Annotated in this window: 54 protein-coding genes and 2 pseudogenes (1 of these 56 cut by a window edge); 26 read left to right on the top strand and 30 right to left on the bottom strand. The window is 70.5% G+C overall.

Annotation, left to right across the window (positions count from 1 at the left end; all coding sequences use genetic code 11):
* A protein-coding gene (locus tag AB0J76_RS48870; protein ID WP_352325120.1) for an SIS domain-containing protein crosses the window boundary here: on the top strand, positions 1–336 show its final stretch. 744 nt of this gene lie to the left of the window's left edge; the window shows 336 of its 1,080 coding nt (coding positions 745–1,080); its start codon lies off the left edge, out of view; its stop codon occupies positions 334–336.
* A gap of 14 nt (positions 337–350) precedes the next feature.
* Here AB0J76_RS48870 and AB0J76_RS48865 read toward each other — a convergent pair whose 3' ends face one another.
* A complete protein-coding gene (locus AB0J76_RS48865) occupies positions 351–587 on the bottom strand; it encodes a hypothetical protein (protein WP_352325121.1) in 237 nt (78 codons plus the stop codon).
* A gap of 139 nt (positions 588–726) precedes the next feature.
* On the opposite strand from AB0J76_RS48865, the gene AB0J76_RS48860 reads away from it, so the two are divergent.
* The gene (locus tag AB0J76_RS48860; protein ID WP_364394244.1) at positions 727–1,266 is read left to right on the top strand and encodes a hypothetical protein; all 540 of its coding nucleotides are present in this window, start codon (positions 727–729) and stop codon (positions 1,264–1,266) included.
* Between the two features lie 170 nt (positions 1,267–1,436).
* Positions 1,437–2,096 (top strand): GNAT family N-acetyltransferase, encoded by a 660-nt coding sequence (locus tag AB0J76_RS48855; RefSeq protein ID WP_352325123.1) that lies wholly within the window; start codon positions 1,437–1,439, stop codon positions 2,094–2,096.
* Positions 2,097–2,497: 401 nt separating this feature from the next.
* Here the strand turns inward: AB0J76_RS48855 and AB0J76_RS48850 are convergent, their stop codons facing one another.
* Complete coding sequence (locus AB0J76_RS48850) at positions 2,498–2,671, bottom strand: hypothetical protein (RefSeq protein ID WP_352325125.1); 174 nt, start codon at positions 2,669–2,671, stop codon at positions 2,498–2,500.
* An 87-nt stretch (positions 2,672–2,758) separates the two neighbouring features.
* Here AB0J76_RS48850 and AB0J76_RS48845 point away from each other — a divergent pair, with 87 nt between their 5' ends.
* A complete protein-coding gene (locus AB0J76_RS48845) occupies positions 2,759–3,334 on the top strand; it encodes a serine hydrolase domain-containing protein (RefSeq protein ID WP_352325126.1) in 576 nt (191 codons plus the stop codon).
* 295 nt (positions 3,335–3,629) lie between these two features.
* Here the strand turns inward: AB0J76_RS48845 and AB0J76_RS48840 are convergent, their stop codons facing one another.
* From AB0J76_RS48840 to AB0J76_RS48805, 8 genes are all read right to left on the bottom strand, one after another.
* Complete coding sequence (locus AB0J76_RS48840; protein ID WP_352325127.1) at positions 3,630–4,292, bottom strand: DUF6283 family protein; 663 nt, start codon at positions 4,290–4,292, stop codon at positions 3,630–3,632.
* Positions 4,293–4,421: 129 nt separating this feature from the next.
* Positions 4,422–4,850, bottom strand: a complete 429-nt coding sequence (locus AB0J76_RS48835) for a hypothetical protein (protein ID WP_352325129.1) — start codon at positions 4,848–4,850, stop codon at positions 4,422–4,424.
* On the bottom strand, positions 4,847–5,422 hold the full coding sequence (locus tag AB0J76_RS48830) for a hypothetical protein (RefSeq protein WP_352325130.1): 576 nt from the start codon (positions 5,420–5,422) through the stop codon (positions 4,847–4,849). Before AB0J76_RS48830 ends, AB0J76_RS48835 begins: the two co-directional genes overlap by 4 nt.
* 5 nt (positions 5,423–5,427) lie before the next feature.
* Positions 5,428–5,964, bottom strand: coding sequence for a hypothetical protein (locus AB0J76_RS48825; RefSeq protein WP_352325131.1), 537 nt, complete (start codon positions 5,962–5,964; stop codon positions 5,428–5,430).
* 64 nt (positions 5,965–6,028) lie between these two features.
* On the bottom strand, positions 6,029–6,319 hold the full coding sequence (locus AB0J76_RS48820; RefSeq protein WP_364394238.1) for a hypothetical protein: 291 nt from the start codon (positions 6,317–6,319) through the stop codon (positions 6,029–6,031).
* Positions 6,320–6,335: 16 nt separating this feature from the next.
* Positions 6,336–7,799, bottom strand: a complete 1,464-nt coding sequence (locus tag AB0J76_RS48815; protein WP_364394235.1) for a tyrosine-type recombinase/integrase — start codon at positions 7,797–7,799, stop codon at positions 6,336–6,338.
* Positions 7,796–8,365 carry a DUF6283 family protein gene (locus AB0J76_RS48810; RefSeq protein WP_352330064.1) on the bottom strand — a complete coding sequence of 190 codons (570 nt, stop codon included), beginning with the start codon at positions 8,363–8,365 and terminating at the stop codon, positions 7,796–7,798. The genes AB0J76_RS48815 and AB0J76_RS48810 overlap by 4 nt, the downstream gene beginning before the upstream one ends.
* Before the next feature lie 29 nt (positions 8,366–8,394).
* On the bottom strand, positions 8,395–8,742 hold the full coding sequence (locus tag AB0J76_RS48805; protein WP_352330066.1) for a hypothetical protein: 348 nt from the start codon (positions 8,740–8,742) through the stop codon (positions 8,395–8,397).
* A 347-nt stretch (positions 8,743–9,089) separates the two neighbouring features.
* On the opposite strand from AB0J76_RS48805, the gene AB0J76_RS48800 reads away from it, so the two are divergent.
* The 4 genes from AB0J76_RS48800 to AB0J76_RS48785 all read left to right on the top strand — a co-directional run bounded on the left by AB0J76_RS48800 (position 9,090) and on the right by AB0J76_RS48785 (position 17,376).
* A complete protein-coding gene (locus AB0J76_RS48800; protein WP_352330068.1) occupies positions 9,090–9,695 on the top strand; it encodes a hypothetical protein in 606 nt (201 codons plus the stop codon).
* A 598-nt stretch (positions 9,696–10,293) separates the two neighbouring features.
* The gene (locus AB0J76_RS48795; RefSeq protein WP_364394230.1) at positions 10,294–13,794 is read left to right on the top strand and encodes a serine/threonine-protein kinase; all 3,501 of its coding nucleotides are present in this window, start codon (positions 10,294–10,296) and stop codon (positions 13,792–13,794) included.
* A 1,329-nt stretch (positions 13,795–15,123) separates the two neighbouring features.
* Complete coding sequence (locus AB0J76_RS48790) at positions 15,124–16,776, top strand: hypothetical protein (protein WP_352327938.1); 1,653 nt, start codon at positions 15,124–15,126, stop codon at positions 16,774–16,776.
* A gap of 159 nt (positions 16,777–16,935) precedes the next feature.
* A complete protein-coding gene (locus AB0J76_RS48785) occupies positions 16,936–17,376 on the top strand; it encodes a DUF6196 family protein (RefSeq protein WP_352327939.1) in 441 nt (146 codons plus the stop codon).
* 96 nt (positions 17,377–17,472) lie between these two features.
* Here the strand turns inward: AB0J76_RS48785 and AB0J76_RS48780 are convergent, their stop codons facing one another.
* From AB0J76_RS48780 to AB0J76_RS48770, 3 genes are all read right to left on the bottom strand, one after another.
* Positions 17,473–17,829, bottom strand: coding sequence for a nuclear transport factor 2 family protein (locus tag AB0J76_RS48780; RefSeq protein ID WP_352327940.1), 357 nt, complete (start codon positions 17,827–17,829; stop codon positions 17,473–17,475).
* 136 nt (positions 17,830–17,965) lie between these two features.
* The gene (locus AB0J76_RS48775; protein ID WP_352327941.1) at positions 17,966–19,126 is read right to left on the bottom strand and encodes an epoxide hydrolase family protein; all 1,161 of its coding nucleotides are present in this window, start codon (positions 19,124–19,126) and stop codon (positions 17,966–17,968) included.
* Positions 19,127–19,200: 74 nt separating this feature from the next.
* Positions 19,201–21,414: an HAD-IA family hydrolase gene (locus AB0J76_RS48770; protein WP_352327942.1), complete on the bottom strand. Its 2,214-nt coding sequence runs from the start codon at positions 21,412–21,414 to the stop codon at positions 19,201–19,203.
* A 55-nt stretch (positions 21,415–21,469) separates the two neighbouring features.
* Between AB0J76_RS48770 and AB0J76_RS48765 the strand changes: the two genes are divergently transcribed.
* Positions 21,470–22,678 (top strand): ROK family transcriptional regulator, encoded by a 1,209-nt coding sequence (locus AB0J76_RS48765; RefSeq protein ID WP_352327943.1) that lies wholly within the window; start codon positions 21,470–21,472, stop codon positions 22,676–22,678.
* Between the two features lie 51 nt (positions 22,679–22,729).
* Here AB0J76_RS48765 and AB0J76_RS48760 read toward each other — a convergent pair whose 3' ends face one another.
* The gene (locus tag AB0J76_RS48760) at positions 22,730–24,184 is read right to left on the bottom strand and encodes an MFS transporter (RefSeq protein ID WP_364394223.1); all 1,455 of its coding nucleotides are present in this window, start codon (positions 24,182–24,184) and stop codon (positions 22,730–22,732) included.
* A 130-nt stretch (positions 24,185–24,314) separates the two neighbouring features.
* On the opposite strand from AB0J76_RS48760, the gene AB0J76_RS48755 reads away from it, so the two are divergent.
* Positions 24,315–24,668, top strand: a complete 354-nt coding sequence (locus AB0J76_RS48755; protein ID WP_352327974.1) for a helix-turn-helix domain-containing protein — start codon at positions 24,315–24,317, stop codon at positions 24,666–24,668.
* Positions 24,669–24,716: 48 nt separating this feature from the next.
* Here the strand turns inward: AB0J76_RS48755 and AB0J76_RS48750 are convergent, their stop codons facing one another.
* Both AB0J76_RS48750 and AB0J76_RS48745 read right to left on the bottom strand, forming a co-directional pair.
* Positions 24,717–27,152 (bottom strand): pentapeptide repeat-containing protein, encoded by a 2,436-nt coding sequence (locus AB0J76_RS48750; protein ID WP_352327973.1) that lies wholly within the window; start codon positions 27,150–27,152, stop codon positions 24,717–24,719.
* Positions 27,153–27,229: 77 nt separating this feature from the next.
* Positions 27,230–28,147, bottom strand: coding sequence for a DMT family transporter (locus AB0J76_RS48745; RefSeq protein ID WP_352327972.1), 918 nt, complete (start codon positions 28,145–28,147; stop codon positions 27,230–27,232).
* 73 nt (positions 28,148–28,220) lie between these two features.
* Here AB0J76_RS48745 and AB0J76_RS48740 point away from each other — a divergent pair, with 73 nt between their 5' ends.
* Positions 28,221–29,183, top strand: coding sequence for a LysR family transcriptional regulator (locus AB0J76_RS48740; protein ID WP_352327971.1), 963 nt, complete (start codon positions 28,221–28,223; stop codon positions 29,181–29,183).
* 389 nt (positions 29,184–29,572) lie between these two features.
* Here AB0J76_RS48740 and AB0J76_RS48735 read toward each other — a convergent pair whose 3' ends face one another.
* Positions 29,573–29,917, bottom strand: coding sequence for a hypothetical protein (locus tag AB0J76_RS48735; RefSeq protein WP_352327970.1), 345 nt, complete (start codon positions 29,915–29,917; stop codon positions 29,573–29,575).
* A 387-nt stretch (positions 29,918–30,304) separates the two neighbouring features.
* Between AB0J76_RS48735 and AB0J76_RS48730 the strand changes: the two genes are divergently transcribed.
* Complete coding sequence (locus AB0J76_RS48730; RefSeq protein ID WP_352327969.1) at positions 30,305–30,790, top strand: hypothetical protein; 486 nt, start codon at positions 30,305–30,307, stop codon at positions 30,788–30,790.
* Between the two features lie 178 nt (positions 30,791–30,968).
* Positions 30,969–31,514, top strand: a complete 546-nt coding sequence (locus tag AB0J76_RS48725) for a recombinase family protein (protein ID WP_352327968.1) — start codon at positions 30,969–30,971, stop codon at positions 31,512–31,514.
* Positions 31,515–31,529: 15 nt separating this feature from the next.
* On the opposite strand, the gene AB0J76_RS48720 is transcribed toward AB0J76_RS48725, so the two are convergent.
* Complete coding sequence (locus AB0J76_RS48720) at positions 31,530–32,621, bottom strand: helix-turn-helix domain-containing protein (RefSeq protein ID WP_352327967.1); 1,092 nt, start codon at positions 32,619–32,621, stop codon at positions 31,530–31,532.
* Positions 32,622–32,673: 52 nt separating this feature from the next.
* Between AB0J76_RS48720 and AB0J76_RS48715 the strand changes: the two genes are divergently transcribed.
* Both AB0J76_RS48715 and AB0J76_RS48710 read left to right on the top strand, forming a co-directional pair.
* Positions 32,674–33,069 (top strand): cupin domain-containing protein, encoded by a 396-nt coding sequence (locus tag AB0J76_RS48715; protein ID WP_352327966.1) that lies wholly within the window; start codon positions 32,674–32,676, stop codon positions 33,067–33,069.
* 377 nt (positions 33,070–33,446) lie between these two features.
* The gene (locus AB0J76_RS48710; RefSeq protein WP_364394215.1) at positions 33,447–34,310 is read left to right on the top strand and encodes an aminoglycoside phosphotransferase family protein; all 864 of its coding nucleotides are present in this window, start codon (positions 33,447–33,449) and stop codon (positions 34,308–34,310) included.
* A 7-nt stretch (positions 34,311–34,317) separates the two neighbouring features.
* Here AB0J76_RS48710 and AB0J76_RS48705 read toward each other — a convergent pair whose 3' ends face one another.
* Positions 34,318–34,566: a hypothetical protein gene (locus AB0J76_RS48705; protein WP_352329232.1), complete on the bottom strand. Its 249-nt coding sequence runs from the start codon at positions 34,564–34,566 to the stop codon at positions 34,318–34,320.
* Positions 34,567–34,603: 37 nt separating this feature from the next.
* Positions 34,604–34,807 (bottom strand): annotated as a pseudogene (locus AB0J76_RS48700) (SDR family NAD(P)-dependent oxidoreductase); the annotation flags it as partial.
* A 30-nt stretch (positions 34,808–34,837) separates the two neighbouring features.
* Here AB0J76_RS48700 and AB0J76_RS48695 point away from each other — a divergent pair.
* Positions 34,838–34,942, top strand: a pseudogene (locus AB0J76_RS48695) (helix-turn-helix domain-containing protein); the annotation flags it as partial.
* A gap of 132 nt (positions 34,943–35,074) precedes the next feature.
* On the opposite strand, the gene AB0J76_RS48690 reads toward AB0J76_RS48695, so the two are convergent.
* The 4 genes from AB0J76_RS48690 to AB0J76_RS48675 all read right to left on the bottom strand — a co-directional run bounded on the left by AB0J76_RS48690 (position 35,075) and on the right by AB0J76_RS48675 (position 39,656).
* Positions 35,075–35,980: an NmrA family NAD(P)-binding protein gene (locus AB0J76_RS48690; RefSeq protein ID WP_352329230.1), complete on the bottom strand. Its 906-nt coding sequence runs from the start codon at positions 35,978–35,980 to the stop codon at positions 35,075–35,077.
* A 64-nt stretch (positions 35,981–36,044) separates the two neighbouring features.
* On the bottom strand, positions 36,045–37,025 hold the full coding sequence (locus AB0J76_RS48685; protein ID WP_352329228.1) for a zinc-binding dehydrogenase: 981 nt from the start codon (positions 37,023–37,025) through the stop codon (positions 36,045–36,047).
* Positions 37,026–37,322: 297 nt separating this feature from the next.
* Positions 37,323–37,808, bottom strand: a complete 486-nt coding sequence (locus AB0J76_RS48680) for a MarR family transcriptional regulator (RefSeq protein ID WP_352329226.1) — start codon at positions 37,806–37,808, stop codon at positions 37,323–37,325.
* Between the two features lie 810 nt (positions 37,809–38,618).
* Positions 38,619–39,656, bottom strand: coding sequence for a tyrosine-type recombinase/integrase (locus AB0J76_RS48675; RefSeq protein WP_352329224.1), 1,038 nt, complete (start codon positions 39,654–39,656; stop codon positions 38,619–38,621).
* A gap of 323 nt (positions 39,657–39,979) precedes the next feature.
* Here AB0J76_RS48675 and AB0J76_RS48670 point away from each other — a divergent pair, with 323 nt between their 5' ends.
* The gene (locus tag AB0J76_RS48670) at positions 39,980–41,395 is read left to right on the top strand and encodes a hypothetical protein (RefSeq protein ID WP_364394209.1); all 1,416 of its coding nucleotides are present in this window, start codon (positions 39,980–39,982) and stop codon (positions 41,393–41,395) included.
* A gap of 459 nt (positions 41,396–41,854) precedes the next feature.
* Positions 41,855–42,799, top strand: a complete 945-nt coding sequence (locus AB0J76_RS48665) for a hypothetical protein (protein ID WP_352331206.1) — start codon at positions 41,855–41,857, stop codon at positions 42,797–42,799.
* 257 nt (positions 42,800–43,056) lie between these two features.
* On the opposite strand, the gene AB0J76_RS48660 is transcribed toward AB0J76_RS48665, so the two are convergent.
* A complete protein-coding gene (locus AB0J76_RS48660) occupies positions 43,057–43,587 on the bottom strand; it encodes an IS5 family transposase (protein WP_364394206.1) in 531 nt (176 codons plus the stop codon).
* A 130-nt stretch (positions 43,588–43,717) separates the two neighbouring features.
* Complete coding sequence (locus tag AB0J76_RS48655; protein WP_352329267.1) at positions 43,718–44,728, bottom strand: LacI family DNA-binding transcriptional regulator; 1,011 nt, start codon at positions 44,726–44,728, stop codon at positions 43,718–43,720.
* A 123-nt stretch (positions 44,729–44,851) separates the two neighbouring features.
* Here AB0J76_RS48655 and AB0J76_RS48650 point away from each other — a divergent pair, with 123 nt between their 5' ends.
* The 6 genes from AB0J76_RS48650 (at position 44,852) to AB0J76_RS48625 (ending at position 50,867) form a co-directional block, all read left to right on the top strand.
* On the top strand, positions 44,852–46,213 hold the full coding sequence (locus AB0J76_RS48650; protein ID WP_352329269.1) for an extracellular solute-binding protein: 1,362 nt from the start codon (positions 44,852–44,854) through the stop codon (positions 46,211–46,213).
* A complete protein-coding gene (locus AB0J76_RS48645; RefSeq protein ID WP_352329271.1) occupies positions 46,213–47,076 on the top strand; it encodes a sugar ABC transporter permease in 864 nt (287 codons plus the stop codon). Before AB0J76_RS48650 ends, AB0J76_RS48645 begins: the two co-directional genes overlap by 1 nt.
* Positions 47,076–47,918 (top strand): carbohydrate ABC transporter permease, encoded by an 843-nt coding sequence (locus tag AB0J76_RS48640; protein WP_352329273.1) that lies wholly within the window; start codon positions 47,076–47,078, stop codon positions 47,916–47,918. The genes AB0J76_RS48645 and AB0J76_RS48640 overlap by 1 nt, the downstream gene beginning before the upstream one ends.
* 31 nt (positions 47,919–47,949) lie before the next feature.
* The gene (locus AB0J76_RS48635; RefSeq protein ID WP_352329275.1) at positions 47,950–49,971 is read left to right on the top strand and encodes a sugar-binding domain-containing protein; all 2,022 of its coding nucleotides are present in this window, start codon (positions 47,950–47,952) and stop codon (positions 49,969–49,971) included.
* A 233-nt stretch (positions 49,972–50,204) separates the two neighbouring features.
* Positions 50,205–50,498, top strand: a complete 294-nt coding sequence (locus AB0J76_RS48630) for a hypothetical protein (protein ID WP_364394200.1) — start codon at positions 50,205–50,207, stop codon at positions 50,496–50,498.
* Between the two features lie 15 nt (positions 50,499–50,513).
* On the top strand, positions 50,514–50,867 hold the full coding sequence (locus AB0J76_RS48625) for a hypothetical protein (protein ID WP_352328434.1): 354 nt from the start codon (positions 50,514–50,516) through the stop codon (positions 50,865–50,867).
* On the opposite strand, the gene AB0J76_RS48620 is transcribed toward AB0J76_RS48625, so the two are convergent.
* The 3 genes from AB0J76_RS48620 to AB0J76_RS48610 all read right to left on the bottom strand — a co-directional run bounded on the left by AB0J76_RS48620 (position 50,777) and on the right by AB0J76_RS48610 (position 53,745).
* Positions 50,777–51,283, bottom strand: a complete 507-nt coding sequence (locus tag AB0J76_RS48620) for a hypothetical protein (RefSeq protein WP_352328435.1) — start codon at positions 51,281–51,283, stop codon at positions 50,777–50,779. The genes AB0J76_RS48625 and AB0J76_RS48620 overlap by 91 nt on opposite strands.
* Positions 51,280–51,666, bottom strand: a complete 387-nt coding sequence (locus AB0J76_RS48615; RefSeq protein ID WP_352328436.1) for a hypothetical protein — start codon at positions 51,664–51,666, stop codon at positions 51,280–51,282. Before AB0J76_RS48615 ends, AB0J76_RS48620 begins: the two co-directional genes overlap by 4 nt.
* A gap of 309 nt (positions 51,667–51,975) precedes the next feature.
* A complete protein-coding gene (locus AB0J76_RS48610) occupies positions 51,976–53,745 on the bottom strand; it encodes a hypothetical protein (protein WP_352328437.1) in 1,770 nt (589 codons plus the stop codon).
* Between the two features lie 69 nt (positions 53,746–53,814).
* On the opposite strand from AB0J76_RS48610, the gene AB0J76_RS48605 reads away from it, so the two are divergent.
* Positions 53,815–54,237, top strand: a complete 423-nt coding sequence (locus AB0J76_RS48605) for a PadR family transcriptional regulator (RefSeq protein WP_352328438.1) — start codon at positions 53,815–53,817, stop codon at positions 54,235–54,237.
* Positions 54,234–55,256 carry a hypothetical protein gene (locus tag AB0J76_RS48600; RefSeq protein WP_352328439.1) on the top strand — a complete coding sequence of 341 codons (1,023 nt, stop codon included), beginning with the start codon at positions 54,234–54,236 and terminating at the stop codon, positions 55,254–55,256. The genes AB0J76_RS48605 and AB0J76_RS48600 overlap by 4 nt, the downstream gene beginning before the upstream one ends.
* A gap of 475 nt (positions 55,257–55,731) precedes the next feature.
* On the opposite strand, the gene AB0J76_RS48595 is transcribed toward AB0J76_RS48600, so the two are convergent.
* Positions 55,732–56,176: IS5 family transposase (locus tag AB0J76_RS48595; protein WP_364394194.1), on the bottom strand; the 445-nt coding region annotated here is incomplete at its 5' end.

The following is a 56,176-nucleotide window of genomic DNA, read 5'->3' as shown; positions in this document are numbered from 1 at the left end:
GTGCTCGCCGCGGCGCAGGACCTCGAGGAGTGGGAACATGTCGAGGTGCTGGCCCGCCCGCTGGACATGCCGACCTTAGTGTTCGCGGCGGCGGGCCGTACCCGGCGGCGCGCTGTGGCCGTGGCGCGGCGGGCCCGCGCACTCGGCCGCACCGTGATCGCTATCGGCCAGGACGGCGACACCGACCTCGCGGCGGCCGCCGGGACCCTGCTGCCGGTAGACGGCGGGGTGCGTGAGGAGTTCTCGCCGCTGCTGGCGCAGGTGGCGGCCAGCTACCTGGCGGGGGAGGTCACACGCCGGCTGGGGCGGGTACCGTTCTCCACCAACCAGCCCTGACGGTCGACCCCGAGTCATGCCATCACGGTGAGGCGCCGGGCCGGCATACCAGCCGCCGCTGCCGGGGCGAGCTCGACGGAGGTGGCCCCGTCCAGCACGATGATCGCGTCCGGCAACACGATGATGAGGTCCCCGTTCGGGCTGGCAGTAAGGCCTGAGCATGTGGCGGAGTAGATGCGGGGCGGTGGGCTGTTGACGGGCACGATCGAGTTCACGGCGCGCGACGTGAGGTAGGTGCCGTTCCCGCCCATGGGGCGCCATGCTCTGCCGCGTTCGCCGTCCTTGACCCCCGTTCTCCATGCCGATTCCCGCCTGTTGCCTGGCGCGCCGGTGATGGTGGTGTGCCGGGCCTCTGGACGCGCAGGGGTGTGCGGCATACGGTCATCCTCTATGAGCGACTCATCGCAACCGAATGAGCACTTAGGGTCGACCGTGGGGCGGTTGCTGCAGGAGATCGAGACCTCGTGCGGCGACTGCGGCGGGTCGGGGCGGCGCGAGCCAATGGCGTGGATCCGCTGGAAGCAGACATGGCAGATTCTGGTGGCCCGCGCGCGTGAGGAGCGGGAGAAAGCGGGCTTGCCGCTCCGCCAGTGGGTGACGGGCTTGGAGAACGTCGTCGGGATCCACGGCGCCGGGCCGACACCTCCTCCGGAGCAGGTCCCGGCCGAGGTGGCGGCAGCCGAACAGGCATTGGCCGACCACGACGCTCAACGGCCACGTGAGCACTACGAGAGCGCCACCTGCCCGACCTGCGCAGGAGTCGGCTTCTGCCTCACCGAGGACGGGAAGGCCCTGGTCAGGGTTCTGGAGAGGCATGGCTTCCTCCGCATGAGCAAGCCTCGCCCGACCCCGCCACCGCCCGAGCCGCCATCGCGACCTCCGAACGAAGCCTATGGGCAACAAGGGGTGAGCACCGGAACGGCTGGCTGAGCCGCAGGAGTAGCACCCTCGGCAGACCTTGACCGCGGTGGCCGAGAGCTCTGGGCGGCCCGCCTGCGCCGCGCATGCGATGGCGCCTCCCGAGATCGTCAATGAGACTCCGAGGGTTGAGCGCGGCCAGCGAACTGTACGCCTTCGCCGATCGGAAGGATCGTGTGTCTATGAGCAAAGACAAGCGCCCACGACGGGCAGCACCGGCCGGTACCCAATTGACCGAACGTGCGCTCATCAAGGGATGGGCCGGCCCTGCGCGGACCCGGGTACGGCAAGCCGTTCCAGACGACCTGCCCGCCATCGCTGAGCTTGTCCCGCTGGCCGGGGTAGACCTTGACGACGCCCTGGTCAAGGCGATTCGCGACGGTTCCAGCGGCATCGGCTTGCGGACGGGCATCAGCCAGGGACAACCCGGCTTTCACCGGCACATGGGGACGGAATTCATCACCGGCGACATGATGAGCGCCTATCTGCACGCCTCGTTGGTGCTGGTAGCCGACCACCGCGATCGGGGAATCGTCGGCACCCTGATCGCCTATCCGCCCGGCAACCTCATCACCGAGCTCATCGGCAGCGGCCGCATCTCTCCGTCGGAGCAGAGCGGACAGCAGATCATCATGCTGGGCGCCGTGGTCTTGACGAAGATCAAGGCCATCGCGGTCGCCGAGCACGCCCGCGGCCAAGGCGTCGGCGCTGCTTTGCTGAAACGCTGCAAGCAGATCTACTCCCACTGCGGGTACGTGCTGTTGTACGGGGCGATGCCCCCCCACCCCTGGCCTGGACGCCTTCTACCGCCGCTGCGGATTCGAGATCCAGCAACCCGGTGAACCCATCGACCTGTGGCGCGTCTACGGCATTGGAGTCAAGGCGGTCCCCGGAGCGGACGAGCGGATCTTCCACCGATGGCAACTGCCTGGCTGACCAGTCCATCGCAACGCCCTGACACCCGCGCACCGCTGGCACTGTCGACGTGGCGGTGACGGCCCCAAATCGAACATGCCCCCCCCGCTGCCGGTCATCTGCTCGGTCTTGGCCAGACTGCAGGCGCCGCCCCAGTTGGCCTTGATCACCATCGCCGCGTCGGCGCCATCCCGGGCGAGCAGGTGCAGAGATCCTCCGGCGGGCACGGCTGGCAACTGGCATGGAGTGGCCACGGGCCAGCGGAGTGTCTGGTCAGGGCGGGGTGCCTGCCGTGACCAGAGCGTCTCGGCTCTCCTTCGTGCCCCCGTCATGACGACGCTTGTGCGAGGACAGTGCGCAGGAGGGGATCAATCAGGACGGTGTCACCGGTCAGCGTGAGCAGGCAGTGGGCCGACAGCCGCCCGCAGAGGTCGATGACGTCCAGTTCGTCCATGCCGCTGTCAGCCACCGCAGCCGCGCTGGCCAAGCCCAACAACGACATCGCCTGACACGCTCCCGGTACGCCTGCGGCCCCCAGGCTGCTCACTACGCTGATCAGAACGCACTCGCCCAGACCAGGGAATCAACCATGGCAGACACCCATGAATCGATCATCCGTCTCCTTGAAACCGGGGTCCGAGAGCAGGTGTACCCCGGCGCGGTCTGGGCGATCGGCGACGCAGACACCGTACTCGACAGCGGCGCCCACGGAGCGATGGCCCCGGGCCAGGCGGCGATGCGCCTCGACACGGTTTTCGATGTCGCCAGCCTCACCAAGATCCTTGCCGTATGGGCGGTCATCGGCACCCTGTGGCACGATCAGCAACTCTCGCTGGATGACCCTGTGGCCACCTTTTGGCCTGAGGCCGCCGGATATCCGCTCGGCCAGGTCACCGCCCGCCAGCTCCTCACCCACACCGCCGGCGTCCCGCTGCGGGCCAACCTGCGGGCCTACGGCACCGACCCCCAGGTCATCCGCGAAGGTGTCCTCCACGCGGAGCTGCACCGCCCACCCGGCCAGGCCGTCGAGTACACCGACCGCGCTGCCTTGATCCTTGGGTTCCTCGCCGAGCACCTCGCCGCGCGCCTGGCACCAGCCCGCAGGACGACGTCCACGTCCACTACGGATTCACCGGAACGGCCATGTGGGTGTCACCAAGACTGAATCGATGGGCAGTCCTGCTCACCAACAAGCTCTACTTCACACGCGATCGCGACCCGCTCATGGCCATCCGTGACACCTTCCGCCAGCATGTCTTTGGCTAACTCTCTGCGCTCGAGGTCCTGTGGTCGCCGTTCGGCGGTGTGGGTGGCGCTGGACAGGGCCGGTGCTCAGATCGTCGAGCTCGCGCTCACGGTCGGCCAGTGTGACGAACACCGTGGGACTAATCGCTGACGTGGCTCTTCGATCTCACCGAGCCATCCTTTGCGTTCAACCTCGGCGATGCGGCGCCGTTGGCTCACCCGTCCTTGGCCGCACGCCGGTTGGCCTCGACCATCTCCTCGAACGAGCTGTACAGAGCAGGCCAGCCGGGGCGGGGATCCAACACGGTGTCGGGCAGGCGGTCGAAAGCGATCGCCAGACCGACCTGCAGACTGTTGCGGCCCTCAACCGCCAGCCACCCGGCACAGGTCAGATCATCACCAGTGGCCGGCTCGCCCGGGTGGCAGCCGAACAGCGGGGCGTCCAGTGCGGCGTGTCCATGCTCGGAGCGGCAGGTGACGCGCATGGCGTCGAACTGCTCCGGCGTGAAGGCGCCGGGCGGTGCGTCGCGCCGGAAGGGGCACGGGCCGCAGGGAGCGTGACGGTGCTTGAGCGGGTCCACCTTCGCAGGATCGGCGCCGAGACGATCAGGAGCCGGCGGGTCAGCAGCCGCGCGGTCATCGCCGTCGATGGAGCCTGTCCGGAACAGCTCTGTCAGGGGCACGAGCGAGGCCGCGTTGGCCTGCCGGGTTTGCTCAACCGATGCTGTGAAGCGGCTGCGGGTCCTGTCCCTGTCCGCTGCAGCGTCGGCGTGCGCGCGTGGCTGTGCCTGCCGGGCAGGACGCCCAGGCTGCGTGGACTGTCCGAGTCGAGAATCGGGGCCGGCCGAGCGCTGGGCCGGCGGCTGCTGGTCGGTCATGACGCTGCCAATCGCAAGGGGCGGACGGGGAGGGAACGCGCATGCACGGGCTGACGGCGCGCGGCGGGAGGACGGAGTCGTCGGTGCTCGGCGCAGGGCCGCACATGCTCAGTGCAGTGGGGTGGCTGGTCAGACATCGCGTGCGGTGCGTGGGGAGCGTTCCGGCTTCGGCCTGCGTCTCAGATGCCGGACCAGGGCGATCCAGCTCAGCTTGGCCGCGTCGTCGGCCAGGTTCTGGATGAGTGCAGTGAGGTCGCCTTCGCGCTGCAGGTCTTCCTGCTCCTGAAAGGGGTCGGGGCTGGCCGACGGCAGGCGGGTGCAGGCCACACGCAGGCGGCCACGGTCATCGGACTTGAGCCGCCAGTTTGCCACGCACGGGCTGTCGAGAATGAGAATCTCGCCGGCGGCAGGATCGGCCAGATGGGTGGCGATCCTGGCGGCCGCCACCTCGGCGCTCAGGGCGTCGCGCAGGTCGGGGAAGTGCTCGGCGAGCGTATCCACGATGCGGCGGCCCTGGACCGCTCGAAGACGATGCCGGCGGCGGTGTCGGTCGATCATTCGGTCTCCTGCTCATTCTGCCCGGGGCCGAGGGAGCGCCGGTGGGCCGATAGCATCAGCAGACGGTCGGCCTCGGCGGTGCCAACCCGTGCTGCGCCGGCCACGGCGTTCGGGGCCAGGTCCCAGCGCAGCCATCGGTCGGCAAGCGGATCGGGCAGTGGCCGCCCCTTGTGACGTAAGTCAGCGGGAGTCACCTCGGCCAGCAGCAGGCGTGGTGACAGTCCTTCGCACACGGTCAGCGACAGCAGCGCGCAGCGGCGGTGCATCCCGGCATCGGTGACGAGCTCACCGTCCAGATCCGCCAGCACCAGCATCCGCTCAGGCAGACGCTCCCCGCACACCTGGCACAGGTGATCCTGTTGGCAGCGCAGCAACCGGCCGCCATGAATCTGCGTCCAGTACACCACGCCGTCCAGTACCGGGGTGATCCACGGCAGCGGCAGCCCGTGCACGCGCGGGCGTGGCCACCCCGCAGGGCAGGCGTCCACGCCGGAGGCTTGCATGGCGGCGTCTTGATGCCGCCACACCTGGTTGGGCGGCGGCGTCTTCGTCGCATCCTGCATGGTGGTCACGACGGTCATCCTTCCGGAGGGACCGAATGACGGGCTGGTGATTCCCCGCCATTGGCAAGGTGCGGCGGGCACTGCCGCACGATGCCTTCACGGTGGGCGGCCTGCAAGGCGGCCTGCCCGGTCTCAGACACCCGGTACCGCATGGGGTAGGTGCCGGGGACGGGCATCTCCAGCCAGCCCCAGTCCACCAGGGTGCTCCACCAGGCGCCGCCCGGGTCGGGAACCCCGTGGTAGGGCTGCCGGTCCGGCACGACCTCGATCTGCGGGGGATCGAGCGGCCGGCCGGTGTGCTCGTCGAAGAAGCAGCCACGGATCCACAGGCTCAGATGTCCGTCGTCGATGTCGGCCAGCGTGCGGATCAGGGCCATTTCGGCACGGCTCCGTGAGCCGTCGTCGTGGCCCGCCTGGTGCGCGGCCGCCGTGTGCGTGTCCCTGGCCAGGCACGCGGGGCAGCACCGTTCGAAGGTCAGCCGTCGCTGCTCGGTGCAGGCGTCCAGCGCTTCGCCGCAGACCTGACAGGGTGCGAGATCGGTGTCAGGCACGTTCGCCTTCTCTCTTCAGGAGTCCATGGAGACGTGTCGTGCCGAGCGGATGCCAGCGGAGAACTCAGGCTTCGGCATCGGGCTGGTCTCGCCCGCGCACCATCTCCAAGACGCTGTCCATGCGCTGGAAGCGCACCCATTCCTGGGCTCCCGGCTCGAACAGGTGGCGGGGCATCCATTCCACCTCGCAGTGCACGCATTCGGGAATCGTGATCTGCCGCGGCTGGCCGTCCGGCGTGGACACGGTCATGGTTCGGGAGGTGAGGGGCTGCAGGCACTCCGGGCAGAACCCTTCGGCCACGCTCGGCTGGGCACGCGACCAGTGGTCGGGCCCGGGATTCTCGGTGTATGGCACGGGGACGTCCAATTCGTCAAGACACATGCGATTGTGCCGCAGCTGCCGCCGCGGTGTCAGTGAACGGGGGAACGGAGACCGGGGCCACCGGCGGTGGCTCGCCAGCCTGGGCTGCCGGAACGGGTTCCTGTTGCGCGGAGTCCGCCGGGGAGTGGAAGTCGTTGCTGCGCAGCTCGTGCGGCTGCGCGAGGTCGGGGTTCGCGAAGGGGGCGTCGGCGGCCCGGCCAGGACCCGGGTCGAGGCCGGGAGAAAGTTGCTGGGTGAGCAGTTGGGCGAGCCGGTGCACGGCGTGCCCGTCCAGCTGCGTCTCGCCGCGGTCGTAGCGCTGGGTGGTGACGGGGGAGGCGTGCCCCAGCAGGGCTTGGACTTTCTCCACCGGGACGCCCATGGCGAGCAGGAGGGTGGCGGCGGTGGCGCGGAGCATGTGCGGGGTGAGCTTGGCGACGTCCAGGCCGGCGGCGCGGGCGGCGCGGCGCAGCGCGGTCTGCTGCCGCCACCGGTCGAAGCTGCGGCCGTCGGCGCGCTGGAGCAGCAGGTCGCTCGGCTTGCGGCTGGCCATCAGCGGCCGCAGCAACGCCATGGCCACCTCCGGCAGCGGCACCACGATGACGGCGCCGCCCTTGAGCCGGAAGCGGATCACCCAGTGGCCGGCTGAGCGCTCGATCCGACCGACCGTCAGGCTCTCCAGCTCGCCGGCGCGCATGCCGGTGATGGTCAGCAACGCCACCGCGGCGGCGTCGGCCGGATGCTCGGCGGCGATCGCCTGCGCGCCGCGCAACAAGGTGGTGCCCTCGGTCAGATCGAGGGCGGGGGTCGTGCCGACCTTGCCGACCTCGGGCGCCTCGACCCACTGGGCCGGACTGTGGCCGATCACCTGGCGGCGGGCGGCGTAGCCGTACAGCGATTTGAGGTTGGACAGGTGCCAGGCCAGCGTGGCCGGGGCCAGCGCCTTGCCGCCGCGGTTCAGTCCGGCGGCGGCGCCGCTGCCGGTGCCGAGCTGGTCGAGGTAGGCGACCACGACGTCCTCGGTGACCTGCCACAGCCCGGCGCCCGGCGCGGTCAGGGCCCACCACCGGACGAACTTGGCCACCACGGCCAGCCGGTCGCGGCGGGTGGCGGCGGTCTTGCCCGCGCGCAGCCAGGCCGCCACCGTCGGCCAGCTGGCCAGCTGGTGCGTCGCCGGGTCGTCGTCGCGGGGCAGCGCGTCGATGAGGTCGACGTCGGCGCCGGGCACCTCACCGCCATCACGCGGCCGGCGCCGGGGACGCAGCCCGGCGATGTCGCCGACCGAGGCCACCAGCGGCGACGGCGGCGGCAGCGGCGGCCCGCTCGCCCGGCCGAGCGGACCGATGGCTCCGCCGCCGTACCCGCCGGAGCCCGCGACCGTCGCAGCGGCAGGCGGGACGGTGCTCGTACCGGGACGCCACACCGTGGTGGGAACGAGCACCTCTTGTCCGCGGCCCATCTGCTGTCCCGTCACGGGCGGGCTCCCGACGTCCGGCCTGCCGGGCCGCCCACGGCATCGGCATCAGGCTCCCCAGGCGTGGCCTGGCCGGGCCCCCGCGCGGCCAGCTGGGCGGCCCGGCGCTCCAGGAGTTCCTCCAGGTCGCACACCAGCGGCGGCCAGGTGGTGGTGTCGGGGCGGATCGCCTCGATCGGGAGCTGGCCAACCAGCACGCTGAGCCGGGCGCGGACGTGGTGCGGGCCGATGACGGCCAGCCAGCCCGCGCACAACCGCAGCGGATGCGCGGCATCCGGCTGGTCCAGATGGCAGGCCATCCGGCGGCCGCCGAACATCAGCTCGGCCTCGTCCAGGCTGTGGGCACCGCCCCGGGTGTCGCCCTCGCCGGCCTGGATCAGCTTCCGGATGTCCTCGTCGTTGTAGGCGGTCAGATCGGCGTCACGCCTCCACGGGCACATCCGCTCGCCCCCGCACGGCCGCGAGCGGAACTCCAGCGTGCCCGCCCCCTCGACCGCCCCGTCCAGTGGGGTAGGGGGCCGGCGCGTGGCGCTGGCCTGCTCTGGGGCCTGGTCATGTGCTGCCATGGACGCTTCCTTCGTCACGTGCTCAGCCCTCAGCCTTCCGCGCCGTTCGGCGCAGACGTCGGCGGAGTCTCCACCCCCGGCTCGTCAGGACGGGCGAGGACAGGTTCCGTCGGGGGCGGTGCCTGCTCGATCAGGCCGGCCAGCCGGTCGAGGGCGTCCAGCTCCGCGGCCCGCCGGTGCAGCTCGTCGACGGCGTGCAGCAGCCGGCGGGTGTCGCCGCTGAACACCGTGGCGTCGGCGTCGGCGAACTTGCCGTCGAGCACCCGCAGCCGTTCGACGGCGTAGCGCAGTTCCTGGGCGAAGGCTTCGCGCACGTTCCGTCGCTCCAGGTTCAGGCCGTACGTCAGGTAGCGCCGGTCCGCCGCCGGGTGGCTCATCCGCGACTCCTCCAGGATCAGGGCCTCTCCGCGCGGGAAGCCCGGCGGTGAGAGTTCTCATCTTTCTGCCAGTACCGATTCTCATCGGGTTGTCAGTAAGCCCAGATGGCGCTTCATAGAAGTCGATTCTGGCATCGGGATGGAGGAACGGGCAGCCAAGCGCGAGGCGAGCGACCCTGGGTAGGCGGGCATTTCCTCACCGTCACAGTTTCCTGGCTTCGATCGTTACGGTATGGAATCATCTGGATTGCTGGAGTTACCATCCGGGGTGTTGGCGCATGTGACCGAACTGTCCAGTGTGGTAACGCGTCTGCACGCGTGCTCACCGCCGGTACGAGGGAGCGGCTATGCGCAAGCCCGTCGACACCTCGAATGGGGAGAGTCTCCACCACCTTCGCGGTCCCGCCACGCGTCGCCTTCTGGCTCTCGATGAGCGTCAGGAGCTCACCACCGCGCACGTCCGCCTGCTGAGCTCCTGCATGGGGATCAGCGAGCGGACACTATGGCGATGGGTCCGCGCCGGACGTGAAGAAGGCCGCACGGAGCGAAAGCCGCACCCACGGTTCGTGTTGACCGAGGACCTTCGTGTGCGGCTGGCCCTGCTGGGCGGCAATGTGGCCAGGCTTCATCGGGAACTGACCGCAGAGGCGGACGGCGCCCCGGTACCCGGTCTGTCAACGCTGTATCGGGCGGCTGATCGCGATCTGGGCGCTGGGATACGAGCCGGGTTCCGCAAGGGTGAGCAGGCTCGGCGTGCCTTCGATGTGTGGCTGCAGCGGCCCAAGGGGGCCGGGCACGAGGACGAGAGCCACCGCAACCGGGTGGGGGAGGGCGATCATAAGCAGCTGTCGATAGAGGTCGAGGTGGAGGGGCGGCTGTGTAAGCCGTGGGTGACCTGGTTCATCGACTGTGCCACGTGTGCGATCTGCGGGCTTGCGGTGACGTCCGGCTAACCGTCCCGTGAGAGCGTGCTGGCAGCGCTGCGAAGCGCGATCTTATGTGAAGCGCCGTATGGGCCGTTCGGCGGGTTGCCGGCGGGAATCCGGGTGGATCAGGGCAAAGACTTCCTGTCCCGGACGGTGGGGCAGTCGCTGGCCCACTTCGGCGTGATGGTGGGCGACCTGCCGGGCTACAGCCCGTGGCTGAAGGGCACCGTCGAAGAGCTGAGCGGGGCGGTGGAGGAGATGGTCCTGCGTTCCCTGCCGCGCTATCTCCATCAGCCCACGCTCCGGGGCGGCAGGCCGGTCGACCCCGGCGCGCCCGCCGTGCGCCTTGAGTTCTTCGTCGGCCTGCTTCTGGACTGGGTCAGCGACTGGAACACCCGCATCCCCAAGAGGGGCCTGGCAGGGCGCACGCCACTGCGGGAACATGAGCCCCGCAAGATCTTTGGCGTCACACAGGCGTCACGCTGGCGCAGCACGGCCGGCGGACGTGGACCGACACGAGCTATCACACTACGTCACCACCGAAAGCCGGCCAGAGCCATTGTTGTTCTACCGGCCCAATCGTCGCAACTTTCCCGGCGGTGCCGGCATCCAACGAGCCGTGCACATGTTGATCGACGGAGACCCGCAACACCTGGGAACGTATTGGCTGGCCGGGCGGCTCGGCGCGGGCGGTCAGGGAGTGGTCTACGAGGGCTACGCGGAGGACGGCACCCGTGTCGCGATCAAGGTGCTGCACAGCGGCCAGGTCGCCGAGCTCGCCAAGGAGGCCATGGCGGCCCAGCGGGTGGCCTCGTTCTGCACGGCGCGGATCATCGAGGTCCGGCTCGACGGGCCCCGGCCGTACATCGTCAGTGAGTACGTCGAAGGCCGGACCCTGCGGGACGCTGTCAGCGCGGGCCGCCGCTTCTCCGGCGGCGACCTGCACCGGCTGGCGACGGCGATGGCCACAGCGCTGACCGCGATCCACGACGCCGGGGTGGTCCACCGCGATCTCAAGCCTGACAACGTGATGCTCGGACCGGACGGACCGCGTGTGATCGACTTCGGCATCGCCAGGACGGCCGACATGTCGTCGACCGCCACGGGGCTGGCGAGGGGCACGCCGACCTACATGGCTCCGGAAGCGTTCACCGGCCACCGGGCCGGGATGCCGGCCGACGTGTTCGCGTGGGGCGCGATCATGCTGTGCGCGGCGACCGGCGCTGACCCGTTCGAGGCCGACAGCCTGGGCGCCGTCATGCATCGGGTCCTGTCCGCCACTCCGGACCTGAGCGCGCTGCCGGACCCGCTGCGCCCGCTGGTGGCCGCCGCGCTCAGCAAGGAGCCGCTGCACCGGCCCCGTGCCCGCGAGTTGCTGCTCGCCCTGGTCAGCGGCGGCGCGGGCCTGGACCTGCGGGATCTGCTGGCCGAGGGCGGCAGGGCGGCGTCCGGGATGAACGGCGAGAGGGGCGATCCGGCGCTGGGCACGCTGGCCGAGGACGCGTACGCCATGCTCGACGCCGACGAGCGCGAGCTCGCGCCCGAGGTGTTCCTGAGGCTGGTCACGGTGGGCGAGCGCGGCGACCTGTCGGGGCGCAGGGCCGAGCTGGCCGAGCTGCTGGAGGGCAGGACCCCGCCCGAGGTCTCCTCGGTGACCCGGATCCTTGAGGTGTTCGTATACCTGCTGGGCCGCGACGGCGAGGAGATCTGGCTGGCCCGCCCGGCGCTGCCGCGCGCCTGGCCCCGCTACCGCCGCTGGGTGGAGAGCAACCGGGACGGACTGGCCGTACACCAGGAGATCCTGACCGCCGCCCGCCGCTGGGACCGATCGGGCCGCAGGGACGGCGACCTCTTCCGGGGCACCGCTCTGGAGGGCGCGCTCCAGTGGGCGGCCACGGCCCGCAGGAACATCACGCTCTCCCCCGCCGAGCGCGACTTCCTGGCTGCCTCCGCCGCGCTGACCAGGTGCAGGACCAGGCGCGGCCGTCTGGTCACGCTGAGCCTGGCGGGGTTGCTGACGATCGCGCTGGTCGCGGGTGGTCTGGCGGTGCAGCAGAGAGGGCTGGCCGACGAGCGGGCCGGGCGCATCGCCGTACAGCGCGACGAAGCCGAGGCGGCGCGGCTGGCGCAGCTCGCGGACACGTACCGGCAGAGCGATCCGCGCCTGGCCATGCAGCTCAGCCTGGCCGCCTGGCAACTGGACCGGACGCCGCAGACCAGGGCGGCGCTGACGACGTCGCTGGCGCAGCGCGAGGTGGCGGTGTTCAAGGACCCGGCGACGGCGGCCGGCACGCTGCGGGTGCTCGGCGCGGACGGCCGGACGATGGCCAGCGTGAGCGGCGACACCGTACGGCTCTGGGACCTGCGCACGGGTAATCCCGCGGGTGGGATCGCCAAGCTGGGCCTCGGCCGCGACCGCCCGGCCGCAGCCGCTCTCTCCCCCACCGGCCGCCGGTTGCTGGTGGCGACCGGCAAGCAGGCCGGGGCGTGGGACCTGCGGACAGGCCGGCGGATCGCGGTATGGCGGTTCGACCATGAGGTCGGGGAAGTCCTGGATCTGCAGTACGACAGCGTGGACAGGTACGCGCTGGTCCGGATCGACGACCACGACCACCTCTGGGACCTGGAACGAAACCTCCGTACCAGGACCGACGCCATGCTCGCCTCCATGACGCCGTCGGGCGAGGCCGTCTACTCCTTCCCCTCGATCCCGCCCACCCGGATCGACCGGCTGCGCGTACCGGACCTCTCCAGGCAATCGACCCGCGCGGTGGACGACCCGTGCGACCTGTGCGAATGGCCGCTCGCCGGCGCCCCGGACGGCCGCTCGCTCGCGGTGGCGGTGAGCGACGGCCTGCGGATCGTCTCGCCCGCGGACGGCTCGGTCCTCAGCACGATCGGGCAGGACGGGGTTGCCTGGAACCGGGGCAGGGTGACCTTCAGTGCCGATGCCCGGCTGCTCGCCACGGCCACCCACGACGACATCCAGGTATGGCGGCCGGAGGGACAGTTCCTGACGAAGGTGACGCTGCCGGAGGGCCTGCCGGAGGACTTCCCGAGCGTCCCCCAGGTCGCCTTCGACGGCCGCGTGCTGCGCTACCTGACCGAGGACCGGGTCGTCACCGTGGACCTCGCCGACCTGGAACAGGACGCCCGGGGACGGCCCTGGTCGGAGACCGCGCTGACCTCCGGCCGCCTGCTGGCGACCGAAGACTCCGAAGAGATCCACCTGACGACGCCCGGCGGGGCGCCGGGCACGCCCCTGCAGCGCCGGGCCGAGCACGACACAGCGGACGCGCTCGCCCTCAGCCAGGACGGGCGGCTGGCCGCCGTCGGCGGCTCCCGGACGATCTCCGTACTCGACACGGGCACCCGGCGGGAGCTGGCCAGGCTGGCTCCATCCGGGTTCACCGGCACCGATCATGTGGTCTTCAGCCCCGACGGAACCCGGCTGGCCGCTGTGGAGGACGGAGCAGACTCCGGCACGTACAGGCTGGACATGTGGGACTGGAAGGCCCGTCGCCTGCTGTGGTCGCAGCAGGTGCGGCAGGTTCATGACGTGGAGTTCGCTCCGGACGGCAGCACCCTGGCGGTGACCACCGACGCCGAGCGTCTCTACGAGGTGGCCTCGGGCGAGCCGATGGGCGAGCCGTTCGGCGGCAGCGACCAGGGGGTCACCCTCTCGGCCGCGGTCTTCACCCGTGACGGCAGGTCGATCGCCGTCGTGGACCTGGGCGGGCGCATGACCGTCTACGACGTGGCCACGCGCCGCCCGGCCGGAGAGCCGATCATGGGGAACCTCGCGGGAGCGGCGGTCAGGTCGCCCCGCGAGGACGTCGTCGCGGCGAGCACCAGGGACGGCCGGGTACGGCTGTTCGACCTGGCGCGGAAGGCGCCGCTGGGTGAGTTGCCCGACGGCAACCGGGACGGCGTGCAGGCCCTGGCCTTCACCGCCGACGGCTCGAAGGTGCTGGTGCTGGACGGCGCGGGTACAGTGCGTGAGCAGCCCGTCGAGCCGGGCGCGGTGGCGAAGGCGGTGTGCGCCCGCGCGGGGCAACCACTTGACAGGGCACAGTGGGCGCGTTACATCACGGGTGTCCCCTCTCGCGCGACCTGCGCTCAGTAGCGGCCGAGCATGCCGCGGCGGCGTGCGAGCGTTCGAGCCGGTCGAACCGGATCACCTCATGTGGTGGTGGGCGCTTCCCGCAGCACTGCTGGTTGGCGCGGCGGTCTGGGGCGTCTGCGCCTGGCTGCTGCACGACGTGGGCACACCGCTGGGCTCGGCCGAGCAGGTCTGCGCACGGATCGAGGCCGTCCGGACCGCGCTGGCGGCCGGGGCGGGTGTCGGTGCCGCAGCGACGTTGCTGCTGGCCGTCGCGCCTCGCCCAGGACACCCCGGCGCCGCGGCAGACCATCGTGGACGTGATCTGCTCGTATTTGAGGATGCTGTACACGCCGCCGCACGAGGACCGCGGCGAGAAGATCCGCGCAGCGCGCCGCCCGCGCCCGCAGGCCGGACCGCCCGGGCACGAGCGGCGGCCGCAATCTGCATGAGGAACGCCAGGTCCGTCTGACGGCGCAGCGGTACTGAGGTCGAGGCGTCGTCCTGCCGTGATGCCCGAGTACCGTGGCTGGTTGATGAGCTGGTCGGCAAGGGGGCCCCGGAACGGCTCAAATGCCGAGGCCGATGTCTTCGTCGCCCCGGTTCCGTCCCGGGCACCCATGACGACCTCGAAACCTGCGCCATGGCGGCCCAGCCCATCCCTCATCACGTGCGCTTCTACGCCTCAGCCATCGACCGCGTCAATGCTTGGCCTCCGCCGAATAGCGGGGCACGCCTTCCATGCAACATGCCGTCGGGCCGGTCAACGTGCCTTACTTACCTGACAAGATCATATCGCGCTGACCTGCGAGGAGACGCTAAGAACCCAAGATAACGGCCGCGACCGCCACCTGCCCGCCTTCGAGGCCGCCACCGACAACGCCGTCGCCAAGGGGTTCCTCCTCGCGGACGACGCGCCGAGATCAAGGCCCTGGCCGCCGCGTCCCTGGAGGCCAGGGTGCCCTGAGTCCGGCTCAGCCGAAGAACGCGCGGCGGCAGCAGCAGCACGGCGCCTCACGTACGGCCTGGCTGGGCGGGCCCTTCCAGACCAGTGCGAGCAGGGCGGGCGCCTCGACGTCGTCGATCACCAGGGCGGTGAGATCGCCCTGCTGCAGGGCCGTCCCGAGCAGGACCGGCGATCCCTCGCCGACCTGGTCAACCAGGGCGCGCAGGAGGAACCCGATTCTGACCGGCAGCTGACGGCCTGGGAAACACCCGAAACCCTGGGACTCCTGTTTGGGCCTCGTTAAGGCTTGCCGGTCTTGACCTGGCCGATGAGATCCCTCAACTACTTACAGTCTCGGTGACCGGCTGACGTGTGTCGACCTGGTACGCGCGCTGCGGCAGCAGGTCGTGCCCGACCAGGCCAACGTGTGGGCGGCCTTCCCCTGGAGCGGCGGCGACCGGAAGGCCATCAGAACGATCACCTACGCCAACGAGGGCGACACACCGGTCACCCTCGACCTGTCGGCGGACCGCGAGGTGCTGAAACTGCCGTCGGACCAGGTCACCGTCCCGGCCAAGGGCGAGGCGTCGGTCACGCTCACCATCGACGCGAGCGGGCAGGAGCCGGGCGACCACCCGGGGACGGTCACCGCCAGGTCGGGCGAGACGGTGATCCGCACGCTGGCCGGCGCGTACGTCGAGCCGGAGTCCTACGACGTCACTGTCACCGTCCTCGGCAGGCAGGGCCGGCCGGTCGACGCCCAGCATGGCGAGGTCTACGACGCCAAGACGGGCGCCATCTATCCGCTGCCCTTCCGGGAAGGGACAGCCACGGTACGAGTGCCCAAGGGTGACTGGAAACCTCTACACCAGCACGCGCGAGAAGGTCGAAGGAAAGCCCGTGCTGACCATCGCCGACTCCCCGCCGAAGGTCTACGGCGGCGACCAGCGGGTCATCGTGGACACGCGCCTGGCAAGCCGGTGAGAGCCACCGTCGACGACCCGGACGCCCAGCTCCAGCGGGTTCTCACCCTCGGGCTGCAGCACGGCGCGTGGGGCGACTGGACCCGGTTGTTCGGTGTCGACACCAACTCCCAGTTCTTTGCCCGCCGCGTCACCGGGTCTGACCTACACCCTGGCGACCACGTGGCTCAGCAGGGACATCTCGCCCAGCCCGTACGTCTACACCCTGGTCGACCGGCGCACCGGCGGCCTTCCCGAGGATCCCACGTACCACGCCAGCCGGAAGGAGCTGGCCGAGGTCACCGCGACCTACCGGGCCCCGGGAGCGGCCGCTACGGGCACCGTCGAGGCAGGGCTGCCCACCGGCGGTCCGATGGGGCGTTCCAGGTGTCGTCGGTCGGTGACATCGCGCTGCCCGGCAGGCTCGTCCACTACCGGACCCCTGGCCTGGTCTACCAGAGCGCCTTCGAGGTCGGCGCTGCGGTGACCTCCGACGGCGGCAGGCTCATGAAGCGAGGTCACGCCGGAAGCGAGCTCTGGAACGCCGCCGCCACCGGCTCGGCCACCCTCGCGAAGGACGGCAAGGTACTGGCCACCGCCGGCCTCGCGGACTGCGACGTCCAGGCGCTGAAGCGCTGCGAGCTGCGTGCCGGCCTGCCCGCCGGAGTCGGCGCCTACACGCTGACGGCGTCGATGCGCCGGCCCGCCACGCTCTCCACCGAGGGGACCTCGGTCTGGACGTTCCCGTCCGCCACCACCGCCGAGGAGCAGCCGCTGCCCCTGACGGCCGTCCGCTACGGCCCCGAGGGGCTGGACGACTCCAACAGGGCGAGGCCGGGTAGCACGACCCGCGTGCCCGTGTGGGTCGAGCGCAACCCGGGCTCCCCGAAGGGGAGGGTGCTGGTGATCCGGCTGGAGATGTCCGCCGACGACGGCGCCACCTGGCACGACGTCATGGTCGCCCGCGCCGGCCGGGGCTGGAGCGCCAGGCTGACGAACCCTTCCACGGCCGGGTTCGTCTCCCTCCGCGCGGCGGTCACCGGCTCCGCCGGCCACGCGGTGACCCAGATGATCATCCGCGCGTACGCCGTCGGCTGATCGCATACGGTGGTGCATGCCTGACTTACCGTGAACGCGGCCGGAATCAGCACGTCGGCGGCGACGTTGTGAAGATCGCCCGCCTGGAAGCCTCTGTCCGGGTGCGACTGTCAGGATCTCAGAGTGGACCACGGCCACAGGAAACGAGGAGGCCCGCCCATGGTCAGCGTCAGTGTGGAGACCGCGGAGCAGACGGAAGCACGCCTACGGCGCGTGATCGCGGCAGCCCGGCTCGTCGTGCACAACGGCGTCTGGTGCTTCCAGGAGTCTCCGGCCGACCGCCCACCAGCCCTTACCGGTGACACACTGGCGGTGGTCCGGGACGACGAGAGCTGGAGCGCCCTGGTCCCGTTCACCCACGAGCACGACGGTGTCGAACGATTCGGGGTCTTCTCCTTCCACTTCCCTGCCGACCTGGACAACAGTGGCTTCGTCGGCTGGCTGGCCACCCGTCTCAAAGTTCAGCTGGGGACCGGCGTGTTCGTCATCTGCGGCAGCAACCGTGCCGGCGGAGGAATCTACGACTACTGGGGCTGCCCCATCGACCTGGTGGACGACGCTCTGGCAGTCATCGAGGAACTCCGTGCCCGGGGTCTTTGAGATTCCCGGGTCCGCATGGCGGGAAGGGCCCAGATCTCCTCGGCGGCCCCGTACATGATCTCGACGGCATGAGCCGTTTCGTCATGACGGGTTGGTTCAGTGCTGTGGACCTTCATAGAAGGCGTTGACGCGGGCGGCGTGACCGTGCTGGTCCAGTTCGACGACGTCGAGAACACGGTTGCCGTTCTCCCGCCGGTAGAGCAGCGCGTAGCCGCCCGGGCTGGTCAGCAGCGCTTCCTCGGTGAAGGTCAGGTCCGGGGCCAGTTCCAGTCCGAGCTCGAAGTGCCTGCGCAGCTCTGCCTTGCCCTGCAAGCGGCCATCGGCACGTCCCCAGCGGCGCACCACGGTAGGGGCGACGAAGTCGACGTTCTCCGCGTAGCAGGCCAGGATCGCATCGAGATCGCGTTGCTCCCACGCTGCCAGCCAAGCGTCGGCATGGGCTCGATGATCCATCGTCACAGTCTCCTTCGGGTGTCTGCGTGATCCGAGAGGGCCAGCTGCTGGAGCATTCGCCCCACCCCCCGGCCGCCGGCGAAGCCTGGGAAGGCGGTCCACTGCGTGGGCGTTCGCCACGGCAGCTGTTGTGCGGTCAGCGGACCAGGCGGAAGAAGGTCCGTAGCTCCTCGACGAACAGGCCGGGTTGCTCGAAGGCGGCGAAGTGTCCACCCTTGTCAGGTTCGTTCCAATGCCTGATGTCGGTGAAGCGTTTCTCGGCCCATCGCCGGGAGGGCCGGGGGTTCTCCTTGGGGAAGATCGAGCATCCTGCCGGGACGGTCACCAGGTCCGTCGTCTCGGTGGTGAAGAGCCGTTGGACGGCTTTGAAGCTCTCCCAGTAGAGCCGGGCGGCGGACGCGCCGGTGCCGGGTAGCCAGTAGAACATGAGGTTGTCGAGGAGTTCGTCACGGGTGAGGGCGTTCTCGGGGTGGCCACCGCCGTCGGTCCAGGCGCGGAACTTCTCGATGATCCAGGCGCACAGCAGCGCCGGTGAGTCGAGGAGCCCGTAGCCGATGGTCTGTGGCCGGGTGGACTGCTCCAGGGAGTATCCGTCCTCGCTCTCCTGGCCTCGTTCCAGGTCGGCGATGGCGGCCTGCTCGGCTGGGGTGAGGTCGTCGAACGTGGCCGGATCCGGAGCCGCCAGCGGCGGGAGGAGGTGGATGCCCGCCGCGTGGGCGGGATCCCGCAGGCCGATGAGGGTGGTGATGGTGGTGCCCCAGTCGGAGCCTGCCGCGCCGTAGCGGTCGTAGCCGAGGCGGCCCATCAGTGTGATCCAGGCGTCGGCGATCCGCTCGACGCCCCAGCCCTGGTGGTCCGGTTTGTCGCTGAAGCCGTAGCCGGGCAGGGAGGGGCAGACGACGTGAAAGGCGTCGCGGGCGTCGCCGCCGTGGGCGGTCGGGTCGGTGAGCGGACCGATCACCTTGAGGAACTCCACGATCGAGCCCGGCCATCCGTGCGTCAGGATGAGCGGCATCGCGTCCTCGTGCGGTGAGCGGACGTGGAGGAAGTGGATGCCGAGGCCGTCGATGGAGGTCCGGAACTGCGGCAGCGCGTTCAGGCGCCGTTCGGTGGCCCGCCAGTCGTACTCCTCGGCCCAGTACCGGCACAACTCTCGCAGGTAGCCCAGCGGGACGCCCTGGGACCAGTCCTCGACCGTCTCCTTCTCGGGCCACCGCGTGCGCCGCAGCCGTTCGCGCAGGTCGGCCAGTACGGGCTCGGGGATGTCGAGACGGAACGGGGTCACGTGGTCGGACATGCTGCCTTCCTCGTCGGATCGGTCGCTGGTGGGCAGGGGAGCGGTCGCCGGCCTGCGGCGTTCGCTCGCGGCGGTCATTCCCCCGCCAGGAGGAGCGCCTGCTGGGGAGCGAGGCGGACGTAGCCGGTCCTGGGCCGGTCAGGAGTGACCGTGGGATCGTCGGTGTCGAACACCGCCGGGGCCGGCAGATGCAGGCCGGCCGCAGGGCTGTTCCGGAGGTTCGCCACCGCCCAGAGGGCTCCCCGGCGGTAGGCGGTCACCGGTGCGGCGAGCCTGGCTCTGCTCACGTCGTCGGTGGTGGCCAGCACGTGTGTCAGCGCGCGTCTTGTGGCCAGCAGCCGGCTGAGGGTGTTCAGGTGGGATGCGGGGTCGTCCTGCTGCGCCGCCACGGTCTGGTCGTCGCCGCGTGCACCGTCGGGAAGCCAGGGGTGCCCTGTGGTGAAGCCCAGGCCTGGGCCGGGCCGCCATGGCATGGGGGTGCGGGCGGCGTCGCGGCTTTCCTCCGGCTGGGCGGCGCCCAGCGGGTCGGCGCCGCGACCGTGCGGCACCTGCCCGTCCACCAGGCCGAGCTCCTCACCTTGGTAGACCCAGAAGGTTCCCGGCAGCAATGCCATCAGGACGTGCAGCGCGAGCGAGCGACGCCGTCCCCGTGGCCCGCCGCCGAACCGGGTGACGGCGCGGGAACGGTCGTGGTTGCCCTGCACCCAGGAGAGCCGTGGCGACGCCCTCACGGCGGCCTCGATCATGGTGTCGATGCGGTCGGCGTCCCAGTCGGTCTCCACCAGCCCGAACCAGAACGACGAGTGCAGCCGCTCGCCCTGCACGAAGCGCGCGAGCGCCCGGGGATCGAGCTCGTAGACCTCGCCGACGAGGAAGGCGTCGTGCCGGTCGGCGATCCGCCGCCACCGCTCGTGGATGGCGTGCACGCCGCTCTGGTGGATGTCGTGGCGATGCTCCTGGCGGCGCCAATCCATGGTCACCCCGCGGGCCGGCAGGATCCGGCCGGCCGGCAGCAGCGGGTTGTCCCGCAGCTCCGCGTCCTTGACGAGGTAGCCGGCGGTGTCGATGCGGAAGCCGTCCAGCCCTCGCGCCAGCCAGTGTTCGACGATCGCGTCGACCTCGGCTGCCAGTGCCGGGTTGCGCCAGTTCAGGTCGGGTTGTTCGGGACGGAACAGGTGCAGGTAGTACTGGCCGGTCGCCGGGCTGAACGTCCAGGCGGGACCTCCGAAATGGGACGGCCAGTTGTTCGGCGGGCCGCCGTCCGGGGCCGGGTCGCGCCAGATGTAGTAGTCGCGGTGCGGGTCGTCCGCGCAGGAGGAGGCGGCGACGAACCATGGGTGGGCGTCGCTGGTGTGGTTGACGACCAGGTCGCCGATCACCCGCATCCCGCGCCGGTGCGCCTGCGCCAGCAGCCCGTCGAGGGCCGCCTGCCCGCCGAACGACGGATCCACGGCCCGGTAGTCGGCGACGTCGTAGCCGTGATCGCGCATCGGAGAGCGGAAGAACGGGGTCAGCCACACCACCTCCACTCCGAGCCGCTCAAGGTGATCCAGCCGCGCGCTCACCCCGGCCAGGTCTCCCCAGCCGTCACCGTCGCTGTCGGCGAACGACGGCAGGTACACCTGGTAACCCACGGCGTCGCGCCACCACGGCCGGACCCGCGAGCGCTGCAGCAGGTGGGCCAGCCGGCCGAGGCCGGGCAGGGACAGGTCGCCGTCCAGCCCTCGCAGCGCCGCGGTCGGCATGCCCGCCGCCCGGCCCGCGGCCAGCCCCGGCTCGGAGTCCTCCACCACCAGGCAGGCCGACGGTGCGACGCGAAGGCGGCGCGCGGCCTCCAGGTAGCCCTCGGGGTCGGGTTTGCCCGCGCCTACGTCGTCGATCGTCAGCAGAATGGGCGGATCGATCCCCGCCGCCTGCAGGCGCGCCTTGGCCAGCCGTCCGTCGGCGCTGGTCACCACGGCCCACGGCAGCTTGAGCCGGTCGAGCGTGGCGAGCAGGAGGCGCGCGCCGGGCGCCGCCGTGACGTCTGCCAGGTCTTCGTACTGCAGGGCGTGCTGCCGCTGCGCCGCGGCCATGACGGCCTCGTCGTCCAGGGCGGGAAGCAGCCGCCGGACCGTACGCGCGGCCGGGCTCCCATGGGCGATGGCGAGGACCACGCCGGGGTCGACGCCGTACTCCTCGGCCCAGATCGACCAGGCCCGCTCGACCGAGGCGTCGGAGTCCACGAGAGTGCCGTCCATGTCCAGCAGGACCGCTTCGACCGCCGCGAGATCCGTTCGTCGTGTCACAGCGTCCCCCTTCGATTAAACTCGTGTATCGAGCATAAAGGAAGGGCGACGACACATGGCAACCCCACGCAACCGGGCCAGGTCCGTGCGGGCCACGGATCTCCGCTGGCGCAGCGCCTTGGCCGTGCTAGACGAGATGCGCCGCGAGCCGGGTGTGACCAGGGCGGCCGTGGCGCGGCGACTCGGGCTCAGCACCGGCTCGGCCACCGAGATCACCTCCCGGCTGCGCGACCTCGCCCTGCTCGCCGAGGCCCCTGCCGCCGCGACGTCACGGGGCCGTCCGACGAGCGTGCTCACCCCCCACCCGGACGGCCCCCTCGTCATCGCCGTGGACCTGCGGCAGGAGGACTGGCGATGCGCAGTCGCCTCGCTCGACGGAAGGCCCGGCATCGTGGAGACCGGAACGCACCGCAGCCGCGCCCCCGAGCACGTGATCAGCACGGTCGCCCAGGCGGCGCGACGCCTCCACCAGCGATACGGTCAACGCGTCCGGGCCGTCTCCGTGGCGATCGCGGCCACGGTGCAACACGGCAAGGTCGTCCAGTCCTCCGTGCTCGGCTGGGACGCGGTGGACCTGGCGGCGCTGATGGACGACCCGCGCACTCCGCTGCTGATCGGCAACGACGCCACCCTCGCAGGGCTCGCCGAGGCCAGGCAGGGCGCCGCAGCGGGAGCGGCGAGCGTCCTGCACGTCACCGTGGAGGTGGGCGTCGGCGGCACCCTGGTCGTCGACGGCCGGCCCCTGCACGGAGCGACAGGCGCCGGCGGGGAGTTCGGGCACCTTCCCTTCGGCGATCCCGACCTGCGCTGCCCCTGCGGCGCCCGGGGCTGCTGGGACCTGGCGGTCGACGGCCGCGCGATCGCCCGCCACCTCGGCGAGCCCCCACCCCGCGACCCCCGCACGTACGCCGAACAGGCCCTGGCGCGCACCCCGGCGGAACCGGCCGTGCGGGCCGCCGTCGGCCGCGCCACCACCGGACTGGCCCATGGCCTCGCCGGGCTGATCAACGCCCTGGACCCCGCCGTCGTCACACTGGGCGGCCTCGCGGAGTCGCTGCGAGCCGCGGCCGAGCCGCAGTTCACCGCTGCCCTGACCGACGGCCTCATGCGCTTCCGCCGCCCGCACCCGCCTCCCGTGCTCGCCGCCGCCCTCGGCCGCGACGGGGCGCTGCACGGGGCGGCGGTGACCGCGCTCGACCACGTCCTCACCGAAGAGGGCCTCGCTGCCTGGGCGGCCCTGCGCACCTCCCACTCCCCGGCCTAGCACCTCCGCCGTCTTGGGCGGTGCGCAAGCCGCGTCGTATCTGCCGGATGCTCAGCCGGTGGCCGCGCGGGACGGCTCGGGCCGCTCGGCGCCGGTGACGTCGCGGCGCAGGCGTGGCAGGGTGAGGGTGATGAGCAGACCGGCGATCATCCCGGCGGCGGTGAGCATGACGACGAGGAACTCGCCGTCGGCCGTGGCGGCGCGCAGGGCCTGGCCGGTCTTGCCGCCGGTGCCGAGGTCGGCGATGACGGTGAAGACGGCCAGGCCGATGGCGTTGCCGATGTTGAGCGCCGTGGAGGCGATGCCGTTGGCCACGCCCTGCTCGTGGGTCGCGGTGCCGGTCGCGGCCGCGATCCACATGGCGGTCCAGACGATGCCCTGGCCGACGCCGGAGACGATGAGGCCGGGAACCAGCAGGCCGTAGCCGACCTCGGCGTCGAAGCCGAGTGCCAGGACGGCGGTGCCGGGCACACCGATGGCGAAGCCGATCAGCAGGGAGGCGCGGGTGCCGATCCGGGTGGCCAGCCGCTCGCCTGCCTGGGTGCCGGCGGCGATGGCCAGTGAGGGGATGAGGAAGGCGAGCCCGGTCTGCAGGGCGCTGTAACCGTGGATGCTCTGCAGCAGCACGGTGAGGAAGTAGGGCAGGACGCCGAACGTGGCCATGTAGACGAAGGTCACCAGCATGCCGACGGTCAGGCTGCGGTTGCGGAACAGCCGGAAGGGCATGAGCGGGTCGGCACTGCGCGCCTCGACCAGCGCGAAGACCACCAGCAGCGCGGCGGCCAGCACGAAGGCGCCGGCCACCGGGAGGCTGCCCCAGCCCAGCTCGGGCCCCTCGACCAGGGCGAAGACCAGCAGAGTCGATCCGCCGGTGACGCTGAGCGCGCCGGGGATGTCGAACCTGCGCCGTTCCCCCCTGCCGGGATCGCGGGGGATGACGGCCAGGGCGGCCAGCGCGACCAGCCCGGCCAGGGGGACGTTGACGAAGAACACGGCGGGCCAGCCGAAGTGCTGGGTGAGCAGGCCGCCGAGCAGGGCGCCGATGGTCAGGCCGCTGGCTCCGGCGCCGCCCCAGACCGCCAGCGCCCGGTTGCGCTGCGGGCCCTCGGCGAACAGGCTGTTGAGCAGCGCCAGCGTGGCGGGCAGCAGCAGCGCTCCGCCGATGCCCTGGATCGCCCGGGCGGCGATGATGACGGCGGGGCTGGTGGCCAGCCCGCCGGCCAGCGAGGAGACGGCGTACAGAGTCAGGGCGAGCACGAAGACGCGGCGGCGGCCGAGCAGGTCGGCCGCCCGGCCGCCGAACAGCAGGAAGCCGCCGGCGAAGACGACGTAGGCGCTGACCACGAGCTGCTGGGTCTGGCCGGGGAAGCCCAGGTCGGCGCCGATCCGCGGGAGCGCGACGAACACGATGTTCAGGTCGAGCGCGTAGATGAGCTGGGCCAGGGCGAGCAACGCCAGGGTCAGGCCGAGCCGCGGCCTGGCGTCGCCCAGGGACTGTGTGGACATGGTTCGCCCTTCGGAGGGAGCCGGGTGGCGGGCATGCGGAAGCCCGCCCCGCAGAAATGACTGTACGTATATTTACGTACGATCGAACTATGCCACAAGAATCGTTCGAAAGTCGCGGTACAGTTGGACCATGGCCTTCCGTCACCCCGACCGCGACCAGCTCCGGATCGAAGACGTGCTGTCGGCGCTGGGGAACGGCGTGCGCCTGGCCGCCGTCCGCCTCTTGGACGCCGGTGGCGAGCACAACTGCACCAGCGTCCTCAACACGCTGGGCATCACCGCGAAATCAACGATGACGCACCACTGGCGGGTGCTGCGCGACAGCGGCGTCATCTGGCAGCGGCCCGCAGGCCGGGAGAACCTGCTCGTCCTGCGCCGTGAGGACCTGGACGCCCGCTATCCCGGGCTGCTCGACGCCATCCTGTCCGGCGCCCGCACCGACGCCGCCCTCGATCGCGGTGACCGCACCGGATCGCCCACCTGACGGCGGGCCACGGGTGACTGCGCGGTCCCCGGCCTTGGCCGCGCAGTGCTACGGCGTGTCGGTGATCGCGCCATCCAGGCCGGAGTGCTTGAGATCCAGCCGGGAAAGGTCGCATCCGCGCAGGTCGACGCCAGTCAGGTCACACTCGCGGAACGACGTGTGGTGGAGGATCGCGTCGGTGAGGACCGCGCCGGTCATGGTCGCCGGCTGGATCATCGCACTGCCCAGCCGGGTGAAGGCGATGGTCGCGTCGATCACCTCGCTGTAGCCGAACCCCGCCCCGGTGAGGTCGGCGCCGGTGAGGTCGGCGCCGGTCAGGTCGGCGCCGGAGAAGATGGCGCCGCGTGCGGAGACGCGCGACAGATCCGCGCCCGCGAGGTTGGCGCCGGCGAGGACCATGTCGTCGAGCTCCATGCCGCGCAGATCGGCGCCGGAGAGATCGAGCTCCTCCTCCGCGTTGTCGGCGCGCCACTGGTTGAAGGCGGACGGCCCCTGCCTCAGGACCTCGATGACCTGCGCCGTTCCCACGTCGCCCGCCTCGTGGAGACGCCCCGCCCGCTTCGGACTGTCGGTGGAGACGAAAAGTGCGGTGAGGGTGGCGACATCCTTTCTCGCGCCGGCGAGCTCTGCGACCAACTCCTCCTCATGCGGATACATCTCGGCCATCGCCTCCGTCATCGCAAGACGAGTGCTCAGCAGTGTCAGCGCGTTGTCCCGATCGCCGTCGCTCTTGGCCAGGTCGGCGAGGCGGCGGAAGGCCAGGCCGGCCTGCAGTGCCGTTTCCGGGCTCATGGTCGCCTGGAAGAGCCGGGTACGGATCTGCGCGCATTCGGCCCAGGTCTCGTATTCCTTGTCCTTGTGCTCTGCCAGGTCGAGCGCGCGGTACACCTCGCCTAGATGCTGTAACGAGTCGGCGAGCCGCTGGTCTGCCTCCATGAAGGTCGGGTGCTCGGCTGCGAGTTCGTGGTAGATGTCCACGGCGACCGTGAGCACCGCCTCGGCGGCCACCGGCCGGCCGTCGGCGAGCCGGGCCTGGCCGCAGGTGTCGTACGCGGCGCCGAGGCAGAACCGGGCCTCGTCGCGCTGCGGGTGGGTGGCGGCCCACTCCTTGACGGCGGACAGCGATCGTTCGGCCACCTTCCGGGCGGCGCGCGGGAAGCCGTTCCGGATCAGCATGGCGACCAGATGGTCACGAACGGTGCCTTCGTAACCCGCCGGTATGGACGGCAGGATCTCGCCCAGCAGCGCCATCCCCGCGTACTCGAAGTCGGTCTCCAGGCTATCGACGACGTCGAGGGGGAAGCGCATCAGGTCACTGGTCCCCTGGACCGCGACGAGGTGGCGGCAGACCGCGACGTAGTGGTCGAATGTGCCGCCCTCGTGGGTCCGGCTGTAGTGCATGTTCATGGCACGTTCGTGACGGTCGGGGAGCGCCGGCCCCTGATGCGGCGTCAGCAGCTCGGCGAGCCAGCGGTCGGCGAGGTAGACGATCTCGCCTTCCCATCCCTCCCATGCGTGGAGCAGTCCGAGCTCGGCGAGCCGGTTCGCAGTAGCTTGAACGCTGATGAGCGCCGCCCGCTCGGGCTCGGGGCGTCGCCTGCGGTCCGGCTCGCGGGTGTCGCAGGCGACGGCCAGGTCGTATGCGGTGACGGGGACGGTGGCGATCGCGGCTTGGAGCAGGATCTCCCGCTGTTGCCCTGTCAGCTCGGCCATGATGAGGTCGAGCGGTACGGCCCCCGGCGTCACGGCCGCGAGCCGCGCCCGCACACCCTCGGGATTGGCCGACAGCCAGGCGTCGACCAGTTGCAGAGACCGTGGATGCGCCGCGGTCGAGCGGACCACACGCTCGCGGGTGACCGGATCCACGGTGGACAGCAGGGGCAGCCCTGCGGCGAGCGCGGTTCCTGCGGCGAGGTCCAAGGGGTCCAGCCGCAGGAGACCGAGGCGGTCGTCCGTGGCAGAGGGCGGTAACGGCGTCCGGCTGGTCACCAGCACCCGGCCCCGAACGGCGGCCCGGCACAGCCGCTCAAACACCTCGCCGAAGCCGGGATCCAGGAAACCCGTACCGCCCAGGTTCTGACTCAGGTCGTCGAAGAGCAGGACCAGAGGGAAACTCTTCAGCAGCCGACAGGTCATGTCGAACATGGCATCGTCCGACCGAGCCACGCCGATGGCCCCTGTCATGTGCGCTTGTTCTGGGGAGAACTCCTCGCCCCAACCTGAAACAGCCTCTGTGACGCCTCGGAACAGCGTTCGCGGAGACCATCTGCCCACCATGGCGGCTACCGCCCAGCCATCGGCCTGAAGCCGTCCGAGCACCTGGTGAGCCAGGGCGCTCTTGCCCATCCCCGCCTCACCGGTGATCACCAGCCCGGCCGGGCCTACGGCCAGCCTGGTCAGCGCGGCCCGCACGTCGGACTCTCTGACCAGGCCAGGCGCTCCGAGCCGCCGCACCTCCGGGCTCATGTTCGCTTCCGCATTCACAATCGTCCTCCAGCAGACATGACAAATTCGTGGCGTTTGCTACCTGGGCCGCGGTGGCGGCGACTTCCATCCGCCGGCTACTTCTCGGCCTTGTCGAGGAGGGGGGAGGATGGCTCCGGGACAGCGGCCGGACGTGCCGTGTGCCGGTGGATCAGGATGACGCCGGCCATGCTGACGAGCCCGCCGACGAGCTCGACCGGACCCGGTATCTCTCCCAGCCACACGAACGCCACGCCGATGGCGATCGGCGGGACCAGGTACAGGGCTGCCGTGGACTGCGCGATGGGGTACCGGGCCACCGCGTATCCCCAGGTGACGAAGCCGAGCGCGGACGGCAGCAGGCCGAGGTAGAGGGTGGACACGGCGGCGTCGGTGGGCGCCCGGAGCAGGTCGTGCACGGCGCCGGGCGCCAGCGGGGCCAGGAACAGCGTGCCCGCCCACATGGCGTAACAGGCGACCTCCAGACCCGTGTACCGCTTCAGCAGCGGCTTGGTGGCGAAGTGGTAGACGCCTTGGACGACCGCCGCCGCGAGGATCACCAGCGCGCTGGTGGTGACCTGCGCGGAGCCGGCGGCGTACGCGATGAGCGCCACGCCGGCCAGGGCGGTGACGGTGCCGGCCACGATGGCCGCCGAGAGGCGTTCACCGAGGAAGATCGAGGCCAGCAGCACGCTGAACACCGGCGCGGTGGCGATGAGCAGGCTGGCGGTCCCGGCTGGGACGTGCACCTCACCCCAGTTGAGCAGCAGCTGATAGGCGCTCATCCCGGTGAACGCGCACAGCGCGATCAGCGGAAGGTCGCGCCGGCCCGGCAGCCGGACCCGCAGCATCGGGCTCACCACGGCCAACGCGACGGAGGCGACGGCCAGGCGCCAGAAGGACAGCGCGCCGACGCCCAGGCCGTTCACGCCGACGCGGATGGCGGGGAAGGCCGACGCCCAGAGCACGACCGTCGAGATCAGGGCCGCCAGACGCAGCGAGATCGGTGGATTCACCCTGCGCAGCATGCTGCGTAGAATCAGAAAGTTCCAGTTACTCTTTCTTCTTAAATTAAGAAGGGTTGCTTACGTGTTGGATCTGCGCCGCCTGCGTCTCCTGCGTGACCTGCAAATCTACGGCACCGTGGCAGCGACGGCCGAGGCCAGACACCTCAGCGGACCGGCGGTGTCACAACAACTGGCCGCCCTGGAACGCGAGGCCGGGCTGCCGCTGCTGGAGAAACAGGGGCGGCGGTTGCGGCTCACCCCCGCGGGCCACCTGCTCGCCGAGCACGCCGAGGTCATCCTCGGGCAGATCGCCACCGTCGAGGCCGACCTGCGCGCGTTCCAGGAAGGCGGCCAGGGCCTGGTCCGGCTCGCGGTGTTCTCCTCGGCCGCCCGGGTGCTGATGCCCCGCCTGTGGCGGCGGATGTCCGCCGACGGCGCGCCCACGCCGGAGCTGCGCGTCACCGAGTGCGAGCCCGATCCGGCGGCCGAGGCGCTGCGCCGCCGGGAGGTCGACATCGCGATCGTCCACGCCTACAGCCTGCTGCCGCGCGAGCTGCCGCCCGGGTGCCGGCAGCACCACCTCATGGACGAGCCCGTGTTGCTGGCCATGCCCGCCGCCCTGGCCTCCCAGCGGGGGCTGGGCCATGGGCATCCGGTGCACCTGGCCGATCTCGCGCACGAGCACTGGCTGATGCCCGGCGCCGAGACCTCCTGTCACGAGATGACCCGCCGGGCCTGTGGCGCCGCCGGTATCGTGCCCCGTCCGATCGTGACCGCCAACGACTTCTCCGTGCTGAGCGCGCTGGTGGCCGCCGGAGCCGGGATGGCGCTCATCCCCCGCATGGCCCTGCCCCGCGACACCGAGGGGATCAGCCTGCACCCGCTGGCCGAACGCGTCGAGCGCACGGTGACGGCCTACACCCGCACCGGCGACGCCCGCCTGCCACGGGTCGGGCTCGTCCTGGAGGCGATCCGCAGCGCCGCCGCGGACGTGACGAGCGCAGCGGACGAGTGGAGGGGGTGGGGCGCTGGCAGGGGGCAATGATCGAGTGATCTGTGTTCCCCATTGAGCGGCTGAGAGGTGTCACTGTTCGTGGTCGCCCGGGGCGTAGCGGCCCCATGGGCTTCCGGCTGCGGTGGAGGGGCGGGTGGGCGTGTCTCCGTCGTAGCCGAGCATGCGGCCGACCACGGGGGCGGGGGTCTGCAGGACGAGCTGGCGGATCGCGGCCGAGCGTGCCGGGCCGGCGAGGATGCCGAGCTTGCTCAGGCGTGACCGGGTGGTCGTGGGGTCCAGCGGTTGTGCGCCGCGGCGGCCGGGGAGCAGCCGGCGGCTGTCCCGGTTGGTCGCCGTGGTGTTGTTCGGTCTGGCCTGCGTGTAGCCGAGCAGGAGTCCGGCGAAGGGTCCGGGGACGGGTGAGGGCGGATCCCCGAGACTTAGGAGAACTTGGTCGCCGTCGCGGGTGGGTCGTCGAGGGAGAGCCGGAGGATGCGGCTGATGGGCTGGGCAAAGAGCAGGACGAGCAGGGCGATGACCCGGTCGCGGTCGGGGACGCTCTCGTCGCTGAGGGCCTGCGGATCAGGGCGAGTCGTTTCCACTGGCTGATCGGGGCCGGGGTTGACGGTGACGCGCGTTGGGATGGCCACTTTGGGCATGTGGCCGGCGACCACGCACCAGCGCAGCAACGCCGTGGCGGGCCGCCGGGCCAGGAAGGCGGTGGCGTGCCAAGCATCCAGGTCGGCCTGGACGAGGACGCGGCGGGCGTCCTGGTTGCGGTTCATGCCGAGGGGTTGCCTGTTGGCGATCGTGCGGAGCTTGCGCAGCAGGTGCCAGGTGGCGAAGCGTTCGAGCAGCTTCTCAACGAGACGACTCTCCCGGTCTCGGGCCTGGTCTGCCTTGGTGTGGTGGCCTTCTCGGCCGACGCGGTGGCCATTTGCGGGTAGGCGGAGGTGTAAGTGTCGGCGGTGCAGGGGGGCTGGGACTATCCGGCCGGAATTGAACGATAAGCCTCCGCCGCAGGTCAGGCAGGGTTGCGAAGGGGCGTGGGTGGATGGGGCACGCACGATGCGACACGCCTTGTCCTATCTGTAGGTCATCGGTCCGGAAGCGACCGCTACGATCGGGAGAAGATCACGAGCTGTCGCGCGGGCGTGGCACGAGGAGACTGGTTGAGCGACAGCGGGGCCGCCGATGCTGAGGACGAGGCCGGTGAGGCAGCGGCTGCGCCGCCTCCGTACGAGCCGGTGCGGGTGGTGCCAACTCGGCCGGATGGCTGGCCTGACTGGCTCGGTCGCAGGCCGATCAGCTCGGCCGACCGGGACAGGATCCTGAAGAATCTGAGTGCCGATCAGGAAGAGCTGGACGCTGCCAAACGACGGGACGGCCTGTGTCTCGCACCGCTGTTCTCGTCCGTGACGATCGAAGGGTTCGGCGGGCAGGGCGATCCACGAAAAGTGGCCCGGCTGCGAGCCGCCATCAATGCGGCGTGCCGGGTCGCGGCGGGCGATCGGCGGACCAGTTATCACGCGACGGATGAGCGCATCACCATCGGGATCGCGGGGCCGGACGCGCGTGAGCGGATCGCGGTGCTGCGCCGGCAGCTCGCCAAGATCGGCGGCAGCCGCGGCTGGACGATCACCGAAGATTTGAACTGACCAGCTCTCACGGTGAGTGGGGGTGGTGACTGTGCGGTTCCAGAAATGATCGTTATCGAGACACGAGCAGTCGATCTTGCCGCTTCGCAACGTCCCAGGTCGATCATTTCTCAAAGGCCGTGCCCGAAAACAACGTCTCACTACGGAACAAGGTCACCGTTTATGACACTCATCTCGGATGAGCAAGATCGGCTACGGGCGGGTCAGCACTCGCGACCAGAGTCCCGACAGCCAGCGCGACGCGCTGGCGGCTGCTGGATGTGACCGTATCTTCATCGACAAGGCGTCCGGCAAGCTCGACCGCAGGCCCGAGTTGGACAAGGCCCTGGACTACCTGCGGCCGGGTGACACCTTCGTCATCACCCGCCTGTCCCGAGCGGCCCGTTCGCTGAGGCACCTGCTGGACCTGGCGGCCGACTTGCGCGGGCGCGAGGTCGACCTGCTGGTGCTCAAGCAGGGCATCGATACCTCCACCCCGACCGGGCGGCTGCAGTTTCACATGTTCGGCGCGTTCGATGAGTTCCTGCGTGAGCTCATCGTCGAGGGCACGCTCGAAGGGCTGGCCTCTGCGCGAGCCCGCGGCCGTGTCGGTGGCCGGCCGCGGACGCTGGACGCCGATGGAATCGAGATGGCCCGAGCGCTGTATGAGATGAAGGGGCAAGACGGAAAGCGCAAGTACACCGTCCAGCAGATCGCGGATCGGCTTAAGCCTGCAATCCCCTGACCTGCGGCGGGAGGCCTAACGTTCAATTTCGGCCGGATGGTCCCAAGACCCCGTGCAGGCCCTGGAGGTGTGGCCCAGCGTTTCCTGCACGCCCTTCATCTCCGCGGCCGATCCCTGGTCCATTTCCGGGCCGAATCGATGCCGGTATTCCAACGGAGTGAGCCCCATCTTGCGACGCATCAGCGCACGCAGATTGGCTCCGGTGCCCAGCCCGCTGTGCCGCGCGACCGTCTCAAGGTGCGACTCGCCCCGCTCGATCAGCCGGCACGCCAGGGCAAGCCGTTCCCCGGTGAGCCACGCCAGCGGCGTGGTGCCCAGTTGTGCCCGGAAGCGGCGATGCAGTGTGGCCGGACTGACCGAGGCGCGCGCCGCGAGGTCGGACACCGCGAGCGGGGCGTCCAGACGCTCCTGGGCCCAGGCGAGAACAGGCGCCAAGGACTCATCCGGCACATCGGGCACGGGCCGCTCCACGAACTGCCGCTGCCCGCCGTCGCGGTGGGCGGCGAAGACGAGCCGTCGGCTCACGGAATTGGCGACCTCCGCGCCATTGTCGCGGCGGACGATGTGCAGGCCCAGGTCGAGCGCGGCTGCGCTCCCCGCGGCGGTGAGGATGTCACCGTCGTCCACGAACAACACGTCTGTTTCGAGCCGGACGGAAGGGAAGCGGGCCCGGAAGGAGTCCGCCCACTGCCAGTGCGCGGTGGCCCGGCGCCCGTCGAGGACCCCGGCCTCTGCCAGGGTGAAGGCACCGCTGCAGAAGCCGACCAGGCGGGCACCGCGCGCATGCGCCCGCCGGATGGCATCGAGCACGGCGGCGCGGCGGGGCACCTCGACGTCGGGACGGTTGGGGACGATCAACGTGTCCGCCGAATCGGCCGCCTCCAGGCCGGCGACGCCCGTGAGTGTGAAGAACCCGTCCCGCATCAGCGTGCGCGGCTCGGGGGAACACAGGCGGAAGTCGTAGAGATCGCGCCCGAGCTCGGGCCTGCGCAAGCCGAAGATCTCCGTTGCGCAGCCCAGCTCGAAGGGGTTGGAGTTCTCGTCCACGATCACGACGACCCGATGCTGGCCCGCAGCATGGATGGTATGCGAGGATTCTTGCGCCATGTGCTATTTCTAGCACTCACGCCGAGAATGCCCGATCGGCCAGGATTGACGCGTGAGCAATGAACCCATCGCCCTCAGCAAGGCTCTGGCCTCCTTCGACGCCCTGTGGAGCCCCCGCATCGTCACCCGCGTCAACGACTACGACGTACGCGTTGCCAAGGTCGAGGGCGAGCACATCTGGCACGTCCACGATGACACTGACGAGTTCTTCCTCGTGCTCGACGGGGAGCTGTACATCTCCTTGCGTGAATCCGGTGGAGAGCGCATGGTCCGGCTCCCCACGGGCGCGGCGTTCACCGTCCCTCGCGGCACGGAACACAAGCCGTCCGCTCCCACCGGAGCCGCGATCCTCCTGTTCGAGCCCACCGGGACGCCGTCGGTCGGCGACCGCCACGCCCCGATCCCCGACCACGTCGACGCAACGACAGGGTACGCGCTCGACCTCTGACGGCAGCCGGGCGTGCCCCTCAACCGCCGCTCAGCCGGCCGCTCGCTCAAGCGTGGGCCGTATCACCGGTTGAATCTCGGATTCAGGTGGCGGCTCGCGGCCCTAGTGCTGCGTTCCTCGAAAGGGCGTGAGAGTGCCTTTGGCCAGAAGCCTCGGGCAGGGGCACTCTCATGACAGGAAGTTCCGCCATGCCGAAGCTACTGTTCGCGCGGGCTCCGTGCGATGAGAGGGAAGAACGCGGTGTGCGCTGGTTGGCCGGTGCCCGGCACGCTCCCGGTGAGTGAATTCAGCGCGCCCGGATCGTGGTGGCCAGCTCGAACGGGCCCGGCCCTGGGCCCACCGCACACCGCCGATGTGACCGACCGGAGGAAGAGACCGTGACCCCCGAGATCACCGACGCGCTGGCCAGGGACCTGGTCGACACCCAGTTCCCGCAGTGGGCCGGGTTGCCGCTGAAGCTGCTCGACCCGGCCGGCTCCGACCATGTGATCTACCGGCTGGGCGAGGAGCTGTCCGTGCGGCTGCCCCGCCACGACGGCGCCGTCGGGCAGGCGGAGAAGGAGGCCGAGTGGCTGCCCCGGCTCGCGCCGCACCTGCCGCTGGCCGTCCCGGTGCCGGTGGCCGTGGGGCAACCAGACTTGGGGTTTCCGTGGCGATGGTCGGTGTCGCAGTGGCTGGAGGGCGAGCCGGCGACCGTCGAGGCGCTCGCCGGCTCGTCCGAGGCCGCCGTCACGCTGGCGGGCTTCCTGACCGCCCTCCAGCGATTCACCCCCGACGCCGTCCCGGGCGAGGGGCTCTCGGGCCGGCCGCTCGCCGACCGCGACCGCGACACGCGGGCGGCCATCGCCCGGGTCGCGGGCGTGTTCGACGCCGCCGCGATGACCGAGCTGTGGGACGCGGCGTTGGCCGCCCCCGCCTGGAACCGTCCCCCGGTCTGGTTCCACGGCGACTTCCACACCGGCAACCTGCTGACGGCCGACGGCCGCCTCAGCGCGGTCATCGACTTCGGCGGGCTCGGCCTCGGCGACCCGGCCTGCGACCTGACCATCGCCTTCACGCTGATGACGCTCTCGAGCCGGGCCGCCTTCCGCGCTGTGCTCGGCGTAGACGACGCCACCTGGGCCCGGGGCCGCGGCTGGGCCCTCGCCACCGGCCTGAACGCCTACGTCACGTACGCGGCCGTCAATCCCCGCGTCGCCGCGCAGACCACCCGTCAGATCACCGAGGCCCTGGCCGGCTAGGGGCGGGTCAGACGGGGAACCGCACACCAGTCAGGCGTTCCGACAGCTCCCACAATCGCCGGCCGGTCTCGGGGTCGGCGGCGGCGGGGGCAGGCCGGACCCGCTCGGGAGCGCCCCGGAGCTCGGCCATACCGCTGGGGCCGATGAACTCGCCGCCCTCGACGCCGGGCGCGGTGGCCGCGTGGAGCTGGGGGAGCGCGCCCTGCGCGGGAGGCTGGGCGCCGGGCGCGAGAAGGTGGCCGAACAGCAGCTTCACCAGGCCGGCCGAGGCGCGGGTCGTCGCCCTTGGCGAGGAGGTCGAGCAGCAGGCCGGTGAGCGCGAAGTGGCCGAGGTGATTGGCGGCGAACTGCGGCTCGTGGCCCTCGGCGGTGAGCGTGCGGGGCGGCGCCATCAGGACCGCGTTGTTGACCAGCACGTCGAGGCGGCCGAGGCCGGCGCGGAGGCGCTCGGCGAACGCCCGCATCGAGCCGGGGTCGGTCAGGTCGAGGCGGCGCACGTCCGGCGCGGAGCCCGGTCCCGCGAGGCGTTCCTCGACACGGGCTACGCCGAGACCTCGATGCACCACATCGCCGAGGCCGCGGGCGTGTCGATCAAGACCGTCCACCGCCACTTCGACGGAAAGGACGAGCTGTTCAGCGCCGTCATCCACGACGCCTGCTCGGCTCCCGAGGACCCGGAGGGCGAGCACGCCGACCTACCGTGGCTGTGTGTTGCCGGTACGCGGTCCGCCGCAGGTTGTGACCGCGTACCGGCTTGCGTCGCGTCAGTGCGCGGGGGTGGTGGCGCGTACGAAGTCGGTCAGCGACTGGGGCGTGACGTTCGGGTATCTGGCGTTGTCCAGGCTGTCGAACTTGGCTTTGCCGGTCACCATGCACCACTGGTATTGCAGCGCCACGTAGTCGAACGGGTTCTGGGTGAGTGCTGCCTGACGGGTGATCTCCGCGCGCAGGTCGTCGGCGGTGCCGAGGTGGCTCAGTCGCAGGGTCCGGCCGGAGCCGCGCTGGACCGCGTCGTGGAACTGGCGCATCGACATGACCTCGCCGGCGAAGCGCAGGGTTCCGGTGGCGGCCGGGTCGAGGGCGACGGCGGCGGTGTAGGCGGCGGTGTCGGGCACCGAGGTCAGGTCGAGCGGCTGGTCGGGGTCTCCCCAGTGGGACAGGGTGGCCTGCTGCCAGTCGATCAGCCCCATGAAGCCGGTCATCACCTCATAAAAGGCCCCGTTGAGCACGGAGATCACGTCCAGGCGGGTGCCGGCGCGTGCGGTGGCGGCCTGCCGGCGCCAGTCGATCATGAAGTTGTCGCCATCGTCCAGTTTGGTCAGGTCGAAGGCGAAGTCGGATGGGATGAACCGCTGGGCGCCGGCCTTCTCCGCGGCGCGCACGAGGTTGGCCTGCCCGTCCACGATCACTTCGGGGCCGCCCTGGACGGCCGAGATCACGGTCGTGGCGTCGCCGACGGCCTCTGCCAGCTGCTCGGGCGGATCGGTGATGTCGCCCTCGACCAGCTCCAAGCCGCCGTCCCGCATGAGGGAGTTCTTCTTCTCCTCGCTGGTGCCGGGTCGCACCAGGGCCCGTACGGGGGCGCCCTGGTCGAGAAGGGCTCGGACGATCTGGCCGCCGAGCAGCCCGGTGGCACCGGCCACAAAGATCTTGGGGAAAGAGGACATCATGGAGGGACTCCTTGCTGGTAACTGCTGTGAACGTTCGCCCCAAGGGGGCGTTTCAGGGATGCGGTCAGGGGATGAGCAGGGTCTTGCCGACGGTGCCGCGCGCCTCGATGGCGGCATGCGCGTCGGCTGCCCGCTCCAGCGGGAAGCGTTGGCCGATCACCGGTGTGAGCTGCCCGGCCGCGGCCAGCTCCAGGACCTCGGTCACCAGGTCGCGGGCGAGGGCGGGCCTGCTCCAGAGGAGACCCGCGCTGAACCCGGTCAGGGTCAGGCCCCGGCCGAGCAGTTCCATGGGCCGGACCTCCAGCGGCGTGCCGCTGGAGAAGCCGAACGTGATCTGGCGTCCGGTGCCCGGTGTGAGCAGGTCGAACGATTCGCGGCCGAGCGCTCCGCCGACATGGTCGAAGACCACGTCCATCGAGCCGCCTGCGGCGTCACGAGCCTGGGTCGTCCAGCCGGGGAGCGTGTAGTCGACCACGTGGTCGGCGCGCAGCTTGCCGAGCAGCGCGAGCTTGTGCTCCCCGCGCGCCGCCGCGACGACCGTCGCCCCGGCCCGCTTGAGCAGCTGCACCAGGACCGTGCCGACAGCACCCGCGGCCGCCAGCACCAGGACCCGGTCACCGGCGCTCACGCGAGCCGCGCTGATCAAGCCCTGGGCCGTGACGCCGTACCGGTAGAGGGCGACCGCCTCGGGCAGGTCGATGCCGTCGCCGACCGGGATGAGGGAGCCGGTGGGCACGACGGCGGTCTCGGCGTATCCGCCCAGGCCCGTCGTGCTGGCCAGGACCCGCGCGCCGATCAGCGCGGTATCGCCGCCGGGGCCGACCTCGGCGACCAGCCCGGCGATCTCCTTGCCGAGGATCACCGGAAGCGGCGCGCCGCCGAGTGCGCCGCGCATCGTCCCCGCCCGGACCTGGGTCTCCAGGAACTGGACGCCGATCGCGGCCACCCGCACCGCGACCTCGCCTGCCGTCGGCCTTGGCGTGGGGACGTCCGCGATGCGCAGGTGTGCCGGTGGGCCGAATTCGTGCAGCACGACGGCATGCATGTGACATCACTTCCTTGATGGAAAGGCAGTAGGGGAGTGCGCGACGAGGGGGACCCGCAGACGGCCACGTCGCGCTCGGGCACGCAAGACGGGAGCCGGGGGCAACCACGACAGCCCTGGCCTGGGCCGATGGAGGTGCGGCCACGTGTCGAGGATGGCCGGTGGCGTGCGGCAGTACGAAGCCACGAGCCGAGAGGGTGTGGAGCAGCGGCGGCACCGGACGTCTCTGTGCCCGGACTTCTGCGTGGCCGCAGGTCTACGTCGCGACGCGGGCGAGACGACGGTACCGTGACGGGCTCATTGCCCCTTCTTGATCGCTTCGCTGAGCGCGCCGAGGCCCGCGGCCAGTTGCTCGACGTCAGCCGGCTCCCACTCCGCCAGTAGGGCGGCGACCGCTGCCGTGCGCGCCTTCCAGAGTTTGCTGATGGCGAGCTTGCCCGCCCGCGTGACGCTCACCAGTTGTGCGCGGGCATCGGCCGGATCGGGCCGCCGCTCGATGAAGCCGCGTGACTCCAGGCGTTTGGCCGGGGGTGACAGTGTGGACTTGTCCACCTCCATCAGCTCCGCCAGGACCGACAGTCGTACCGGCGCGTGCAGCGACACCTGGGCGAGCAGGGTGTAGTCGCCCAGGGACAGCTCCAGCCCGGAGGCGGCCATGATCTTGCGTCGCGTGGCCGGGGAGAACATCCAGTTGCCCACCGCGGCCAGCGCTGCCGCCACGCCGTCGACGGCCTCACGTTGCGGGCGGGAGCGGCCGTCCTTGCCTGCCGACACGTGTTCCATCCTCACACCGTCCCCGAAATGGTTGGTTTGGCAAAACCAACTATGTCGTATGGGGGAACTGGATGCAAGTGCATGGGCCGTCGATGTCAGGACGCCCGTGCCACCCCGGCAATCGCGTAACCGGTACAACCGGGGAGCCGCACCCGATGAGGTGAGCAGTTGGGCAGGGAGGGGCAGATGACGTTGAAGGCGTGGCCGCAGCGACCAGGATCCGGGTCAACTGTTCAGGGCGTACCGCTCGGGTGGGCCTCAGCACCCGCCCCTCGGCCGCCTTCAGGCATCCCGGACGCGGGAACCGCAAGCCGGGCCTGCCTCGGCCCTCGGAGCCGGGCTTGATCTAAGGTTCGTGCCTGCGCGAATCATCTCTCTCAACGCCTGGGGAGGCGCGATGTTCGACGAACTCGCCCCCTGGCTCGACAGCTGCGACGACGACCACTCCCAGGCCGAGTGGGCCCTTGCGCTCTGGGCGATCGCAGCAGGTGACACGATCCAGGAGCTCTTTATCGCACTTGAGCAGTGTCTCGACCTGCTCCCGAACAGGCGGCGGCGTGCCGTCCGCATCGCGGCTCTTCGCCTCGGCGAAGCCGGGCTCCTTGCAGAGCGATCAGTGACAGCCACCACCGCCAGCGGCTTGCTCGCGGAGATGCCGGCTGCCCGAGCTGGCCGCGCAGTCACACAGCGCAGTCCAGAATGGGTGGCTCCGGCAGCCGTTCAAGAGCGAGGACCACTGGCAGGCGTTGCCCGCACAGCAAGGTGGCTCAAAGTCGATCAGGCGCCACGATACCGATAGGCCGACAGCGGCCGCCGGTCTCATAGTCCGATGCCGTGCAGGGGGTTGTCGTTCCACTTGTCGGCCTGGCGGATGTAGCCGGCAACGACGGGGGAGCCGTCGCCCCAGCGTCCATGACGGGTGATCGCGGACATGGGCGCACCGGCCTTGGCGGCGGAGGTGGCGCCGCCCGCGCGCAGGCCATGCGCGGTGTAGGCATCGGCGTGGTCGAGGCCGGCGGCTGCCGCGGCCCGTTTGACGATCAAGTTGATCGACTGCGGGGTCAGCCGTTCACGGCGGCCGCGCCCGGCGACGGGATGAGTGCGGGCGGCGATGCGGCCGTGCCGGTCGATCGGGCGGAACAGCGGCCCGGTCGTCACACCGGCGTCCGCCAGGTCGGCGAGCCATGCGCGGGTCACCCGGACGGGGCAGGTCCGCGGGTGCTGGCCGTAGGGGATGGCGACGATCTCGCCGTGGGCGTCCTGGTCGGTCTTGCTGAACGGGACGTACAGCTCCAGGCCGTCAGCGGTGAAGGTGAGGTCGTCGATGTCGATGTCGGTGATCTCCGAGCGGCGGCCCATCAGGGCGAAGCCGAGCACCAGGACGGCGCGGTCGCGGCGTCCTGCAGGGGTGCCGTCGGGCGGAGCGTCGACCATCGCGCGCAGCCGGTCGACGGTGATCGGCGGAGACTTACGGGGGCGGTGGCCTTGCTGGGCGCGTTCGCGGCGGTAGGCGCGCAGGGCCAGCCGGGCCGCGGTGGTGGCGGGTTTGGCGAGCTGGGCGTGGTCGTGGGCGGCCAGCACGCAGGCCAGCGCGCGGTCGATGGTGGAGGGGGCGTACTGCTGGGCGGCCAGGTGGGCGACGTAGTTGGCCAGGGTCGCAGGGGTGGCGGGCAACAGGGTGCCGCCGGTGGACCGGCACCAGGTGGCGTAGGCGCCGAAGTCGCGGGCGTAGGCAAGGCGGGTGTTGGCGGCCAGGCCCTCCTCGACCAGTCGGGTTGTGCGGCCCTCCAGGAGGTGCTCATCCGGGGCGGCGGGCGGCGCGGGGGCGCGCTCCGGGAGCCGTTCGGGAGCACCCATATGGTTTTCCATGATCAACTCTGGTTAGCGATAAGTGAGCTTATCGCTAACCAGATCTGAAGATGCCGATCTCCGGGGAGGCGGGAGGAGTGGCGGGCATCGGCTGCGGATCACGCCACTGACAGCAGGTGGGAATCCCGCTGACAGTAGGTGAGAAAACCCCAGGTCAGAAAGATGAGAACTCTCATTCAGACGGCCGACGATCATCGTATCTCACACAACTTGAATTGTGTGAGATAGTCGAACGTTGTTTCTAGTCGTATCCGTATCCGTTCAAACGGATACGGATACGAGAAGGAAACGATTCTGATGGGCTTCCTGGCGTGAATGAACGTGAGGAGCCGGCGGGATCAGCAGGGCAGAGCGCGGGGGATTCCATCGCGGGACGGCTCGGGGTCCCGTCCGTGGACGAACTGTCCGATCCTGGTCCCGCGGCGGACGTCGCGGACGGGGGAGTGGTGCCGGAGCCGCTGTCCGGCCGAGTGGAGGAGGCAGTCGCCGCCGAGCGCGCCGCGCGTACCCGCGCCGCCGGCCGACGGGCCTGCCGGTACTGCGGCGGCGCCCTGCCGCCGGGCAAGCGCGCCGACGCGCTGGACTGCAGCCCCGACCACCGCACTCGCTACCACCGCGAGCGCGTCCCGGCCGAGACCGCCGCCGCCCGCGACAGTGGTCAGGTGCGCCTGGAACAGGCCCAGGCCGTCCTCGGGCCGCTGGCCGACCAGATCGCCGCCGCGGCGGCCGGGCTGCGCGCCGACCTGGAGCAAGCCGTCGCCGACACGATCGCGCAGGCCCAAGCCGCCCGCGCCGACGCCGCGCAGGCGCGCCGCGAGAAGAACGAGGCCGACACCCGTGCCGAGCTGGCCGACCGCCGCACCCAAGCCGCCCGGGAAAAACAGGGGGCCGCCGAACGGGAGCAGCGCCGCGTCCGGCAGGAGGCCGACAGCAAGGTCGACGCGGCCAAGGCCGACGCCCGCGACGCCTGGGCTCAGGTCGCCGAGCACGAACGCGCCCGCGGCGCGGCCGAGCAGGCCCGCGACGACGCGCTACGCGAGCGTGAGCAGGCCGAGGTCGAGCAGCAACGGACTGCCGCCCTGCTGGAGGAGGCCCGGCGCGAGCTCGACCGGCTGCGCGCTGCGGCGGACGCGCACGCCCGGCTCGCCGAGACCCTGCGGGCCGCGGCCGCTGATGCCGACCTCGCCCGCGAGCGTGCCGAGCACGACAGCCGCCAGGCCCAGGCCCGGGCCGAGACCGCCGAAGGCCGCGCCGAGACCGCCAGGCAGGAGGCGGCCGAGGCGCGTTTGGCCCTGGTCGCCGCGCAGGGAGAAGCCGCCGCCGCGCGGCTGCAGGCCCGCGCCGAGGACGAGCTGCGCCAGGCCGGCACCGACCGCGATCTCCAGCGCGAGCGCGCCGTGGCCGCCGAACAGCAGGCCCGCGCCGCCCAGGCCGAACGTGAACGCGACGCCGAACAGGTGCGGGAACTACGTGACCGGCTGGCCGCCGCCCAGACAGCCGCCGGGCTGGTGCTGCCCGACCTGGCCGACCTCAGCGGCGACCTCGGTGAAGGCGTGCGCGGCGTGACGGTGCCTGGCGCTGGTGTCGTCGTCGCCCGGCAGCCGGACGGCGCCGTGGTGCTGCACCACCAGGGTCGGCAGATCCGGGTGGGCGACGGCGAGCACGCTCCGGCCCACGGCCGGGCCCTGGCCGCCGCGCTGCTGGCCCTCTCCTCGCCGCGATCGTGAGTGCCCTGGCACACCCCGCCGCTCCCGGTTGAGGAACCGGCGAACAGCCGTTGGCGGCACCTGGGAGTAACTTGGCTGGATGCTCCGGCAGGGCCTCGGTCACGATGAGCTCGGGCGGTCACTGGACCGCTGCCAAGGGGAGCGGGATCAGCGGAGGAATCCCTGTGAAGGTCAGGGGTGCCCGCGAAGTGCGGCCGGGTCGTGTTCGGGGCGTTCGGGCCCACTTGCTGGCCCAGGATCCGGTTGGCGGCTATGCGTCGCGCATCCGTAGGAGCAGGCCGCCGGCCAGGAGCGCCGCGGTGGCCCAGGCCGTGGCTGTGTTCTCCGCTGGAAGAGGACGTTGCGATGATGCGGCGACTGGGCCGATCGGATGTGGTGATACCGGGAGGCCTGGCAGCAGGTGGGGCAGCCAAGGGAGCAGCTGCCGTGAAAGTGCTTGGGGGGCACTAACCTCCGGGCATGGCTGAATCACGGCACCCCCGCCAGATCATCACGCGGCTCGTCGACGGACGCATCTGCGTCTACGACCTGGCTGCCAAGGCCAGCGGCGTGCTGTCACCCGCCATGATTTGTCCACCGTCTCCCGGGGACGACGTCATCGACCACGCAATTGCCGCTGACTTTCAGCGTGTCTACTACACGACTCTGAACGCGGTCGTGTGCGTGACGCCGGACGGAGCCGAGGTCTGGCGGTCTGGGCTTGAACCAGAGTCAGTCCAGCGATACCGACACGAGCCTGGCTGTGTGCTGTCGTTCGATGGACGCGTGGTGTGGGTCTACCGCCCTGACGCCATGGCCGGCCGTGACCGACCCGACCAGTGGGTAGCCCTGGACGCCTGGTCCGGAGCGGTCATCGCGCAGGCGGATCTGCAGACCGTCGGGCACGGCGGAGTGCAACTGCTGCACGGGACGAGCGGTCAAGTCCTCCTCAACGTGGGAGAAGGACAGGACGGTTCGGTCATCTACCGCGCCTCACTGACCAAGGCCGGGATCGATCTCTTCTGCTACCCCTGGGACGATCGATGCCTCATCGACCTGTCGCCCGATGGCCGCCAGTTCATGACCGTTGACCACAACCAGGCTGACATCGCCGTCCACGCCTACCCCGAAGGCGGGGTGGCGTTCACCCTCTCGGTCGACGCCTTCGGACACGACCCGGACGAGGCCTATGTGGAATGGTGCGGCGGCTACCTGAGCCCAGACACCGTCATCGTCACCATCGCTGGCGAAACCGAGGACGAGCAGGAGTGGATCCACCACTACCGCGTCGATGCGCGCTCTGGCCAAGTCCAAGCCGAGCTCGACGCGCGCGGGGAGCATTCCTACGACATCCGCCCTCTCGGGGACGGGACCTGGCTCACCACGCATCCATCTGGTCACCCGGTCCGCTGGACCGATTCATAGGAGACCCCGCCGCTGAACTGGGCGAACCTCAGTAGAGCCGCAGTGCCAGGCACTCAGTTCGATGGCCGAGGCAGAAGGTGGATCACGCCCACCGAGGTGTCCTTGACTGGTGAGGCGTGGACGGCGCGAACCATCGGGCTGCCGGGCCAGAGCGGGACGGAGGCCTGCTCCGGCGTGCCTCCGCCGTTCGGGAACTCCGGGGTCGGCACGGCTGTTCTCGACTACCTGGCGGACGCAGCATCCAGGCTTGGCGGCCTTCAGCCGGAACAGGTATCGGCGTCGCAGCCGTCGCCGCTCGTTCCTCCCGTCGTCCCCGTCGTCCCCGTCGTCGTTGTCGTCGTTGTCCCTGCTCTCTTCGTCGCCGGGGTCGCCGTCGGCGGCGTTTTGCCCCTTTGGCGTAGCCCCCTTTCCTGCCGGGCGGCTTCTTCCAGGGCTGCGCTCAGCTCACCGTCCAAGACCATCCCGGCGGCATGATGGTGGGCGCGGGCGGTGGTGGAGTCGACGCTGACCAGGTCGAGGTCGGCCTGTCCCCGGGCTGCGGCCTCGGCGATCATGGCCTGCATCAGCTGCTCGAACACGCCGTCCCGCGCCCAGGAGCGGAACCGGTCGTAGGCGGTGGACCATGGCCCGTACTCCTTCGGCAGGTCACGCCACGGGCTGCCGGTACGAAACCGCCACATCACCGCGTTGAACAGCCGTCGCAGATCCGGGATCGGACCCCGCTCACCCAGCGGTAAGTGAGGCTCGATCAAGGACCATTCTTCGTCGGTGAGGTCTCCACGCGCCATGTTCGATGGCCTGCCAGGGTCACCGGCCGTACCGCAGGCAATCCCTCTGATCTCAACTCCGTACAGGCCCTAGCCCTGGCACTACCCCGCGGCGCGAGAACCCGGACCTCCCCCGGCACCACCCCCGCTCCTACCCCGCCGTGCTCTCCCTGACGATCAGGTGGTGCGGGACGACGATCTCGGCGGGGGCCCCGGCCGTGCCGGCGATGGTCTCGATGAGCGTGTCGACCGCCGTACGGGCGATCACGCCCTTGTCGGGGGCGACCGTGGTGAGGCTCGGCGTGCTGTACTGGCCCTCCTCGATGTCGTCGACGCCGATCACCGCGACGTCGTCGGGCACCTTCCGCCCGGCCCTGGTCAGCGCCCTGATCGCGCCCAGGGCGAGCAGGTCGTTGTAGCAGAACACGGCGTCGGGCGGCTCGGGCAGGGCGAGCAGGCGTTCCATGGCCTCGGCGCCGCGGCGGCGGTGGAAGTGGGGGGTCGAGACGATCAGCCGTTCGTCGACCTCCAGGCCCATGCGGGCGTGCGCCTGGCGGAACCCGGCGGTGCGGAGCTGCGCGGTCTCGCCGGTCGCGTACGGCTGGTCGCCGATGGCCGCGACCCTGCGGCGGCCGAGGCTCAGCAGGTGGGCGGTGGCGTCGCGGGCGGCCGCCACGTTGTCCATCGCGACGTGCGGGAAGCTGCCGTTGAAGATGTGCTCGCCGAGTAACACGATCGGGGTCTTGTTGCCGCGTGCGCGCAGCTCGTCGGCGGAGATCGTGAGCGGGCTGAGCAGCAGGCCGTCGAACATGGTGGCGCGCGACTCGCGGCCGAGCAGCTCGCGCTCCCGCTCGCCGTCGCCGTCGGTCTGGTCGATCATCACGACGTAGCCGTGGGCGCGGGCCGCGGTGATCACCTCGCGGGCCAGCTCCGCGAAGTACGGCACGTCCAGCTCGGGCACGACCAGGGCGATCATCCCGGTACGCCCCTGCTTGAGGTTGCGGGCGATGAGGTTGGGCCGGTAGTCCAGCTCGTCCAGCGCGGCCTGTACGCGGGTCCGCAGCTCGTCGGAGACCGGCGCGTATCCGTTCACCACGTTGGACACCGTGCGGATCGACACGTTCGCTCGTTTGGCGACGTCGCGCAGCGTAGGACCGGCCATGCGTCTCCTATACCTCCAACCGAGGGTGACTGGGAAGATCCCGAACCCAGTATTGCATCGTTGCAGAGAAGTATGCATGATGTCTGCATCGTTGCAGAGCCTTCAAAGGCCGAGGAGTTATCGATGTCCACACCCCCGATCGACCGTCGCGGTTTCCTCAAGGGAGCACTCGGCGTCGGCGCGCTCGCCGCCACCGGCGCGCTCGCCGCCTGCGCGCCCGGCGGCCAGAGCACCGGGCCCAGCAAACTGGCCAGACCCACCGCGTCGGCGTCGACGGCGGCCAAGGGCGAGATCACGATCTGGAACCGGTCGGGGGACCTGTTCAAGGTGTTCGACGCCGCCATCGGCAAGTTCCGGCAGGCGTACCCGGGGGTCAAGGTCAACCACCTGGCCGTCGACATCGACGCCAAACTGGCCAACACCCTGATCAGCGGCACGGACGTGCCCGACGGCAGCTTCTGGGACGACGCCAAGATCGGCGGTCAGGCCGAGCACCTCTTCGACCTGACCGACCTGATCGCGCCGTACCGGGAGCAGACGTCGGCGTACAAGCTGTCGGTGAACACCGTCGAGGGCAAGATCTACGGCGTGCCGTGGGATCTCGACCCCGGGCTGCTCTGGTACCGCGCGGACATCCTGGAGGACGCCGGCGTCGACCCCGCGAGCCTGGCCACGTACGACGACCTGCTGACCGCCTCCCGCACGATCCGCGAGAAGGACCCGAAGACCCGGCCGATCCACCTGGACAAGAGCCCGTTCCTCGGCCAGCTCTGGCTGGAGATGCTGGCCAACCAGCAGGGCACGAGCCTCACCGACGCGCAGGGCAAGCTCCGGCTGGACTCGGCCGAGTACCGGCGGATCTTCACCTGGATCCAGACGGCGGTCAAGGACGGGCTGGTCACGCACGCGCCGTACCTGGAGGCGGCCGACGTCAACACGCTCGACAGCGGGCAGCAGGTGTTCGTGCCGTGGGCGATCTGGTGGTCGTTCGCGCCGCAGCAGCTGCTCAAGGCCACCAAGGGCAAGTGGCGGGCCGCGCCGCTGCCGGCCTGGACGCCGGGCGGCGCGCGCAGCGGCGCGATGGGCGGCAGCAGCTTCGTGATCCCGGCCAAGGCCAGGAACCCCGAGCTCGCCTGGCTGCTGTACGAGTTCCTGTGCTTCAAGGAGCCCGGCTACACCGCCGTGTACGGCCCCAACGACGTCTACCCGGGCGGCCTGTCCACCTCGATCCCCAGCTACACCCCGGCCCAGGCCAAGCCGCTGTTCAAGCCCATCGACGCGCTCGGCGGCCAGGACCTGTGGAAGGTCGCCGTGGACGCCGCCGCGACCATCCCGGCCGCCGCGCCGATCCCCGTCTGGTGGGCCCAGTCGGTCGACTACCTCGGCGACAACCTGCAGCGCCTGATCGAGGGCAAGATGTCGCCCGACGACGTGATCGCCGACTCGGCCAAGAAGATCCAGCGCAACCTGATCGACCGGTCCTGATGAGACGTGTCCGGCTCACCCCGTACGTGTTCGTCGCGCCGTTCTTCGCGGTCTTCGCCGCGTTCGGGGTCTATCCGCTGCTGTTCGCGTTGCAGCTCAGCTTCACCCGCTGGCGCGGCGCGGGCGAGGCCCACTGGGTCGGCCTCGGCAACTACGTCTACCTGCTGACCAGCCCCGACTTCTGGGCCTCGCTCGGCAACAGCGCGATCATGTGGCTGCTCATCGTGCCGCTCCAGATCGTGGCCGGGCTCGCGGGGGCGGTCTTGCTGGCCAACGCCAAGCTGCGGCTGCGCGGGCTGTTCAGGGTGGCGTTCATCGCGCCGTTCGTGACGCCGCTCGTCGCGATGGCCCAGGTGTGGATCGTGGTGTTCGACCAGGACTACGGGCTGGTCAACCACGTGCTCAACCTGGTGGGGCTGCCCGACGTGGCCTGGCTGACCTCGACCGCGTGGTCGAAGCCGACGCTCGCGCTGCTGTTCCTGTGGAAGACGACCGGGTTCGCGATCATCATCCTGCTCGCCGGGCTCCAGGCCGTTCCCGGCGGCGTGTACGAGGCCGCCGCGCTCGACGGCGCGTCCCGCATGCGCCAGTTCTGGTCGATCACCGTGCCGCTGGTGCGCAGGAGCATGGCCTTCCTGGTGGTCGTGCAGACGCTGGCCGTCTTCCAGATGTTCGCCGAGCCGTACGTCGTGACCGAGGGCGGCCCGTACGGCTCGACCACCACGGCCGGCCTCTACCTGTACGAGCACATCACCGCGTCGGACCTCGGCACCGGCTCGGCGAACTCGTTCCTGCTCGTGCTGCTGGTCTTCGGGCTGTCCCTGGCCGCGACCAGGATGCTGCGGCCGAAAGACGAGGTGTGATGAACCAGACCAGACCGGGCATCGCGCAGTACGCGGTGCTCACCCTGCTCGCCCTCGCGTTCCTGTACCCGATCTGGTGGGCGGTCAGCTCGTCGCTGAAGCCCGCCGCCGAGATCATCACCAGCCCGCTGTCGGTGGGCGAGCTGACCCTCGACAACTACCGGGCCATGTTCGCCGACGTGCCGATCGGCACCGGCTTCGCCAACACGGCGCTGGTGCTGGTGGTCAAGGGCGCGATGACGATGTTCTTCTGCCCGCTCGCCGGCTACGCCTTCGCCAAGTACGACTTCCCCGGCAAGAACCTGCTGTTCGGCGTGGTCATGCTGACCCTGATGCTGCCGACGCTGGTGCTCGTCATCCCGCTGCTGCTGGAGATGAGCACGCTGGGCTGGGTGAACACGTACCAGGCGCTGATCCTGCCCGGCAGCGTCGACGCGTTCAGCATCTTCTGGATGCGGCAGACGATCGCCGCGATCCCCGACGAGCTGATCGACGCCGGGCGGGTGGACGGCGCGGGCGAGTTCGGCATCTTCGCCAAGGTCGTGCTGCCGGTGATCAGGCCGGGGCTGGCCGCGCTGGCCGTGCTGACCACCATGAACGTCTACAACGACTTCGTTTGGCCGGTCGTCGCCGTCAACGACACCTCGCACCAGACCCTCCAGGTCGTGCTGTCCACGCTGGCCCAGAACGTCACCGGGAACAGGGTGGGCGCCGACTTCGCCACCGTCTGGGGCGAGCTGCTGGCCGCGGGCAGCATCGCCCTGCTGCCGCTGCTGGTGATCTTCGTACTGCTGCAGCGGCACTTCATCAACGGGATCCTCGCCGGCAGCGTCAAAGGCTGACCTGGCCCCCTCTTTGTCTGAAAGGAACACCATGACGCCCCGTGCGGAATACCCCAGGCCCCACTTCGACCGGTCGCACAGCTGGTCGAGCCTCAACGGCGACTGGGACTTCCGGGCCGACACCGAGCCGGACTGGGACCGGACCATCACCGTGCCGTTCGCCTGGGAGACCGCCGCGTCCGGCATCGAGGCGCACTGGCTGCCGCTCGCCTGGTACCGCCGCCGGTTCACCGTCCCAGCCGAGTGGACGGGCCGGGTCGTGCTGCACTTCGGGGCCGTGCACCACGAGGCCGCGGTGTGGGTCAACGACGTCGAGGTGGCCCGGCACCGGGGCGGTTACACGCCGTTCGAGGCCGACGTGACCGACGCGCTGGGCGACGGCGAGCAGGAGGTCGTGGTCCGGGTGTCGGCGCCGCTGGACAAGCGGGAGCTCGCCCACGGCAAGCAGCGCAGCATCCCGCGCGACGACTTCGACGGCGTGTGCTTCACCCCGTCGTCGGGCATCTGGCAGAGCGTGTGGCTGGAGTGCCGGCCCGCGACCCATCTGACCGCGCTGAAGCTGCGGCCCTCGTACGAGCTGGACGCCGTCGAGGTGGCGGCCAGGACGTCGGGTACGGGCACCCTGCGGCTGACCGTACGCGAGACCGGCCAGACCGTGGAGACCCAGGTCACGGACGGGACCGCCACGGCCAGGCTGCCGATCGCGAGCCCGCGCCTGTGGTCGCCCGAGGACCCGTACCTGTACCACGTGGACGCCGAGCTGGTCTCCGAGGACGGCGTCGACCGCGTGACCGGGTACACCGGCCTGCGGCGCATCGAGGCGGTCGGCGAGGACCTGTATCTCAACGGCCGCCGCCTGTTCGTGCGCGGCGTGCTCGACCAGGGCTACTGGCCGCGTACCGGGATCACCGCGCCGTCGGACGCGGCCCTGCGGCGCGACATCGAGCTCGCCGCCGAGGCGGGCTACAACCTGGTGCGCAAGCACCTCAAGCTGGAGGACCCGCGCTTCGTCCACCACGCCGACACGATGGGCATGCTGGTGTGGGCCGAGCCGGCCGCGACCGGGCGGTTCTCGGCCGAGTCGGTGGCCGCGTTCGAGGAGCAGATCGCGCCCATGACCGAGCGTGACGGCAACTCCCCCGCCGTCGTGATCTGGGGCCTGTACAACGAGGAGTGGGGCCTGGACTGGGACATCCCGGGCGACCCGGCCAAGCAGGAGGCGGTGGCCAGGGCGTACGACCTGCTCAAGGCCCTCGACCCGACCAGGCCCGCCGTGGACGACTCCGGTTGGGCGCACGTGAAGACCGACCTGCTCGACTGGCACTACTACGACGAGTCCGCCGCCTCCTGGGGGAAGACCGTCGCCGCGCTGCTCGACGGCGCGCAGGACGACTTCCCGGTCAAGCTCGGCCCCGACTTCGTCGTGCGGAAGAAGCTCGCCGGCGTACCGTCCCAGCCGCTGCGCGGCCTGCCCAACCTCAACAGCGAGTACGGCGGCGGCTTCACCTGCGTCGAACGCGCCTGGCACCTGCGCTGGCAGACCCAGGAGCTGCGCCGCCACGACCGTCTGGCCGGTTACGTCTACACCGAGCTGTACGACGTCGAGCACGAGTCCGCCGGCCTGCTGGACTTCGAGCGCCGCGCCAAGGACCTGGCCGGCGTGGAGCCGGCCCACGTGAACGCGACGACCACGCTGGTGCTCGACGTCGTCCCGGTGGCGCCAGGACGCGACCTGCTGAGCGCGTCGGGCGAGGTCGCGGTGCCCGTACGGGTCTCGCACCACGGCGGCGAGCCGGTCGGCGGCCATCTGCACACCGCCTGGACCCCGGTCTTCGGCCCCGCCCCCGCCGATCCCGGGGCGGCGGGCCCGTGGGCCGAGGCGAAGCCGTTCCTGCTCGGCTCCCCCGCCGAGGTACGCGCCGCGCTGCCGGACGGCTGGACCAGCGGCCGCCTGCACGTCGCCCTGGTCAGCGAGGGAGCGGTCGTGGCCCGCTCGGCCGTGGACGTGGACACGCACACGGACCCGGTCATCGGCGACGATCCCAAGGCGTGAAAGTTTCACACGTTCCCGCACTTCAGAAGGGGTGAGGGCGGCCCTCGCATTGACGGGCGGTAACGCGGCGACCGAGCATGACGCCGCGTTCCCCCTCGCGGAAAGGGCACCCCCATGCACACCTCGAAGGCGGCACTGACCGCCCTGGCCACGGTGGTGGCCGGAGCGGCTGTCGCCGTCGCGCTGACCACCACCCCGGCGGGCGCGGCGACCGGCACAGGGACCGGGGAATCATGGTGGGCAAGCTGGCCAGCTCGCCGATCCCGGTCAAGGTGGCCTACTCCCACCCGGTGCCGACCTTCTCCGGTCACGGAGCCTGTGACGCGGACGAATGGATCAACGCGATCGTCAACGGGCCCAACGGCGACGGCGACTTCCACAAGGGTGACCTGGCCACGCCGTTCTGCATCAGCAACAGCACGTTCTGCCTGAGCCGGGAGTCCTTCCATCCCAGGGCGGCCGGCACGACGGGGTACGCCACCGCGGTGCAGAACGTGGTGAGCGCCATCGGCTACAAGGGCTCATAGAGGTAACGTCAAAACGTGCTGGACCTCGACGAGCCAGAGGCGACGCCGGTCGGCTGCTTGCCGAAGCTGCTGACCGGCGTCATCGTCGTCCTGCTGCTCGCGGCGCTCACGGTGGTCGGCCTGGTCGTGTGGGCGCAACGGTCGATGCGTTCCCACCTGGAGGAGGGCGAGGAACACGACCGGGCCTTCATGAGCCGGCAGGCGGCGGAGATCGTCGTACGTCTCGAGAAGGCGGCAGCCGACGGCTCACTTCCGGACAAGGAGATCCACGAAGCGGTCTACAGGTTTGCCTGGCACGCCGAGCGCCCCGACGGGCTGGTGCGGATCGTGGTCAAGATCCCGTCGATCACGTCACCCGGGCCGCCGTAGCTGTCGCCGTGCTCGTCGGCGGTCAGCAGCTCGGCGGTGACGCGGGTGGTCAGGCTGTCGCCGAGCGCGGTGCGGTTCTCGCGATCAGCGGCGCGGCCGGTGGCCAGCGCGAGCACGGGCACGCCGGCGGCCAGCAGCGCACGGGCACGGAAGGCGGCAGTGGCGGTGGAGTCGCTGACCTGGCCCAGCCCCTCCAGCAGCGCCGCGCGGTCGCCGGACCGGTCGGCAGCGTTGAGCAGGAACGCCAGAGCTTTGGCCAGTTGCCAGGCGATCTCGGCGTACGGGTCGGCCTGGTTCATCGGCTGCGACAGTGCGCCGTACAGCGCTTCGCTCAGGGTACGCAGCTCGGGCAGTGCTGCGTGAAACTCGGCGCCGGGAACAGCGGCTGGGCCGGGCGCGGGGGCCGAGCTGGTCATGACGGCTCCGAGAGGGCGGTGGGGGTGCTGGTGACCGTGCGGGGCAGTCGGCCGGCCGTGTAGGGGTACTTCTTACGCAACGCCCCAAGCCGGGCCTTGGCCTGGGCCGCGGTTACGGCAGTGGGAGCGGGCAGGCTGTGGCTCAGCAGCTCGGCGATCTGTTCCCAGGTGCGGCCGCGAGCACGGGCGGAGTGCAACACGATCAGTTCGCGCTGCTCGGCGGCGGTGTGGGCGTCGACGACCGCCATGAGGGCCGCGTCCACGTCCGCGTCACTGATCGAGTCGTAGCCGAGCAGGCGGCGGCCGAAGTTGGCTTCCTCCTCCAAGGCCAGGGCCACTAGGGATACCGCCCGCTGGGGGTCCACCCAGTAGTGCGACTGCATGCGGGTGGCCTGCTCGCGCTCGGCATCATCCCCCTAGCGTTGGACGAGCCTGCGCAGCGCCTCACGGGGCCGTTCTTGAAACGGCTGGACTGAAGTTGACGGGATCCCGTCTGATCATCACGATCGGGCGGGATCTCGTCGTTTCAGGGGTTTCCGAATCGGGTTCGTCCTGGTTTGAGAGCTGCGGAGCAGGTGCCCGGGAAGGTCCAGGTGGTGTCAGACCGCTGGTCGAGGACCGAGTTCGCGTCGTTGGGCATGGCGAAGCCGACGCCGGGCTGGGTGCTGCGACAGGGTGATCTGAATTGCGGCTTATGGGATAGGTGGTGGCCTGCTCCGACCCGGGAGCGGCGTGCGGTCGACCTGATCTGCTGGGATTTCGACGACGTCGGCCGAGGTGTCGGGCTCGTCTGGAGGCTGCTGGGTGTGGCGCCAGTGGTCGAGGAAGTGGTCGTTGGCGACGGCGACGATCAGCGCGGCCAAGATGGTCTGGGCGACGCGGCCGTGGGCGAGCCGGTTCTTGGGGTCGCCGAGGTCGAGGTCATGTCCCTTGACTCTGCCGTTGATCCCCTCGGTGTTGGCGCGGACGGACTTGTAGGTCCCGATCCAGGCGGGACTGAGGTAGGGCAGATCCTGACGGAATTTGTCGAGATGGCCCAGGTCGCCTTTGCTGACAGTGATGGTCTGCTGGCGGCAGATCTTCGGCAGTTCGCCGGGCTTGTGGTCGGGACTCGGGGGCAGGACGCGGGGTTTCCCCGCCGGGTGAGCGGCTCGATGCCGAGCGTCGGTCAGGTCGACCGTGGTGGGACGGCTGGGCCCGCGCTGGTGGAGGCGGTCGAAGCGGGGGCAGGTGACCGAGGGGGAGGTGCCTGCTGCCGGGCATTGGAAGCGGACAGTGCCGCTGGTGTTCGGGCTCTGCTTGAGGCGCAGCAAGTACGGCTCCCGCGCGCTGATCAACGCGGTGAGTTCCTCCGACGGGGCGCGGATGGCGGCGTCGTCCAGGCCGGTGGTCGCCTGGGCGAGCCTGTCGGGGAGGAGCGGGCAGGCGAGGCTGCCGTCGATGAGCGGGGCGCCGTGGGCACTGCCCTGCACTCCGCGCTGGTCGGCCTTGTAGTCGAGGGCGAGTCGGTAGCCGAGTTCGCGTGCGGGCTGGGCGAAATGGGCGGGTTGCTGGTCGGTGTAGGCACGGTCGACGACGGCGAAGGCTGTAGGAAGGTCGAGCGTGGCCAGGAGCTTGAGGGTGGAGATGGCATTGGCGCCGATGCGTTTGTGCGGGGTGTCGAGGACCAGGCCGAGCGCCAGTTGCGGGAAAAGGCCGAGTGCCGAGCGGGTGCGGGCGGCGACGGTGAGGGTGGCGCTGTAGCCGTACTCGGGCGGGTCGTTGCCGGCCGAGTGGTGCCAGCCTGCGGTGATCTCGGTGGGGGCGATCAGTTCGCCGGTGGAGCGGCGAGCTCGGGGCGGGCGGGCGAAGACCGGGGCGGCGGTGGTGTCGATGCCGACGTCGCCGCCAAATCCTGCCAGGTAGCCGCGGCCTTTGCTCCAGCGGGCCGGGGTGAGCACGAGCGCGGTGACGAGGTCTTGCAGCAGGTCCCGCTTGCGGGTGTGGTCGGGATCGTCGTCTTCCCGGGCGGTGGCGAGCAGGTCGGCCTCGTGCTGAGGCAGGCGTGTGCGACGGTCGTGCCGGGCCGGGTCCAGCAGGCTGGTGAGCCGGTCGGGGGCGCGATAGAAACGCCGATTGTCAGCCAGGCAGGCATGCGGATCGTCGGCAGGCGGCCGGTCGGTGTCCGGTCCCAGCTGCTGTCGGGCGGCCGCAGAGAGGCAGAAGGCGGACAGCCGCCAGGCTTCGGTCAGGGTGGCTTTGCCGCTGTGGTGGATCGAGACCATCAGACAGACGAGCACCGCCCGGATCGGCACTCTCGCCGGTCCGGGGCGTGGGCCGAGCTCGGCGTGGATCAACGCCATGATGCCGGAGTCGTCCAGCAGCCGGGCGTAGTGGCTGACGACGGCATCGGGGATCTGTGCCGTCTGCTTGGCGGGTGGCCGGGGCCGGGTGGCTCGGGCTCGGGTGGTGCTGGCAGTCACTACCAAACGAAGACCGAAACAGCTCTGCAGTAAACCCGTGCTGCCCAGACGTTGCCGCAGACTGCCGCCATGCTGCAGAACGCCACTCCTAACCTGCCTACTGTCATATCCTGCCATACAGGTTATGATGGCAAGGTGATTATGACGGAGCCGATGTTCTTGGCTTTGACAGCACTCCTCGACGAGCCGCGACACGGCTACGGGATCGTGCAGGAAGTCGACCGGCTGTCTGAGGGCAGCGTGCAGCTCAAGATCGGCTCCCTGTACGGGGTGCTCGACCGGTTGGCTGCCGACGGCCTGGTGGAACTCGACCACGAGCAAGCGTATTCGGGACGCCTGCGCCGCTATTACCGCATCACTGACGCCGGGGCAGAAGCGCTCGCGAGGGAGCTCGCCAGGCTGACCGGCACTCTCCACATCGCTGCCGAACGCCTCGGCGCCCACCGGCGCGGTTCCGGAATCCGGCCCTCCACCGCCGGAGGTCCGGCGTGACTCTCCTGGAGCAGCGCTACCGCTTCATCCTCAAGATGCTGCCCGCCTTCTACAGGGCCGAGCGCGAAGAGGAGATGGTCGAGGCCTTCCTCCAAGGCGCTGGACCAGATGATGACGGGCACAGCGCGCGACCGAGTTGGGGCGAGGTCGCCTCCATCGCCGCACTGGCGATCAGAATCAGGCTTGGCGGTATCGGCGCTGCCCCCCGCTCGCGCGCCGTCGGTGACGCGGTCAGGCTGGCCGCTCTCCTCGGGCTGGGCTACCAGGCCGCGATCAGCTGGATCACCATAGTCTTCTCGCTGCGTGCCCTCGGCTATCGACCGGGGCAATCGCCGCTCATCGCGCCCGGCGGACAGGCGTCGGAACTCGTGTCGATAGTGGAGAGCCTGGTCTGGATCGCCGCCTTCGCCGCGCTCACGCTCGGCAAAGTGCGGGCAGCCAAGCTCCTGGGCGGTCTGGGGCTGACGTACGTGCTGGTCATGCTCGGGATCGACATTCTCACCTGGCCTCGGTCGGTCATCGACTCCGGGCCCTACGTGCTGGTCATTGTAGTGCCCGTTGCGGCGCTGCTGACCGCATACCATCGGGATGCGCCGGTGCGGCGCTCCCCACAGCTCTCCGCCCTGCCTTTGAGCCTGGCCGCGATATACATTGCCATCGCGCTCGCCTTCACCAACGCTTGGGGTACGGCTGCCGCACCCAGTCAGCCCACCATGTGGATTGCCGGCTGGATCGATCCGCACAGTGTGACCGCAGCGGCGCTCTTGATCGCGGGCCTGCTAAGCCTGACGCGCAAGACCCGACCGGCCTGGCGATTGGCCCTCGCTGTCGTCGCGTTGCCGATAGCCGCGGCTCGCTCACCGCTCTTCCTGCTCGGTGCCGCCGGCCCCATGCAGCCGTACACCATCACTCTGATCATCCAGTGCTCGGCATTGCTGATTCTCTGCCTGGTGCTGACCGTTGCAAGTCTGCGCGCCCTGCCCCGCCCAGTCCAACTTCCACTTCGAGGCCGCAACTAGCAAGCCGCCTGGAGGCCAAGTGCCGGGAAACGATCATGGTGCACGCGGGAAGCGATCTTCAGTCCATGTGCATCGTCCCAAGCCAGGCATTCTCGTGAACACCCCTCACGGCGCTCGTCGAACTTCATGGGTCGGCCGGAGCGCCAATCGGGGTGTCGAGAGGAGCGGCGCTGGCGCGCAGGATGATGTCGGTGGGGTGCCGCTTCTTCAGCTCCGTGTACCGGTGCCGCGCCTGGTCGGGTGTGATGCCCCCGACGGCCGTGCCGGAGGACAGCAGGGTGGCGATCTGCTCCCAAGAGCGGCCGTGGACCCGGGCCGTGTGCAGCAGGCACAGCTCGTCGAGCTCGGCAGCGACGCGGGCGTCGACGGCCGCGGTCAGGGCGGCCTCGACGTCCTTGCCGGTGACCGGGGCGGCTCCGTCTCGGGAGCGGCCGTTGCGGGCTTCCTCATACAGGGCTAGGAGCTGTTTCTTGGATCAGGTTCGGAGCCAGATAATCAGGGCGGCCAGGGTGACGGTGCCGAGGAAGATGTAGGCGCGCTTGTCGTAGCGCGTGGCCACGGCCCGGAAGTTCTTCAACCGGTTGATGGCCCGTTCGACGATGTTGCGTGCCTTGTAGCGCTCGGCATCGAAGCCGGTGGGCCGTCTCCCGGCGGAGCCGCGCCGGATGCGGTTGGCGCGCTGGTCACGTGGTTCGGGGATGGTGTGGCGGATCTTACGGCGTCGCAAGTAGACGCGATTGGCGCGCGAGGAGTACGCCTTGTCCGCGGCCACGCTGTCGGGCCGGGTACGCGGGCGTCCCGGCCCCAGGCGAGGGACCCGCACCGCCCGCAGCACCCGCTCCAACTGCGGGCTGTCGCCGTACTGGCCCGGCGTCAGGACCAGCGACAGCGTCCGGCATCGGCCGTCCGCCGACAGGTGG

It is taken from the genome of Nonomuraea sp. NPDC049624 (assembly GCF_040675255.1).
GTDB lineage: Bacteria > Actinomycetota > Actinomycetes > Streptosporangiales > Streptosporangiaceae > Nonomuraea.
This window is presented reverse-complemented; position numbering and strand designations above follow the sequence as displayed.

Coding starts and splice junctions, on each gene's coding strand:
- AB0J76_RS48865 (WP_352325121.1), bottom strand. CDS start 587: ATGGGCGGGAACGGCACCTACCTCACGTCGCGCGCCGTGAACTCGATC.
- AB0J76_RS48860 (WP_364394244.1), top strand. CDS start 727: ATGAGCGACTCATCGCAACCGAATGAGCACTTAGGGTCGACCGTGGGG.
- AB0J76_RS48855 (WP_352325123.1), top strand. CDS start 1,437: ATGAGCAAAGACAAGCGCCCACGACGGGCAGCACCGGCCGGTACCCAA.
- AB0J76_RS48850 (WP_352325125.1), bottom strand. CDS start 2,671: ATGTCGTTGTTGGGCTTGGCCAGCGCGGCTGCGGTGGCTGACAGCGGC.
- AB0J76_RS48845 (WP_352325126.1), top strand. CDS start 2,759: ATGGCAGACACCCATGAATCGATCATCCGTCTCCTTGAAACCGGGGTC.
- AB0J76_RS48840 (WP_352325127.1), bottom strand. CDS start 4,292: ATGACCGACCAGCAGCCGCCGGCCCAGCGCTCGGCCGGCCCCGATTCT.
- AB0J76_RS48835 (WP_352325129.1), bottom strand. CDS start 4,850: ATGATCGACCGACACCGCCGCCGGCATCGTCTTCGAGCGGTCCAGGGC.
- AB0J76_RS48810 (WP_352330064.1), bottom strand. CDS start 8,365: ATGGCAGCACATGACCAGGCCCCAGAGCAGGCCAGCGCCACGCGCCGG.
- AB0J76_RS48805 (WP_352330066.1), bottom strand. CDS start 8,742: ATGAGCCACCCGGCGGCGGACCGGCGCTACCTGACGTACGGCCTGAAC.
- AB0J76_RS48800 (WP_352330068.1), top strand. CDS start 9,090: ATGCGCAAGCCCGTCGACACCTCGAATGGGGAGAGTCTCCACCACCTT.
- AB0J76_RS48795 (WP_364394230.1), top strand. CDS start 10,294: ATGTTGATCGACGGAGACCCGCAACACCTGGGAACGTATTGGCTGGCC.
- AB0J76_RS48785 (WP_352327939.1), top strand. CDS start 16,936: ATGGTCAGCGTCAGTGTGGAGACCGCGGAGCAGACGGAAGCACGCCTA.
- AB0J76_RS48780 (WP_352327940.1), bottom strand. CDS start 17,829: ATGGATCATCGAGCCCATGCCGACGCTTGGCTGGCAGCGTGGGAGCAA.
- AB0J76_RS48775 (WP_352327941.1), bottom strand. CDS start 19,126: ATGTCCGACCACGTGACCCCGTTCCGTCTCGACATCCCCGAGCCCGTA.
- AB0J76_RS48765 (WP_352327943.1), top strand. CDS start 21,470: ATGGCAACCCCACGCAACCGGGCCAGGTCCGTGCGGGCCACGGATCTC.
- AB0J76_RS48760 (WP_364394223.1), bottom strand. CDS start 24,184: ATGTCCACACAGTCCCTGGGCGACGCCAGGCCGCGGCTCGGCCTGACC.
- AB0J76_RS48755 (WP_352327974.1), top strand. CDS start 24,315: ATGGCCTTCCGTCACCCCGACCGCGACCAGCTCCGGATCGAAGACGTG.
- AB0J76_RS48735 (WP_352327970.1), bottom strand. CDS start 29,917: ATGAACCGCAACCAGGACGCCCGCCGCGTCCTCGTCCAGGCCGACCTG.
- AB0J76_RS48725 (WP_352327968.1), top strand. CDS start 30,969: ATGAGCAAGATCGGCTACGGGCGGGTCAGCACTCGCGACCAGAGTCCC.
- AB0J76_RS48720 (WP_352327967.1), bottom strand. CDS start 32,621: ATGGCGCAAGAATCCTCGCATACCATCCATGCTGCGGGCCAGCATCGG.
- AB0J76_RS48690 (WP_352329230.1), bottom strand. CDS start 35,980: ATGATGTCCTCTTTCCCCAAGATCTTTGTGGCCGGTGCCACCGGGCTG.
- AB0J76_RS48685 (WP_352329228.1), bottom strand. CDS start 37,025: ATGCATGCCGTCGTGCTGCACGAATTCGGCCCACCGGCACACCTGCGC.
- AB0J76_RS48680 (WP_352329226.1), bottom strand. CDS start 37,808: ATGGAACACGTGTCGGCAGGCAAGGACGGCCGCTCCCGCCCGCAACGT.
- AB0J76_RS48675 (WP_352329224.1), bottom strand. CDS start 39,656: ATGGGTGCTCCCGAACGGCTCCCGGAGCGCGCCCCCGCGCCGCCCGCC.
- AB0J76_RS48665 (WP_352331206.1), top strand. CDS start 41,855: ATGGCTGAATCACGGCACCCCCGCCAGATCATCACGCGGCTCGTCGAC.
- AB0J76_RS48660 (WP_364394206.1), bottom strand. CDS start 43,587: ATGGCGCGTGGAGACCTCACCGACGAAGAATGGTCCTTGATCGAGCCT.
- AB0J76_RS48655 (WP_352329267.1), bottom strand. CDS start 44,728: ATGGCCGGTCCTACGCTGCGCGACGTCGCCAAACGAGCGAACGTGTCG.
- AB0J76_RS48650 (WP_352329269.1), top strand. CDS start 44,852: ATGTCCACACCCCCGATCGACCGTCGCGGTTTCCTCAAGGGAGCACTC.
- AB0J76_RS48645 (WP_352329271.1), top strand. CDS start 46,213: ATGAGACGTGTCCGGCTCACCCCGTACGTGTTCGTCGCGCCGTTCTTC.
- AB0J76_RS48640 (WP_352329273.1), top strand. CDS start 47,076: ATGAACCAGACCAGACCGGGCATCGCGCAGTACGCGGTGCTCACCCTG.
- AB0J76_RS48635 (WP_352329275.1), top strand. CDS start 47,950: ATGACGCCCCGTGCGGAATACCCCAGGCCCCACTTCGACCGGTCGCAC.
- AB0J76_RS48630 (WP_364394200.1), top strand. CDS start 50,205: ATGGTGGGCAAGCTGGCCAGCTCGCCGATCCCGGTCAAGGTGGCCTAC.
- AB0J76_RS48620 (WP_352328435.1), bottom strand. CDS start 51,283: ATGACCAGCTCGGCCCCCGCGCCCGGCCCAGCCGCTGTTCCCGGCGCC.
- AB0J76_RS48615 (WP_352328436.1), bottom strand. CDS start 51,666: ATGCAGTCGCACTACTGGGTGGACCCCCAGCGGGCGGTATCCCTAGTG.
- AB0J76_RS48605 (WP_352328438.1), top strand. CDS start 53,815: ATGCTGCAGAACGCCACTCCTAACCTGCCTACTGTCATATCCTGCCAT.